Genomic DNA, 46623 nt, shown 5'->3' with positions numbered 1-46623 from the left:
GCGAGAGGCAATTGCCGCTCGGCCTCGACGACGGCCTCTTCCGTGGTCGCCCCCGAGTCCGGCTTACGGGTACGCAGCCACCGCCCGACGCCGTACGCCCCGGCGAACCCGACCACCAATCCGGCCGTCCCGCCGACCAGGGCCCAGCCGAGACACCAGGCCCCCAGCGGCGGACTCCACCACCGGAGCCACGCCCCGTACTCCGGCCGCACGCGCCGCCGAACGGGCGCCACCTCCATGGCCAACAGCGCCACCATCCGTCCGCGCGCGGCTCGTTCGCGCCGCCACCCCGACCACGCCAGCACCACGGACACCAGCGCCGCGAGCAGTGAGGCGGCCACCCACAAGCTGTGGACGAGGTCCCCCTGCGCGAGTCGCCCGTTCATGGCGCACCCCCGCCCCGGACGATCCGCCCGGCCCACCAGAAGCCCACCGCCTCCAGGAGTCCGCCCACCGCCAGACAGCCCAGGCCGGCAGGGGTGTGGAGCAGCACGCCCAGCGGGTCGGCCCCCATGGCCCAGCCCATCGCCAGTCCCGCCACGGGCAGCAGCGCCAGCACCACCACCGTGGCCCAGGGACCGGCCAACTGGGCGCGCATGGATTCCCGTTGGTCCTGCTGCGCCCCCAGAGCGGCACGCAGCCGGTCGAGACCCGCGGCCAGTCCCGCCCCGCCGTCCACCGCGACCCGCCAGCAGGCCGCGACCCCGGCGAGACCTTCCGCACCCGGTCGCCGGGCGGCCTTGCGCAGGGCTTCGGGGACATCACCGCCGAAGCGGGCCGCCGCGACCACCAGGGCGAGTTCCGGACCGCTCAGGTCCCGGCCGACTGCCCGGACGGCTGCCGTGAGTGCCTCGGCCGGTTGCGCCCCGGCCCTCAGCTCCCCGACAAGCACGTCGCAGAGACCTCCCACGGCCCCGGCCCGCCGCTCCGCCGCGCGCCGGCGCTCCGCCGCCCGCAGCCGCCGCCTCACGAGCGGCGCCGCCACTGCGCCCGCGACCAGCGGCAGCACCGACTCGCCCCACAGGGCGAGCGCCACGGCGAGGGGCACACAGAGCCACTCCTTCCCCAGTCCCGCCAGCCGCTCGCGGACCACCCTCACCGCAGGCCCGGCCCTGCTGCCGCTGCCGTCGCCGCCCTCGCTTCCCGCGCCGAACAGCAGCTCCGCCCGCCGCGTGGCCCGCCTCCGGTCCACCCGCGTCCAGACCGCCAGCGCCGCGCAGACCGCCGCGCAGAACAGGGTCACGGGCATCGGGATCGGGAGCGCCGTCACAGCGCACCACCGATCAGTGACCGCAGCCTCGGCCAGCCCCGCTCGTACGCGAACCCCTCCGCGCCCCAGCGCAGCGCGGGCACCGGCACCACCAGCCCCGCCGCGTCCCGCTCCAGCACATGCACCTCGGCGATACGACGCCGCCCGGCCCGGTCCCGTACGAGATGGATCACCACCGACAGCGCCGCCGCCAACTGGCTGTGCAGAGCGGCCCGGTCCAGGCCTGCGGCCGTCCCGAGGGCTTCCAGCCGCGCGGGCACGTCGGCGGCGGTGTTCGCGTGAACCGTCCCGCAGCCGCCCTCGTGGCCCGTGTTCAAGGCGGCCAGGAGAGTGGTGACCTCAGCTCCCCGCACCTCCCCGACCACCAACCGGTCTGGCCGCATCCGCAGCGCCTGCCGCACCAGGTCCTCCAGGGTGACCTCGCCCGCGCCCTCCTGATTCGCGGGCCGCGCCTCCAGACGGACCACATGCGGGTGGTCGGGCCTCAACTCCGCCGAGTCCTCCGCCAGCACGATCCGCTCGCGCTCCCCCACCAGACCGAGCAGGGCGGAGAGGAGGGTTGTCTTGCCTGTGCCGGTCCCGCCGCTGATCAGGAACGACACCCGGGCCTCGATCAGCGCCCGCAGCAGTCGCTCGCCGCCCGGCGGCACCGTCCCGGCGGCGGTCAGTTCCGCCGGGGAGAACGCCCGGGGGCGTACGACCCGCAGAGACAGACACGTCGACCCGACGGCCACCGGGGGCAGCACCGCGTGCATCCGCGTGCCGTCGGGGAGCCGGGCGTCCACCCACGGGCGGGCGTCGTCCAACCGCCGCCCCGCCACGGCGGCGAGGCGCTGCGCCAGCCTCCGTACGGCCGAGGCGTCCGCGAACAACACGTCCGTCAACTCCAGCCCGCCTCCCCGGTCCACCCAGACCCGGTCGGGCGCCGACACCAGCACGTCGGTCACGGAGGGATCGGCCAGCAGGGGCTCCAGCGGCCCAGTCCCGACCAGCTCGCACCTCAACTCCTCGGCGGCGCCGAGCACTTCCACGTCCCCCAGGAGCCTCCCCTGGGCCCTCAGAGCCGCCGCCACGCGCGCGGGGGTCGGCTCGGCCCCACTCTCCGCCAGACGCTGCCGTACGGCGTCCAGGAGCGCTCCACCGACCTGCGCTCCCCTGGGGCGCGTCACGGCGCTCACGCGGTCACGCTCCCGTCCCCGGCGCCCGCGAGCGCCCGCTCCCAGAACGCGGCGCAGAACCGCGCCAGCGGACCCCGCACGCTCGCCCCCGGCGGTGCCCCGGTCTCCTGGGCCGCCAACAGACCGGGCTCCATGGGAAGTTCACCCACGAGCGGCAGCCGCAGCGCGTCGGCCACCCAGCTGTCGTCCAGCCCGGTCGCGTAAGGCCCACGGACCACCGCCCGCAGGTCCGGCAGGACCATGCCCACCAGGGACGCCACCCGGCCGGCGGCCGCGACGGCCCGCAGCTCCCCCGGCACCACCAGCAGACCGACGTCCAACTGCGCCAGCGCCTCCGCCGCGGCCTCGTCGATCCGGCGCGGAAGATCCACGACCACGACGCCGCCCCGCCTGCGGGCCGCCGCGAGGACGGACCGCATGGCCGCCGGCGGGACGAGCACGGAGTCTCCGCGGTCCCAGCTGAGGAGGCGCAGATCGTGCAGCCGCGGCAGTGACTCCTCCAGCGCGCCACCCGCCACCCGCCCCTTGGAGGCGGCGAAATCCGGCCATCGGCGGCCCTTCGCGCGCTCACCTCCGAGCAGCACGTCGAGCCCCCCGCCGAGCGGATCGCCGTCGATGAGCATGGTGCGCACGCCCTGGCGGGCGGCCGTGACCGCAAGGGCGCAGGCCAGCGTCGAGGCACCGGCCCCGCCACGACCGCCGATCACCCCGACGGTGAGCGCCGGCCGCCCCACACCTTCGGCGACGTCGGCGATCCGGTCCACGAGCCAGCTCTCGGCGTCGGGCAGCCGCAGCACGCAGTCGGCGCCGATCTCGACGGCCCGCCGCCATACGTCCGGGTCGTCCTGGTCATGGCCGACGAGCAGCACCCCTCGGCGCCGGGTGGCGGACCGGCAACGTACGGCCGCGTCGTCGCCCACCAGCACCAGCGGTGCGGACTCCCAGCCACCCCGTCGCTCGGGCACCGAGTGGTGCACCTCGGGCTCGGCGCCCGCGGCGGCGCACAGCCGCAGCAGATCGTCGAGCAGGTCGACGTCCTCGGTGACGATCAGCGGTCCGGCCCGGCGCCCTTCGGCGACCGGAGAGCGGTCGGACGTCCTGAATCCAGCCATTTACTCCACCCCCTATTCCCGCGATCCCGGATCGACGTCCGCAGCCGCGCCGAAGGCGCTCGCCCACACCATGCGGGGGACCCTCAAGGGCATCCGCTCAGTGGACTCTCAGCGATCTCGCAGTGATCCGGCATCTGCGATTCCGGCTACCGCGAACTTTCGCGGTGGGAAATCACCGTGCACCGCGCGGAAAAAACGTGTGGATCTTGCTCAAAAGCTGTGGACAACTCGCCGGTTGTGAATATCTCCGTAGCTCATACCGGTGACTTCCGAGAGCAGCCTGGCGACTACGCACAGTGACGGGTAGAGTGCGAATCGGATCCGCGCACACGAAGCGCGATGAGAGAAGGGGGTGTGGGGCGGCCACGGGCCCGAGCGGCAGAAAAGCGTCCGGACATGCGACGACCCCCGCCGGGGGGGAGAGCGGGGGTCGTCCCCCAGACCGACTCGGGGGGGGAGGAGCCGGACCAGGTGAGCACGGTCGCGAACGATCCGTGACTTCCATGGTGTACCCGAGAGCCTTCTCAGGCAAACCCACGCGCCGTACCTTACGCCGAATGGTGGGCGCCTATGCTCGACATCGTGGAAAACCACTCCTTGCCTCGCACAGCGGCCTTCTTTGACCTGGACAAGACGGTCATTGCGAAGTCGTCGACGTTGACCTTCAGCAAGTCCTTCTATCAAGGCGGACTGATCAACCGCCGAGCCGTACTGCGCACCGCATACACGCAGTTCGTCTTTCTCGCGGGCGGCGCCGATCACGATCAGATGGAGCGCATGCGCGAGTACCTCTCCGCGCTCTGCAAGGGCTGGAACGTCCAGCAGGTCAAGGAGATCGTGGCCGAGACGCTGCACGATCTCATCGACCCGATCATCTATGACGAGGCCGCCTCCCTCATCGAGGATCACCACACGGCCGGACGCGACGTGGTGATCGTCTCCACATCCGGCGCGGAGGTCGTCGAGCCGATCGGCGAACTCCTGGGCGCCGACCGGGTCGTGGCGACCCGCATGGTCGTCGGGCCCGACGGCTGCTTCACGGGCGAGATCGAGTACTACGCGTACGGGCCGACCAAGGCCGCGGCGGTCAAGGCGCTCGCCGCTTCCGAGGGGTACGACCTGGACCGCTGCTACGCGTACAGCGACTCGGTCACCGATCTGCCGATGCTCCAGTCGGTCGGCCACCCGTACGCGGTCAATCCCGACCGGGCGCTGAGGCGTGAGGCAGTGGCCCGCGATTGGCCGATTCTCGTCTTCAACCGGCCGGTCCGGCTCAAGCAGCGGCTGCCCGCCTTCTCCATGCCGCCACGGCCGGCGCTCGTCGCGGCGGCAGCGGTGGGCGCGGCGGCGGCCACGGCGGGACTGGTCTGGTACGCGAGCAGGCGGCGCCAGGCGGCTTCCGCGTGAGCCGCATGCCGATTGCACCGATCACGCCGACCACAGCCGGGCGGTTCGCCCGTATTTGAACCTAAAAGTAAAGTCGCGGAGCGAGGGCTTTCGCTTCTCTCCGGACAGGAGTAGAAAGGAATCAACGGCCCGCGAGACCAAGGACATCCGAGAGGATGACCCGTTACGCACGAAGGCCCCACGGACCGAGCATGAAAACTGAGTACCCACGCGACGTCGACCCGTCGAATACGGGCCAGCCGCACCAGGTGACGGGCGAAGTACCCGACCTGATGGGCGAATTACGAGGCGCCTGGTAGCTCGGTGGACGTGCCAGCGGCGGTACCTCTCCGGTACCGCCGCATCTCTGTCCCAGCAGGCACAGCCCTCTCCGGCGGGCCGGACTAAGCCGCGCCGCGCTGCAGCGCCTCGCACACGGCCGTCGACTCCCTGACACCCAGCTCGACCGCGCGCCCGCAGTGCGTGATCCATGCCGCCATCCCGTCGGGCGTCCCCGACAGATAGCCGTCGAACGCCGCCACGTACGCGGCACGCCCCAGCTCCGCGTGCCCGACCTCGGACGGGCAGATCGACTTGGGGTCGAGCCCGCTGCCGATCAGCACGACCCGTTCGGCGGCCCGCGCGACCAGCCCGTTGTACGAGCCGAAAGGGCGCAGCGCCAGCAGTTCGCCGTGCACGACCGCCGCCGTGACGAGCGCCGGCGCCGAACTCCCCGCGATCACCAGCTCGGAGAGCCCGTCCAGGCGTCCGGCCACCTCGTCGGCGGCGGGCAGCGGTGCCTCGATCAGCGGCTTGGGACTGTCGGGCCCCGGCGTCTCGACGACCGGTTCACCGGCCAGCCTCGGCCGCCCGACCGTCTCCCCCGCGACCTCCGCGGCCACTCCCGTACCAGCGCCCACGCCCGCACCCGCACCCGCGCCACCGGCCGCCACCAGATGCAGGCGGGCCAGCACCCGCACCGGCGACTGCCGCCAGATCGAGAGGAGTTGGCCCGCCTCGGCCGTCAACCGCAGCGCGGCTCCCACCGTCAGCGCGTCCGACGCGGCGCCGAAGTCGCTGCGCCGACGGACCTCTTCCAGCGCCCAGTCCGCGCCGGAGAGCGCCGCCGATCCGCGCGCGGCGCGCAGCGCGGCCTCCGAGGTGACCTCGCTGCCCCGCCGTCTCATCACGCGGTGCCCGTAGACCAGGTCGACCGCCTTGCGTACCGAATCCACCGCCTCGGGGACGCCCGGCAGGGAGCCCAGAGCGGCGAGAGGGTCGTGCCCTCGTGGAGCGGACGAAGCGTTCGGAGCTGTCGTACTCATAGGTAGCAAGGCTACGCGCCCGTAGCGCACGCCCCACGTTGGAGTGGTCTTCTTCACCCGAAGTGACAGCACACAGCAACATGACCACTACGCTAGGTGAACATGAAGATCGCTTTCGTGGGTAAGGGCGGCAGTGGCAAGACGACGCTGGCCTCGCTCTTCATCCGCCATCTGACCGCCAACGAGGCCCCCGTCATCGCGGTGGACGCCGACATCAACCAGCATCTCGGGGCCGCGCTCGGTCTCGACGAGGACCAGACCGCCGCGCTGCCGGCGATGGGCGCGCACCTCCCGCTCATCAAGGAGTACCTGCGCGGCACCAACCAGCGGATCACGTCCGCCGATTCGATGATCAAGACGACGCCCCCGGGCGAGGGCTCCCAGCTCCTCCGGGTCCGCGAGTCGAATCCGGTGTACGACGCCTGCGCCCGCACCGTCCGGCTGGACGACGGCGACATCCAGCTGATGGCCACGGGGCCGTTCACCGAGTCCGACCTGGGGGTGGCCTGCTACCACTCCAAGGTCGGCGCGGTCGAGCTCTGCCTGAACCACCTCGTCGACGGCCCGGACGAATACGTCGTCGTCGACATGACGGCGGGCTCGGACTCGTTCGCGTCCGGGATGTTCACCCGGTTCGACATGACGTTCCTGGTTGTCGAGCCGACGCGTAAGGGAGTGTCCGTCTACCGCCAGTACAAGGAGTACGCGCGGGACTTCGGCATCGCGCTGAACGTCGTCGGCAACAAGGTCCAGGCCCAGGACGACGTGGATTTCCTCCAGGACGAGGTGGGCGACGACCTGCTCGTGACCGTGGGCCACTCCAACTGGGTGCGGTCCATGGAGAAGGGCCGCCCGGCCCCCTTCGAGCTGCTGGAGGCGGAGAACCGCGTGGCGCTCCAGGTCCTGGAGGACGCGGCGGAGGACTCGTACGCGGACCGCGACTGGGAGCGCTACACGCGGCAGATGGTGCACTTCCACCTCAGGAACGCGGAGAGCTGGGGTAACGCGAAGACGGGCGCCGACCTGGCCGCACAGGTCGACCCGGCGTTCGTGCTCCGCGAGGACGTGGCCGTCCCGCAGCCGAGCTGAGCGCCGCGGTGGTACGGGCGGCACATCGTCGTGCCGCCCGTACCACCGCGCTCACCGCTCACACCGCCCGTACCCCCGAGCGCTCGGCTCAGTTCGCGGCCGGGTCCGCTTCAGAGCCGGAGTCGGAGTCGGAGTCGGAGTCGGAGTCGGAGTCGGAGTCGGAGTCGGAGTCGGAGTCGGAGTCGGAGTCCGGACCTGAGTTCGGAGCCGAATCCGGGCCGTCGGAGGCTGAGTCCGGGCCGTCGGCGGCCTTGGAGGCCGAGCCCGGAGCCGCCGGGACCGCCGGTGAGGCCGGCGGCTCGGGCGCCGTCAGATACGACTGCCAGCTGACCGCGGGCTTCTGGCCCACGCCCAGCTCACGCAGCCTTTCGAGCGTCTGCGGTTCCTGCGCGTCCAGCCAGTCCGCGAGTTCCTTGAACGTCACGCACTGCACGCCGTCCTTCACACAGACGGTCTTGATCGTCTCCTCGATGGCACGCATGTACGTGCCGCCGTTCCACGACTCGAAGTGGTTGCCGATGATCAGCGGCGCGCGGTTGCCGTCGTAGGCGCGGCCGAAGGCCTGGAGCAGACCGTCACGCATCTGATTGCCCCAGTACTCGTGCTGGGACGGGTCGCCGTTGACCGTCTTCGACTGGTTGAACATGAAGTTGTAGTCCATCGAGAGCGTCTCGAACTTCCGGCCGGGCACCGGGACGAGCTGCAGCGGGATGTCCCACATGCCCTCGGTCTTCTTCGGCCAGACCTGGTTGCCGACACCGCTGGAGTCGTAGCGGAAGCCCATCGTCCGCGCCGCCCGCATCATGTTCTTCTGCCCTTCCAGGCAGGGGGTGCGGGCGCCGACCAGCTCCTTCTCGTAGTCGAAGGGCAGCGGAGACTCGGCCTTCAGGCCGGTGTTGCTCTTCCAGTTCTTGACGAAGGCCTTGGCCTGGCTGATCTCGCTCTTCCACTCCTCGACGGACCAGTTGCCGACCCCGCCGTCGGCGCCGCAGAAGTGCCCGTTGAAGTGGGTGCCGATCTCGTTGCCGTCCCGCCAGGCGGCGCGCAGCTCGCGCAGGGTGTTCTTGATCCCCTCGGTGTCGTTGAAGCCGATGTCCGAGCGGCCGACCGCGTGTTGGGGCGGGCTGTACTGCTTGGACTTGTCCTTCGGCAGGAGATAGACGCCGCTGAGGAAGTACGTCATCTTCGCGTCGTACTTCTTGCCCACGTCGCGGAAGTGGGAGAAGAGCTTCTGGCTGTCCTCTCCGGCGCCGTCCCAGGAGAACACCACGAACTGCGGCGGCTTCTGACCGGGCTTCAGGCGCTCCGGCTTGAGGACGCCGGGCTGGGCGCCGGTGTACGCCGTCGAACCGTCGCCGATGAGCCGTACCGCGCTCTTGGGCGGCCCCTTCTTCGCCCCGTGGGCACCCCCCTCGGTCTGGGTCGTGCCCTTCGGTTCCGGTGAACCGGACCCGGAACATCCGGCGAGCCCCACGGCCAGCGCCGTCACGGCCACGCCGCAGGCGATCCTCTTTCTGGCGGCCAGCATCCGCCCACCTCTTCCCTCAGGTTCTGTGCGTTGGAGCGCCGAAACGCCGAAAAACGCCGAGCACGGCGCCGAGCGCCGACAACGTCGCACTGGGACCCGAGGGGATCCGGTATGACAAGCCGGACAAAATGACTAATCACCACTGCGGGTGAAAGCTTGCCCCATTTGCCCGGAAAGTCATGCCTCAATCTTTACTCTCCATTACGATCCATTTACTGAGCGTTGATAAATCCCGCCGCTGCACGCCGTGGCCCACGGCCGCGTCACCTGTTCCGCGACCGCGCCGCCCCGGAGGAGACGGGAAACATGTCTGCCTACGTCCCCACCCGCGAAGACCACCCCGATCGCCCACAGAGCCCGCACAGCCCTCACAGTCCGGACGGCCCGAACGGCCCGGACAAACCGCCGCCGCCCGGCCGATTGCGGGGGTTCCGGATCGCCGGAGCGGATTTCTCCGCCTCCATCTCGGTCTTCCTGATCGCCCTGCCGCTCTCCCTCGGCATCGCGCTCGCCACCGGCGCGCCCCTCCAGGCCGGTCTCGTCGCCGCGGCCGTGGGCGGTCTCGTGGTCGGCCGCCTCGGCGGCGCCCCGCTCCAGGTCAGTGGCCCGGCGGCCGGTCTGACCGTCGTCACCGCCGACCTGATCCAGCGGTACGGCTGGCGCACCACCTGCGCCATCACGGTGCTCGCGGGTCTCGCCCAACTCGGCCTCGCCGCCCTGCGCGTCGCCCGCTCGGCGCTCGCCGTAAGCCCCGCGATCGTGCACGGCATGCTGGCCGGCATCGGCGTCACGATCGCGCTCGCCCAGCTGCACATCGTCCTCGGCGGCACCCCGCAGAGCTCCGCCGTCGCCAACGTCCAGGGTCTGCCCGCCCAGTTGGCCGATCTGCACCCGGCCGCGGCCTCCGTGAGCGCGCTGACCATGGTCGTTCTGCTCGCCTGGCCGCGGATCCCCGGGCGTACGGGCCGGATCGTACGGAAGCTGCCCGCCGCCCTCGCGGCGGTGGCGGCGGCGACCGCCGTGGCCGCCCTCGTGGGGCTGAGCCTCGACCGCGTCGATCTGCCCTCCTGGAGCAGCCATGTGCTGCCCGAGCCACCGCAGGGACCGGTGCTCGGACTGATCGCCGCCGTGCTCACGATCACCCTGGTCGGCAGCGTCGAGTCACTGCTGTCCGCGGTCGCCGTCGACAAGCTGGTGGCCGCCCGCAAGGACCCGGACATCCAGATTCCGCGCGCCCGGCTCGACCGGGAGCTGACCGGACAGGGCGCGGCGAACGTCGTCTCCGGGACCCTCGGCGGACTGCCGATCACCGGGGTCGCCGTCCGCAGCGCGGCCAATGTGGCCGCGGGCGGGATCAGTCGGAATTCGACGATGCTGCACGGGCTGTGGGTCGCCGTCGCCGCGCTCTTCCTGGTGTCGGTGCTCGACCTGATCCCGCTGGCCGCGCTCGCCGCGCTGGTCATGGTCATCGGCGTCCAGATGGTGAGCATCACCCACATGCGCACCGTGCGGCGCAATCGCGAGCTGCTCGTCTACGTGGGGACGCTGGCCGGTGTGGTATTCACCGGCGTCCTGGAGGGGGTGCTGATCGGGATCGCGCTGGCGGTGGCCGTCGCGCTGCACCGGCTCACCCGGACACGGATCACGATGGACGAGCAGGAGGGCGTCCACCGGCTGCGCGCACGCGGTCAGTTGACCTTCCTGGCCGTTCCGCGGCTGAGCCGTCTGCTGCACCAAGTGCCACAGGGAAGCGACTGCGTGGTCGAGTTGGACGGTTCGTTCATGGATCACGCGGCGTACGAGGCGCTGCACGACTGGCAGGTCGCGCATCTGGCCCGGGGCGGCACGGTCGAGTTCACCGGCGGATCCGGTGACCGTATCCCCGAGCCCGCCGAGCCGGTGACGCAGTCGAGCACCTGCTGCCGCCCGTGGACACCGTGGCGCAACCACCACTGCGGCGATCCGGTGGAGCAGCCGCAGACACGAGGGCGGAAGACGGATCAGGTGCGGATCTCGAGCCGGGTCCAGGGCGGCCAACTCGCCAGTGGACTCAGCTCGTTCCAGCGCAATACGGCTCCGCTCGTACGGGGCGAGCTGGCGCGGCTGGCACGCGAGGGCCAGCAGCCCTCCCAGCTCTTTCTCACCTGCGCCGACTCCCGTCTGGTGACCAGCATGATCACGGCGAGCGGTCCCGGTGATCTGTTCACCGTCCGCAATGTCGGCAATCTGGTCCCCCTTCCGGGGGAGGAGGGTGCGGAGGGACAGGACGACTCGGTGGCCGCGGCGATCGAGTACGCGGTCGATGTCCTGCGGGTCGAGTCCATCACGGTCTGCGGACACTCCGGATGCGGCGCGATGCAGGCCCTCCTCAACGCACCCGCCGACGCGCCTGCCAACACCCCCGTCAACACATCTGCCAACGCCCCCAACCCCACGGCCATCGACACGCGCGCCGATGCGCCCGTCGACCCGTCCCCACAGGAAACCCCCGCACCACCATCCCCCCTCACCCGCTGGCTCCGGCACGGCCGGCCCAGCCTGGAGCGGATGAGGAGCCGCGACCACGCCTGGGCCAGGATCGCCGGGCGGCTGCCGGCCGACGCGGTCGAGCAGCTCTGTCTGACCAATGTCGTCCAGCAGTTGGAGCATCTGCGCGCCCACACGGCGGTGGCCCGGGGCCTGGCCGAGGGAAGGCTCGAACTGCACGGCATGTACTTCCATGTCGGCGAGGCGCAGGCGTATCTGCTCGCGGCAGACGGACAGCCCGACGAGCGGCCCGAGGGTCAGTCCGACAGCACGGACAAGGTGTTCAACCGGGTGGCCCCGACGGCGTTCGAGGAGTCGCGCGCCTGAACCGGCGCCCCGCCGCATCCGTGAGAATGTGTGGCCCCGTTCCCCACCACAGCCGGGGAACGGGGCCACTTACTCGTACGCCAACTCATCACTCCACCCGCCAGTCCGGCCGCATAGGTCTAAACCAATTTACTGAAGACCCTTGTCACCCGGGCATCTGCCTGATGAGCTAGGCCCGGGGACACATAGGACGCCCTGGGAAAGGGAGATGTCGTGAGCAACGAAAGCCTGGCCAACCTGCTCAAGGAAGAGCGGAGGTTCGAGCCACCGGCCGAGCTGGCCGCGAACGCCAACGTGACAGCGGAGGCGTATGAGCAGGCCGAGGCGGACAGGCTTGGCTTCTGGGCCGAGCAGGCCCGGCGGCTCACCTGGGCCACCGAACCGACCGAGACCCTCGACTGGTCGAACCCGCCCTTCGCGAAGTGGTTCGCGGACGGCGAGATCAACGTCGCGTACAACTGCGTGGACCGCCACGTCGAGGCGGGCAACGGCGACCGGGTCGCCATCCACTTCGAGGGCGAGCCCGGCGACAGCCGTTCCCTCACCTACGCCGAGCTCAAGGACGAGGTCTCCCGGGCCGCGAACGCGCTCACCGAGCTGGGCGTGACCAAGGGCGACCGCGTCGCCATCTACATGCCGATGATCCCCGAGACGGCCGTGGCGATGCTGGCGTGCGCCCGCATCGGCGCCGCGCACTCCGTGGTCTTCGGCGGCTTCTCGGCGGACGCCGTGGCCTCCCGTATCCAGGACGCCGACGCCAAGCTCGTCATCACCTCGGACGGCGGCTACCGGCGCGGCAAGCCGAGCGCGCTCAAGCCCGCGATCGACGACGCCGTCGCCCGGTGTCCGCAGGTCGAGCATGTCCTGGTGGTCCGCCGCACCGGCCAGGACACCGCCTTCAGCGAGGGCCGGGACGTGTGGTGGCACGACATCGTCGACCGCCAGTCCACCGAGCACACGCCGGAGGCGTTCAACGCCGAGCACCCGCTCTTCATCCTGTACACGTCCGGCACGACGGGGAAGCCCAAGGGCATCCTGCACACTTCGGGCGGCTACCTCACCCAGGTGGCGTACACGCATCACGCGGTCTTCGACCTCAAGCCGGAGACGGACGTCTACTGGTGCACGGCCGACGTCGGCTGGGTGACCGGTCACTCGTACATCGTGTACGGGCCGCTGGCCAACGGCGCGACGCAGGTCATGTACGAGGGCACGCCCGACACTCCGCACCAGGGGCGCTTCTGGGAGATCGTCCAGAAGTACGGCGTCACGATCCTCTACACGGCGCCGACCGCGATCCGCACGTTCATGAAGTGGGGGGACGACATCCCCGCCAAGTTCGATCTGACGTCGCTGCGCGTCCTGGGCTCGGTCGGTGAGCCGATCAATCCCGAGGCCTGGATCTGGTACCGGCAGAACATCGGCGCGGGCAAGACCCCGGTCGTGGACACCTGGTGGCAGACCGAGACCGGCGGCATGATGATCTCCCCGCTGCCCGGCGTCACCGCCGCCAAGCCGGGCTCCGCGCAGCGCGCGCTCCCCGGCATCTCGGCGACCGTCGTGGACGACGACGCCAACGAGGTGCCGAACGGCGGCGGCGGATATCTCGTCCTCACCGAGCCGTGGCCGGCGATGCTCCGCACCATCTGGGGCGACGACCAGCGGTTCATCGACACCTACTGGTCGCGGTTCGAGGGCAAGTACTTCGCGGGCGACGGCGCCAAGAGGGACGACGACGGCGACATCTGGCTGCTGGGCCGGGTCGACGACGTGATGCTGGTGTCCGGCCACAACATCTCCACCACGGAGGTCGAGTCGGCGCTCGTCTCGCACCCGAAGGTCGCCGAGGCGGCCGTCGTCGGTGCCACGGACGAGACGACCGGTCAGGCGATCGTCGCCTTCGTCATCCTGCGCGGTACGGCGTCGGTGGACGACGGTCTGGTGGCCGAGCTGCGCAACCACGTCAGTACGGCGCTGGGCCCGATCGCCAAGCCGAAGCGGATCCTGCCGGTGGCCGAGCTGCCGAAGACCCGTTCGGGCAAGATCATGCGGCGGCTGCTGCGCGATGTCGCGGAGAACCGCCAGCTCGGTGACGTCACGACGCTCACCGACTCCTCGGTGATGGATCTGATCCAGACGCAGCTCCCGAGCGCGACCAGCGAGGACTGAGCAGGTCCGTCGGACACGACGAGGTCGGACACGACGAGGTCGGACACGAAGTCGGACACGCGGTCGGACACGAAGAAGGAGCCCCCGGCGCATCGCTCCGGGGGCTCCTCTTTGTAACGGGCGCTCCTCTTTGTAAAGTGGGCGGCGCGTCAACAATGTAATAAGGATCCAAAGGTGCGCCGGGAAGTCTGGTCGGCAGGCAATTCGTCATGCCCGCCGAACCGACCGGAGGACCCTTCGTGGCCACCCCGCGCACCTTCCTCGGACGCCTCCCGCTCCCCGAGCGGACGTATCTCGCGAGCGCGCTGCGGACCGAGACGGTCGGCGGTGTCCTGCTGCTCGTGGCCGCCGTCGCCGCCCTGATCTGGGCCAACACCCCGCTCAGCGCCAGCTACGCGACCGTCGGTGATTTCCATCTGGGCCCGGCCTCCCTCGGTCTGAACCTCTCGATCCAGCACTGGGCGGCCGACGGACTGCTCGCCGTCTTCTTCTTCGTCGCCGGCATCGAGCTGAAGCGCGAGCTGGTGGCCGGTGAGCTGCGCGACCCGAAGGCCGCCGCCCTCCCCGTGATCGCGGCACTCTGCGGCATGGCCGTGCCCGCCCTCGTCTATGTGCTGGTCAACCTCGTGGGCGGCGGTTCCACGGACGGCTGGGCCGTCCCCACCGCCACCGACATCGCCTTCGCGCTCGCCGTGCTCGCCGTCCTCGGCACCTCATTGCCGTCCGCGCTGCGCGCCTTCCTGCTCACCCTCGCCGTCGTGGACGACCTCTTCGCGATCCTGATCATCGCGATCTTCTTCACCAGCGACATCGACTTCCTGGCCCTGGCCGGCGCCGTCGCCGCGCTCGCCGTCTTCTGGCTCCTCCTCAGGACAGGGGTGCACGGCTGGTACGTGTATGTCCCGCTGGCCCTCGTCATCTGGGCCCTGATGTACAACAGCGGCGTCCACGCCACCGTCGCCGGTGTCGCGATGGGCCTGATGCTCCGCTGCGTCAGACGCGAGGGCGAGGAGCAGTCCCCCGGCGAGCGCATCGAACACCTCGTCCGCCCTCTGTCGGCCGGTCTCGCCGTGCCGCTGTTCGCGCTCTTCTCGGCGGGTGTCTCGATCAGCGGCGGCGCGCTGGCCGACGTCTTCACCCGGCCGGAGACCCTGGGGGTGGTCCTGGGCCTCGTCATCGGCAAGGCGCTCGGCATCTTCGGCGGCACCTGGCTGGCCGCGCGCTTCACCAAGGCCGAACTGAACGAGGATCTGGCCTGGCCGGACATCCTCGCCGTGTCGACGCTCGCCGGAATCGGCTTCACCGTCTCGCTGCTCATCGGCGAACTCGCCTTCACCGGCGATCCCGGGCTGACGGCCGAGGTGAAGGCCGCCGTGCTGACGGGTTCGGTGATCGCCGCCGTACTCGCCGCCGTACTGCTGCGGCTGAGGGTCCGTACGTACCGGGCGCTGTACGACTCCGAGGAGCTCGACGAGGACATGGACGGCATTCCCGATATCTACGAGCAGGACGATCCGGCGTACCACTTGAGAATGGCCGCGATCTACGAGGGGAAGGCGGCAGAGCACCGCCGGTTGGCGGAACACGCCGCAGCGACGCGCGATGACGGCGCCGGTCCGGCATGATCTGACATCCGACACCGATCTGACTTCCGGCATGATCTGAAGGCGCAGAGCCGGAAGAAACCCAGATCTGCGAGAGCGCAGCCGAAACGAGGGAGTCAACGATGAGCGACCCCGGCAGCCATGCCGCCGTCACCACCGCAGCTGTCGACGCCGTTCCAGCCGTCCGGTTCGATGGGGCCGACCGCAGCCTCGGGCAGTTGGTCTCGTCGGCGACCGCGGAGGTGTCCGCGCTGGTGCACGACGAGATCGCGCTGGCCAAGGCCGAACTGCGACAGGACGTCAAGCGGGGCGTGACGGGCAGCGCCGCGATCGGCATCGCGGGAGTGTTCGCACTTTTCTCGCTGCCGGTGCTGAGCTTCGCCGCCGCGTACGGGATCCACAACTGGGGCCTCGGGCTCGCCTGGTCGTTCCTGATCGTGGGAGGAGCGTTTCTGCTCCTCGCGGGAGTGCTGGGGCTGATCGCCATGCGGAAGTTCAAGAAGGTCAAGCCGCCGGAGAAGACCATCGCGTCCGCCAAGCAGACGGCCGCAGTGCTCCAGACGGTCAAACCGCATCCGCGCCCCGTTCATGAGGCAGACAAGACTGTGGCACGCTCGTCTGTATGACCGCCCCCGAAAACGGCCCTGGCACCACCTCCGGCAGCATCCCCGGCGCGACCGTCGCGGCGGATGTGCGCCTCGACGGGCCCTGGACGCACCGGGACGTGGCGGCCAACGGAGCCCGCTTTCACATCGCCGAGATGGGCGACGGGCCGCTGGTGCTGCTGCTGCACGGCTTCCCGCAGTTCTGGTGGACCTGGCGGCACCAACTGCCCGCGCTCGCCGAGGCCGGGTACCGGGCCGTCGCGATGGACCTGCGGGGCGTGGGCGGCAGCGACCGTACGCCCCGCGGTTACGACCCCGCCAACCTGGCGCTCGACATCACCGGTGTGGTGCGCTCGCTCGGCGAGCCGGACGCCGCGCTCGTCGGGCACGACCTCGGCGGGTATCTCGCCTGGACCGCGGCCGTGATGCGGCCGAAGCTGGTGCGCAGGCTCGTGGTCTCCTCGATGCCGCACCCGCGCCGCTGGCGCTCCGCGATGCTGTCGGACTTCTCGCAGAGCAGGGCCGGCTCTTACATCTGGGGCTTCCAGCGGCCGTGGCTGCCGGAGCGTCAGCTCGTCGCCGAGGACGGGGCGTTGGTGGGCGAGCTGATCCGCGACTGGTCGGGGCCGCAGCCGCCCGACGACAAGACGGTCGACATCTACCGGCGGGCGATGACCATCCCCTCGACGGCGCACTGCTCGATCGAGCCGTACCGCTGGATGGTGCGGTCGATGGCGCGGCCGGACGGAATCCAGTTCAACCGGCGGATGAAGCGTCCGGTGCGGGTGCCGACCCTCCAGTTGCACGGGTCGCTCGATCCGGCGATGCGTACGCGCAGTACGGCCGGGTCCGCCGAGTACGTCGAAGCGCCCTACCGGTGGCGGCTGTTCGACGGTCTTGGCCATTTTCCGCAGGAGGAGGACCCCGTGGCGTTCTCCACGGAACTCATCAACTGGCTGAAGGATCCCGAGCCCGACCGCTGATCAGCGCCGTGTTCGACGGGTCGACACCCACCCTCATGAACAGTTGTACGACGAACAGCCAATTGCCTCACGCATAGGCCAATTGGCCGACGCCGGGGCGATTACCGACCATGGGCCCCGGGCAAACGTCGGGGTATGGGCTGGACGCACGACTACGGTGACGCAGCACGCAACCGCCGCTCGGCCTCTGTGCCGATCACCCACGAGAGGGGCGGCCCGGAAGATCGGGGCCATGATCTCCGACTCGGTATTCCACTGATTCTCCGCCGAAGGGCCCGTTGGGTCTCGGCACGGCTGCGGCACCCCCGCAGCTAGATCGGCGGAAGCGAGAAGGAGCCACGGAGCACGGGAGCAACGGAGGACAGAGCCGGGCCGGACCAGGATCTCCTGGCCCGGCCCGTCCTCGTTCCGGCGCCGACGTTCCAACGTGGTCGTTACGACGCGGTCGTTACGGCGCCGACGTCTCAGCCGCTAGAGCGCGCATCCCTGGCTGTCGACCTGCTGGTTGGCCGAGCGTCCCAGGTCGATGTCCTCGCGGATCTCGTCGGCCGTCAGGGCGTAGCCGGTGTCCGGGTCGTCCAGCGACCGGGCGAAGATCACGCCGTACACCTTGCCGTCGGTGGTGAGCAGCGGGCCGCCCGAATTGCCCTGCCGGACGGTCGCGAAGAGTGAGTAGACATCGCGCCGGACCTCGCCGCGCCGGTAGATGTCCGGGCCGTTGGCGTCGATACGGCCCCGGACACGGGCCGAGCGCACGTCGTACGCGCCGTTCTCCGGGAAGCCGGCGACGATCGCGCTGTCGCCGCTGCGCGCGTCCCGGTCGGTGAACTGGAGCACGGGGGCGCGCAGGTCGGGGACGTCCAGGACGGCGATGTCCCGCTCCCAGTCGTAGAGGACGACCTTCGCGTCGTACAGCCTGCCTTCGCCGCCTATCTGGACGGTGGGCTCGTCCACGCCGCCCACGACGTGCGCGTTGGTCATGACGCGGCGCTCGGCGAAGACGAAGCCGGTGCCTTCGAGGACCTTGCTGCAGCTCTGCGCCGTACCGACCACCTTGACGATGGAGCGCTGCGCGCGGGCGGCGACGGGGCTTCCGACGAGCGCCGGGTCCGGCGGGTCGACTGCGGTGATGGGCTCGTTGGCGAACGGGCTGAAGACCTGCGGGAACCCCTTCTCGGCGAGGACGGAGGAGAAGCCCGTGAACCAGGTCGCCGTCTGTCCGGGCATCACCCGCGAGACGCCGAGCAGCACCTTGGAGTTACGGACCTCCTTGCCGAGCGTCGGCAGCGAGGTCCCGGCCAGGGCGGAGCCGATCAGCCAGGCGACCAGCAGCATGGCGACGACATTGACCAGCGCGCCGCCCGTGGCGTCCACGGCGCGCGCCGGTGACCAGGTGATGTAGCGGCGGAGCTTGTTGCCGAGGTGGGTGGTGAAGGCCTGTCCCACCGAGGCGCACACGATCACGACGACGACGGCGACGACCGTGGCCGTCGTCGTGACCTCGGCCTCCTCGGTGATCTGGTCCCAGAGCACCGGGAGCAGATAGACCGCGACGAGACCGCCGCCGAGGAAGCCGATCACCGAAAGGATGCCCACGACGAAGCCCTGGCGGTAGCCCACGATCGCGAACCACACGGCGGCGAGCAGCAGCAGGATGTCCAGCACGTTCACTGTCAATAGCCTCGCTAGCCTCGCTGATTCGTCTGCCGTCGCCCCGTCGGGTGGGGGTCCGGACCTGCGGCGCAGTCACTGTCCGACGGCGTACCACCAGGCCGGCGCAGCGATTGGGCAAGCCTGTCATGAGCGCCGGTCGAGCGGGACCTCCTTCGAGCGGTCCCATGGGCGCTCCCAGCCCGAGAAGTGCAGAATGCGATCGATCACCCCGGCGGTGAAGCCCCAGACGAGCGCCGAAGCGACGGTGAAGGCGGGGCTGTTGATTCCGCTCGGGTGCGTGGCCATGACGCGGTTGGCCGGGTCCGTGAGATCCGCCACGGGCACGGCGAAGACCCGGGCCGTCTCCGCGAGATCGACGGCGCCGACCGGGGTGGGGGTGTGCCACCAGCCGAGCACCGGGGTCACGACGAACTCGCTCACCGGGATGTAGAGCTTGGGCAGCACGCCGAAGAGCTGGACGCCGGCCGGGTCGAGCCCGGTCTCCTCCTCGGCCTCCCGCAGCGCGGCGCGCAGCGGTCCGGTCGTCGCCGGATCACCGTCCTCCGCGTCGAGGGCGCCGCCGGGGAAGGATGCCTGTCCGGCGTGCGAGCGCAGGGTGCTGGCCCGCTCCATCAGCAGCAGCTCGGGGCCGCGCTCGCCCTCACCGAAGAGGATGAGCACGGCGGACTGCCGTCCGACGCCGCTCGCGGGCGGCAGGAAACGGCTCAGCTGTTCCGGCGCCACGGTCCGCATGGCGCCCACCACCGGGTCGAGCCAGTCGGGCAGGCCCTCGGCGGTGACGGGGACGTCGGTCCCCTGTGCGCCGTGGATCCGTGCGGCACGCGCTGTGCGTGCGGTCCGTGCGGCATGCGTGTCAGCCCGTGTCATCGGCACCCCCGACGTACAACGCCCGCTGTCGCCCGGATCGTTCCAGCCGCATGTGCCGCAGCCCTTCCTCTCCCGTTCGTCCCGCTCGCCGGTGTGTTCGGTGATACGGCTCCGGCCCGCCGCGCGCTCACCGCTCGGGCGCTCATTCGGCCCCGGCGGGGGTGCCGAGGGGCGGTGCGGGCTTGCCCGGGTAGTCCGGCGGCGGGGAGAGCCGCTGTCCCGGATAGCCGCCCATCTCGTACTTGAGCAGCTTCCTGGCCTTCTCCGGGTCCGTCTCGCCCTCTCCGTAGGAGGGGCAGAGGTGCGCGATCGGGCAGGCGCCGCAGGCGGGCTTGCGGGAGTGGCAGACCCGGCGTCCGTGGAAGATGATCCGGTGCGAGAGCATCGTCCACTCGCTCTTGGGGAAGATCTCGGCGATCTCCGCCTCGACCTTCTCCGGGTCCTCCTGGTCGGTCCACCTCCAGCGGCGCACGAGCCGGCCGAAGTGGGTGTCGACAGTCAGGCCGGGGACCCCGAAAGCGTTGCCCAGCACCACATTGGCCGTCTTGCGGCCGACGCCGGGCAGCGTCACGAGGTCCTTCAGCGTGCCGGGCACCTCGCCGTCGTAACGGTCACGCAGCGCCGTCGACAGCCCTATGAGGGACCTCGCCTTGGCCCGGAAGAAGCCCGTGGGACGGATGACCTGCTCCAGCTCCTCGGGCACGGCGGCGGCCATGTCCTCCGGGGTCGGATACTTCGCGAAGAGCGCGGGCGTCGTCTGATTGACGCGCAGGTCCGTCGTCTGGGCGGACAGGACCGTGGCGACGAGCAGCTCGAAGGGGTCGCGGAAGTCCAGCTCCGGGTGGGCGTACGGATAGACGTCGGCCAGCTCGCGGTTGATCCGGCGGGCGCGCCGGACCATCGCCAGGTGGGACTCCGGCTTGGCACTCTTCGGCCGCGCGGCTCTCGTGGCCTTGGCGGCGGGCCTGCTCGCGGGCTCGGTGGTCCCGGCCTTGCGCGCGGCCTTGCTCGCGGGCTGCTCGCTTGCGCCTTTTGCGGCTTTGTTCGACTTCGCGGAAGGCTGTTCGCCCACAGCGGAATTCTGCTTCGGTGACACTCTTCCAGCTCCCTTGGCCTGCCCTCTCACCGGCGAGTTGGACACCCGGCCAGCCTAGAGCCCGGCACTGACATCCGCCCCGACCCCGGCCGATCACCACCCGAATCGGCCCCCGGGGCACGGTCAGGGGCCGCTGTACGTCAAACTTGTGACTGATCGCACGTTTTCGACAACGGGTGACCGGGACGGAGACAGAGTCGCCGCCGGCCCGCGCCACCCTTGAACACGCAGCACGTCCGGCATCATGGGACCGACGGTCCCCTGAGCAGGTCGACAAGGAGAGATTTCGTGGACGATGTTCTACGACGCGCCCCGCTCTTCGCGGCGCTCGACGACGAGCAGGCCGCGGAGCTCCGCGCCTCGATGAGTGAGACGACGCTCGCCCGCGGCGACGCGCTGTTCCACGAAGGCGACCCCGGCGACCGCCTCTACGTGGTCACCGAGGGCAAGGTCAAACTGCACCGCACGTCCCCCGACGGCCGCGAGAACATGCTGGCCGTCCTCGGCCCCGGCGAACTGATCGGCGAGCTGTCGCTCTTCGACCCCGGCCCGCGCACCGCCACCGCGAGCGCCCTCACCGAGGTCAAGCTCCTCGGCCTGGGCCACGGCGACCTCCAGCCCTGGCTGAACGCCCGCCCCGAGGTGGCCACCGCACTGCTGCGCGCCGTCGCCCGGCGCCTGCGCAAGACGAACGACCAGATGTCCGACCTGGTCTTCTCCGACGTGCCGGGCCGTGTGGCCCGCGCGCTCCTCGACCTGTCGCGCCGCTTCGGCGTGCAGTCGGAGGAAGGCATTCACGTCGTGCACGACCTCACGCAGGAAGAGCTGGCCCAGCTGGTCGGCGCCTCCCGCGAGACGGTCAACAAGGCGCTCGCCGACTTCGCCCAGCGCGGCTGGCTGCGCCTGGAGGCCCGCGCGGTGATCCTGCTGGACGTCGAGCGCCTCGCGAAGCGCTCGCGCTGACCGCCGTCGGCGTCGCCGACCCATTCCGGCGTCGCCGAACCCCGTCGCGTCGTCGGCGCACACGCGCCGGACGCCGCTGTACGACTGCGTGAAGGCCGCCCCGCTCCCCGAGCCGGGCGGCCTTCCGCATGCCGCCACGAGGCCGCCGCGGCCCGCCCCAGGGGCGTCCTACAGCCCGGAGATCAGCCCGTGCTCCCGCAGATACTCCAGCTGCGCCCGCACCGAGAGCTCCGCCGCCGGCCACAGGGACCGGTCCACGCCGCTGCCTCCGTACACATGCGCCACGATCTCCGCCGCCGAGCGGTAGCCGTTCTCCACCGCCGTCTCGACCTGCGCGAGCCGGCTCGCGCGGTGCGCGAGGTAGTACTCGACCGCGCCCTGGGCGTCCTCCAGTACGGGCCCGTGCCCCGGCAGCACCGTGTGGACGCCGTCGTCGACGGTCAGTGAGCGCAGCCGCCGCAGCGAGTCGACGTAGTCGCCGAGCCTGCCGTCCGGGTGGGCCACCATCGTCGTACCGCGGCCGAGGATGGTGTCGCCCGTCAGCACCGCGCGGTCGGCCGGCAGATGGAAGCAGAGCGAGTCGGAGGTGTGCCCGGGGGTGGCCACGACGCGCAGCTCAAGGCCGCCCTCGGTGACGACGTCACCGGCCGCCAGTCCCTCGTCGCCGAGGCGCAGCGCCGGATCCAGGGCCCGTACGGACGTACGCGTCAGCTCGGCGAAGCGCGACGCGCCCTCCGCGTGGTCCGGGTGGCCGTGGGTGAGGAGGGTCAGCGCGACGCGCTTGCCCGCCCGCTCCGCGGCGGCGACGACCGCCCGCAGATGCCCCTCGTCGAGCGGGCCGGGATCGATCACGACCGCGAGCGCGGAGTCCGGCTCGGAGAGGATCCAGGTGTTCGTGCCGTCGAGGGTCATCGCCGACGCGTTGGGCGCCAGCACGTTGACCGCGCGGGCCGTCGCGGCGCCCGAGAGGACGGCTCCGCGCGGCTGTCCCGGCAGGGCCGCGGCGTCCGTCATCGGTCCCCACCACCCAGCGGCAGGCCCAGGGGCACGCGTTTGGTGAACTCCTCCTGGCCCGGCCAGCTGAGCACCACCTCGTCGCCCTCCACCCTCGGCCTGGCCAGCACCGGCGCGAGATCCCGCCCGGCGGCGGCTGCCAGCGCCTCGGCCACGGAGCCGTACGGCTGGAGCTGGCGCAGGGTCGCCACGGTGGGAGGCATCATCAGCAGCTCGCCCTCGTCGTATCCCAGCGCCGCGTCGGCGGGCCGGATCCACACCGTGCGGTCGGCCTCCGTGGAAGCGTTGCGCGTACGCTGCCCGGCCGGCAGCGCGGCCACGAAGAACCAGGTGTCGTACCGCTTGGGCTCGAACTCGGGGGTGATCCACCGGGTCCACGCCGCCAGCAGATCACTGCGCAGGGTCAGCCCGCGCCGGTCCAGGAAGTCCGCGAAGGACAGCTCGCGGTCGACGAGAGCGGCCCGGTCGGCCTCCCAGTCGTCGCCCGTGGTGTCGCCGACGAGGGTCTCGGCCGTCTCACCGGCCAGCAGGACCCCGGCCTCCTCGTACGTCTCGCGCACCGCCGCGCAGACGACGGCCTGCGCGGACGCGGCGTCCACGCCGAGCCGCCGCGCCCACACGTCACGCCCCGGCCCCGCCCAGCGGACGAGCCGGTCGTCGTCGCGCGGGTCGACGCCACCGCCCGGATAGGCGTACGCACCTCCGGCGAAGGCCATGGAGGTGCGGCGGCGCAGCATATGTACGGAGGGTCCGGAGGATCCGTCGACGGCATCGCGCAGCAGCATCACGGTCGCGGCCCGCCGTGCGGGGGCGACACTCAGCTCGCCCCGGGCGAGCGCGCGGATGCGGCCGGACCACTCGGGCGGGAACCACTGACCATTGGACATGCCGGGATGCTACGGGCTTCCCCGGCGATGTTCGAGAGTCACTTCCCGGGGCCGGTGACCCCGGGGCAGCTCGAAGCCGGCCCAGGGGCGACACGGCGGGACCACGCGGGCGGACGGTCAGTCCGCGACGAGCTCCACCTGGATCTCGATCTCGACGGGGGCGTCCAGCGGCAGGACGGCGACGCCCACCGCGCTGCGCGCGTGCACGCCCTTGTCGCCGAAGACCTGCCCGAACAGCTCGCTCGCCCCGTTGAGGACGGCGGGCTGGCCGGTGAAGTCCGACGCGGAGGCGACGAATCCCACGACCTTCACCACGCGCGCGACGCGGTCCAGGTCGCCGATGACGGACTTCACCGCGGCCAGCGCGTTGAGCGCGCAGACGCGGGCGAGGTCCTTGGCCTCCTCGGGCGTCACCTCGGCGCCGACCTTGCCGGTCACCGGAAGCTTGCCCTCCACCATCGGGAGCTGCCCGGCGGTGTAGACGTACGCGCCGGACCGCACGGCCGGTTGATACGCCGCCAGAGGCGGTACGACCTGCGGAACCGTCAGCCCCAGTTCGGCGAGAGCCGCCTCGACCACGCCGCTCACGCGGACCTCTCGCGCTTCAGATAGGCCACCAGCTGCTCGGGGTTGTTCGGACCCGGAATGACCTGGACGAGCTCCCAGCCGTCCTCGCCCCAGGTGTCCAGAATCTGCTTCGTCGCGTGCACGAGAAGAGGCACCGTCGCGTATTCCCACTTCGTCATGGGCCGACTGTATCCGCACCGCGCGACAAGCCCGTACGGAGCCTGCGGAGGATCTCGAACAGAGCCCGTGGACCACCTCGTGCGTAGCCCGCGGCCCGACTGGTTAGGCTCGAATGTGTGAGCAGGCTCCAGGTCGTCAGCGGCAAGGGCGGCACCGGTAAGACCACGGTCGCCGCGGCCCTCGCGCTCGCCCTCGCGACGGAGGGCAAGCGCACCCTCCTTGTGGAGGTCGAGGGCAGACAGGGCATCGCACAGCTCTTCGAAACGGAGGCGCTTCCTTACGAGGAACGGAAGATCGCCGTCGCCCCGGGCGGTGGCGAGGTGCACGCGCTGGCCATCGACGCCGAGCGCGCTCTTCTCGACTACCTCCAGATGTTCTACAAGCTCGGCAGCGCGGGCCGCGCCCTGAAGAAGCTCGGCGCCATCGACTTCGCCACCACCATCGCGCCGGGCGTGCGGGACGTCCTGCTGACCGGCAAGGCGTGCGAGGCCGTACGCCGGCGGGACAAACAGGGCCGGTTCACCTACGACTACGTGGTGATGGACGCCCCGCCCACCGGCCGCATCACACGCTTCCTGAACGTGAACGACGAGGTGGCCGGACTCGCCAAGATAGGGCCGATATACAACCAGGCGCAGGCGGTCATGCGGGTGCTCAAGTCGCCCGGCACCGCCGTACACCTGGTGACCCTTCTTGAGGAGATGCCGGTCCAGGAGACCGCCGACGGCATCGGCGAGCTGCGCGGTGCCGAACTGCCCGTCGGCAAGGTGATCGTGAACATGGTGCGCCCGCACCTCCTCGACGAGGCCGCGGTCAACGGTGTGGCGGGCGACCGCCGTAAGGAGGTCACCAAGGCGCTCGCGGCGGCCGGGGTGAGCGCGCCCACGAAGCTCGTGGGGCCGCTCCTGGAGCAGGCCGCGGAGCACGCCCAGCGGGTGGAGCTGGAGCGCGAGCAGCGAGCCGTCCTGGCGAAGCTCGGGCTGCCTACGTACGAACTCCCCCTGATCGGTGAGGGCATGGACCTCGCCGGTCTGTACCGCCTGGCGGGGGAGCTACGGAATCTTGGGGAGGCCTGATGACTCTGGACCCGGCGGCGGCCCCGCTCGAAGTCGATCCGCTGCTCGACGACCCGGAGACCCGCATCATCGTGTGCTGCGGCTCCGGCGGCGTCGGCAAGACGACGACGGCGGCGGCTCTCGGCGTACGGGCGGCGGAGCGGGGCCGCAAGGTGGTCGTGCTGACCATCGACCCGGCCCGCCGGCTCGCCCAGTCCATGGGCATCGACTCGCTCGACAACACCCCCCGGCAGGTCAAGGGCATCGAGGGCCCCGGTGAACTGCACGCGATGATGCTCGACATGAAGCGCACCTTCGACGAGATCGTCGAGGCGCACGCGGATCCGGACCGGGCCCGCGCCATCCTGGAGAACCCCTTCTACCAGTCCCTGTCGGCCGGTTTCGCGGGCACGCAGGAGTACATGGCGATGGAGAAGCTGGGGCAGTTGCGGGCCCGCGAGGAGTGGGACCTCATCGTCGTCGACACCCCGCCGTCGCGCTCCGCGCTGGACTTTCTGGACGCGCCGAAGCGGCTGGGCTCGTTCCTGGACGGCAAGTTCATCCGGCTGCTGATGGCCCCGGCGAAGATGGGCGGCCGGGCCGGGATGAAGTTCCTGAACGTCGGCATGTCGATGATGACCGGCACCCTCGGGAAGCTGCTCGGCGGCCAATTCCTGCGCGACGTACAGACGTTCGTCGCGGCCATGGACACGATGTTCGGCGGTTTCCGTACGCGCGCGGACGCGACGTACCGACTGCTCCAGGCGCCCGGCACGGCGTTCCTCGTGGTCGCGGCGCCGGAGCGGGACGCGCTGCGCGAGGCGGCGTACTTCGTGGAGCGGCTGGCCGCCGAGGGGATGCCGCTCGCGGGTCTCGTCCTCAACCGCGTGCACGGCAGCGGCGCTTCCCGGCTGTCGGCCGAGCGGGCGCGGGCCGCCGCGGAAAATCTTGAAGAGGGTCGCATTGTGGATCAGAGCCACGGGAAGAATGGTGTTCGTGAGGCCGCCGCCCCCGCGGGCTCCTCTCCCGACGCCCCCGAGGCACCCCACACGTCCGAGCCGCACAAGGAATCGCCCCGCGGCGAATCGTCCCGATCCCCGCAGTCCACGTCGCAGTCCACTTCCCGGCAACTCCCGCACCAGGAAACGGAATCACAGACGCCCGGACAGCCGTCGGTGAATCAGCTGACGGCCGGTCTGCTGCGCCTGCACGCCGAGCGCATGCAGGTGCTCAAGCGTGAGCAGCGCACCCGCGACCGCTTCACCGCGCTCCACCCCGAGGTGCCGGTGGCCGAGGTGGCGGCGCTGCCCGGCGATGTCCACGACCTCACCGGGCTCCGGACCATCGGCGACCGCCTCGGGGGCGGGAGCGCGGCGACCGGAGCCGCGTAACCGGTGCCGCGGCCCGGGTCGCGTAACCGACTGCGGCCGGCCTCGACCGACCGCGACCCGTCAGGCCGACGGGCCGTGCGGGCCTGCTGCTCGTCACACGCCGCCGGCTGGTCACCGCCGGCTGCTCGATGCCGTACTGCGGCCTACCCCACCGCCGCCCACGAGTCGTCGATGACGTCGGCGTAGTGGCGTGTGCCATACGTCTCGTCGTCGTCCTCAAGGCCGGCGGGCAGAATGCCCGCGCTGCGCTCGTACTCGGTGCGTGCGGTTTCGAGCAGCCGTCGCCAAGAGGTGACAGTGGGGCGCCTGCGCAGCAATGCGCGTCGCTCCCGCTCGGTCATTCCGCCCCACACGCCGAATTCGACGCGGTTGTCCAGCGCGTCGGCCAGGCACTCCGTCCGCACCGGGCATCCGGTGCACACCGCCTTGGCCCTGTTCTGCGCTGCGCCCTGTACGAACAATTCATCCGGATCGGTAGTGCGGCATGCTGCCTGCGCACTCCAGTCGGTTACCCAGCCCATCCCGGCGCCGTCCTCTCCCGAATCGAGGCTCCCCCACGGCGGAAGCGGCATATTCACCGCTGCCAGTTGAGGACGTTACGGAAGGTGGGCACAGCGCAACAGCCCCTTCGGGCCCAATCTTGGATGGCCCGAACGGACTATGCGTACGCGGCAGATCACCCAGGGGAGTGACCCAGGGACATGCGCGACGAACCCGACAAGTCGGGATGATTCTATTGAGTCACAACGGGCTTCGAATGACGTAAAGGGCGAAATCGGGCGGCACTTGGGAGCGCACTTCCGACGTTTCGCGGTGAGCCAGATGTTCACGTCGAGGACTTGATACGAAACCGCAATGCTGTGACAGTTGAGTGCAGCTTAGGCCAGAGCCTTTATGTGTGTCCGGCGAATGACAACGTAGGCTGCGGCCATGCCAAAAAAGCGCTCGGGCGGCGGTCTGACCGGGACCCAGCAGGCCGCCAAGTTCGTCGGTGTCAGTGTGCTCGCGGGAGCCGTACTGGCGGGAATCGCCTTGCCCGCCTTCGGAGTTCTGGGCCTCGCGGCCAAGGGGACGGTCGAGGGATTCGACGAGATCCCGGCCAATCTCAAGACGCCGCCGCTCAGCCAGCGCACCACGATCCTCGACAAGGACGGCGGCCCCATCGCCACCGTCTACTCGCGCGACCGCACCGTGGTCCCGCTCACCGACATCTCGCCGTACATGCAGAAGGCGATCGTCGCGATCGAGGACTCGCGCTTCTACGAGCACGGGGCGGTCGACCTCAAGGGCGTTCTGCGCGCGGCCAATCGCAACGCGCAGTCGGGCGGGGTCTCCCAGGGCGCGTCGACCCTCACCCAGCAGTACGTGAAGAACGTCTTCGTCGAGGAGGCCGGCGACGACCCCGACAAGGTCGCCCAGGCCACACAGCAGACCATCGGCCGCAAGATCCGCGAGCTCAAGTTCGCGATCCAGGTCGAGGAGGAGCTGGGCAAGAAGAAGATCCTTGAGAACTACTTGAACATCACCTTCTTCGGTCAGCAGGCGTACGGCATCGAGGCCGCCTCGCACCGCTACTTCTCCAAGTCGGCGAAGAACCTGAAGCTGGAGGAGGCGGCGCTGCTGGCGGGCATCGTCCAGTCGCCGAGCCGGTACGACCCGGTGAACGACACGGAGGAGGCGACCAAGCGTCGTAACACCGTGATCCAGCGCATGGCCGACGTGAAGGACATCTCGCAGGCCGAGGCCGACAAGGCGAAGAGCGCCGAGATCAATCTGAAGGTGAGCCGCCCCAAGAACGGCTGCATCACGGCGGTCAAGGGCGCGGGCTTCTTCTGCGACTACGTACGGAAGGTGTTCCTCACCGACCCCTCCTTCGGCAAGACGCAGGAGGACCGGGCCAAGGTCTGGAACCAGGGCGGTCTGACCGTACGGACGACGCTCGACCCGCAGGCCCAGGACTCGGCACAGGAGTCGATCAAGAAGCACGTCTACAAGACGGACCAGGTCGCCACCGCCCTGTCGATCGTCGAGCCGGGTTCCGGCAAGATCCTGGCGATGGGGCAGTCGCGGCCGTACGGCGGCGGCAAGAACGAGACGTACATGAATCTGTCGGTCGACGAGGCCATGGGCGGCGGCGCCGGCTACCAGCCGGGCTCGACCTTCAAGCCCATCGTCGCGGCGGCGGCCCTGGAGCAGGGCATCCAGCCGACCCAGTCGTACCCCTCGCCGTACCAGATGGACTACCCGAGCCCGGTGCAGACCTGCAAGGGTCCGTGGACCGACCAGGGCGTCCCGGTCGAGAACGAGAACGAGACCGAGGTCGGTCCGTACGGGATGAAGGAAGCGACCGCCAAGTCGGTCAACACGTACTACGTACAGCTCATCAGCCAGATCGGCGTCTGCCCGGTGACCGAGCTGGCCCGGAAGATGGGTATCGAGCGGGCCAACGGCAAGCCGATCCAGCAGGTGCCGTCGATCACGCTGGGCACGCAGGAGATGTCGCCGCTGACCATGGCCTCCGGGTACGCGACGTTCGCCAACCGCGGCACGTACTGCACCCCGATCGCCATCTCCTCGATCACCGGTCCCAACGGCAAGGAGATGGACGTCCCGAAGACGACCTGCTCGCGGGCGATGTCGGAGAAGACGGCCGACACCATCAACACCCTGCTGGAGGGCGTGGTCGAGGACGGTACGGGCCAGGAGGCCGGCCTCGGCAGCAGGCCGAGCGCGGGCAAGACCGGTACGACCGACTTCCGGCTCGCCGCGTGGTTCGTGGGCTACACGCCGAACATGGCGGGCGCGGTGTGGGTCGGCGACCCGGCGCACAAGAAGAAGATGGTGGACATCACCATCGGCGGCCAGTACCACGACAAGGTCTTCGGTGGCGCCGTGCCCGGACCGATCTGGCGCGACGCGATGGGCGGTGCGCTGGACGGCAAGGAAGCGCCCGGGTTCAACACCGTCAACATCCCGAATCCGGAGAAGGACAAGGACAAGGGTCGTGATCGCGACCGGCCGGGAGACAACGGCGGGAACGACAACGGTGGCCGCGACAACGGCGGGAACGGCAACGGCGACAACGGTGGGAACGGCGGCGAAGGGGACGGGAACGGCGACGGGAACAACGGCGACCAGGACCCGGGGCAGGGTACGGGGCAGCCGGGTGACCCGGGCGGGGGCGACAACGGGGGCATCACGTTCCCGAACTTCCCGTAGCCCCTTCCCGTAGTCGTAGAACAGAAGAAGAGGGGCTCCCGTCGAATCATCGACGGGAGCCCCTCTTCTCTGCGTACGGGACGTACCGGGCGTCAGCCGGCCGCGAGACTCCGCTTGACGGCGGCGGCGACGCGACCGCCGTCGGCACGGCCCGCGACCTTCGGACCGACGATCTTCATGACGGCGCCCATCGCGCGCGGCCCCTCGGCGCCGGCGGCCTTCGCCTCGCCCACGGCCTGCGCCACGATCGCGCCGAGCTCGTCCTCGGTCAGCTGCTGCGGCAGATACGCGTCGAGCAGCACACCCTCCGCCTTCTCCCGCTCGGCCTGCTCGGCCCGCCCGCCCTGCGCGAAGGCCTCGGCCGCCTCGCGGCGCTTCTTGGCCTCCTTGGCGATCACCTTCTGCACCTCGTCGTCGGAGAGCTCACGCGCCGACTTGCCGGAGACCTCTTCCTTCGAGATCGCGGCGAGGGTCAGCCGGAGGGTGGCGGAGCGCAGCTCGTCGCGTGCCCTGATCGAGGCGATGAGGTCGTCGTGCAGCTTGGACTTGAGCGAGGTCATGTGGACAGTGTGTCAGGTACGGCCCACGGCCCGCCGTTCAGTTTTCCGGGGCCTCCGGGGTGTGCCCGGGAGGGCGGCCCGAGTCTGCGACGATGACACCATGCGCGCACGCTACGGAATCCCCCTGAAAGTCACCGCAGGAATCGCGGCCGTCGGCGCGGCCGGCATCGCCTACGCCGCCGGTTTCGAGGCCCGCTCCTTCCGACTGCGACGGGTCTCCGTACCCGTACTTCCGGAGGGCATGCGCCCGTTGCGCGTCCTCCAGGTCTCGGACATCCACATGGTCTGCGGCCAGCGCAAGAAGCAGCGCTGGCTCCGCTCACTGGCCGGCCTGCGCCCCGACTTCGTGGTGAACACCGGCGACAACCTCTCCGACCCGGAGGGCGTACCGGAGGTGCTCGACGCGCTGGGCCCGCTGATGGAGTTCCCGGGCGTCTACGTCTTCGGCTCCAACGACTACTACGGCCCCGCGCTGCGTAACCCGGCGCGCTACATCTTCGAGAAGGCCCAGGGCAAGCACGGTCTGAACGGCAACGCGCCGGCCGTCAACGTCGTCCACAACCCGTGGGAGCCGATGCGCGACGCCTTCGACGAGGCGGGCTGGGTGGGTCTCACCAACGCCCGCGGGCGGCTCAAGATCGACGGCCACGAGATCGCCTTCACGGGCGTCGACGACCCGCACATCAAGCGCGACCGCTACGCGGAGGTGGCGGGCGGCCCGGAGCAGGACGCGGACCTGTCGATCGGCGTGGTGCACGCGCCGTACCTCCGCATGCTCCAGGCGTTCACGTCGGACGGCTATCCCCTGATCCTGGGCGGCCACACCCACGGCGGCCAGCTGCGCATCCCCTTCTACGGAGCCGTGGTCACCAACTGCGACCTGGACACGGCCCGGGCGCGGGGCCTCTCCACGTACGACGCCGGGGGCCACACCTCGTACCTCCACGTCTCGGCGGGCTGCGGCACGAACCGCTACACCCCGGTCCGCTTCGCCTGCCCCCCGGAGGCCACGCTCCTGACCCTCACCCCCCGCCCCTGAGCCCCGCCACCCGGGCCTGGGGCCCCGCTGCGCGGCACAAAACCGGATTTCGCCTGCGGGCGCCGGTGGGCTAAAGTAATCGATGTCGCAGCGACACGGGCGACATCGGGGTGTAGCGCAGCTTGGCAGCGCGCTTCGTTCGGGACGAAGAGGTCGTGGGTTCAAATCCCGCCACCCCGACAGCCAAAACATGAGGTCAGGTTCTACATCGACAGTAGAGATGTAGAACCTGACCTCTTTGCGTGTCTAACTGCGTGACTGCCGTTCCCGATCTGCTTGAAGATTGCCGTACATGATCACAGCACCGGTCTGGATCACCGGCCGGATCTGCTTGCGGTGGACCTCCTCCGTCACGGCGGTACCGGAGTGCCCGACGAGCCGGGAGATCTCTTCCAGGGGCACACCCCGGTCAGAGAGCAGCGACACGAAGCTGTGGCGGAGCTCCCGAGGGGCCACTCGTCGGCGTTGACGTCCTCGGCGTCCTTGAGCGCCTGGCGGAAGGCTTGCCGAACGTTCGCGGCGTCGAGCGGCTTGCCCACGGTTGACGAGAAGACGAGCGCTTGTTCCTGCGCCGCGCCGACCTCCGCCAGCCGCGCGGCGCAGGGCAGGGCAGGGCAGCAGCGTCCGATCGACGGACAGCAGTGGTGCGAGGGGCCGGTGGATCTCGTTGAACGCGTAAGCGAGCGGATGGCCCGCCATTCTTTAGCCGTTGTGCCGTTAAGTCGACGCTCCCGTCACGATGCCCAGCAGCGCGAACACGAAGAATGCCGTGCCCCAGACCAGTGCGTGCCGTATGCAACGGTATTTGGTCCAGACGATCTGGGACACGGTCGCCAGTTGGCTCAGGTCTCGGGACACGAGGTCGGTGCGGCGGACTATTCGCTCCAATTGGGCGACCGAGGTCGCGAGCCTCGCGTCGCCGAAGTAGTGGGTGCGGGAGAAGCGGGCCTTTCCCAACCGTGGGGTAACGGCCAGACCCAGCAGGACGAGTGCCGGTACGCAAGCGGCGCAGCCCGCCCAGAGGAGGAGCTGCGGGACGACGGCGTACTGCCGTGGGGCGATAACGCCCGTGCCGATCGTGCCGAGCAGTGCGGTCAGGGCCCCGCCCAGGGACGCCAGCATGAGGCCGGCCTTGTTGTCCGCCTTGATGAGCTCCTCACGGGCCTCGGACAGCAGAACCCTGGCGAGTTCCGCGCCGCGGTCGGCTGCGGTGTCGGTATCCGGGTTTCTGCCAGCGTCGTCTCCGGGAGTGGTCATGCTTCCCCTCCGTTCCGTCGGTGCCAGACGGCCGCCCCCGGCGTTGGGGGCGGCCGTGGTGCTGTTTTCCTGGGAAGAAGTCAGGTACTTCAGACCTTCGACGAGCGGCGGATCTCGTCCTCCAGCGAGTTCACCGCCTGCCGGACCCTGATGTTCATCGCCGCTGTGTGTTCCCGGAACGCCGCCTCCGACGATGCGCGGTGACGCCGGACCTCCTGTTCGATCGCGTCTTGGGCGATCTCGAGGTTCGCTATGGCCCGACGCTCGGAGATCCGGACCTCCTCGTCGTGGATCTTGACCGCGCTGTTGCTCGCGCTGGTGAGCATCCGGTCGTACGCAGACTCGCCGCTCAGGTACTTCACCAGCACGGGGAGTACGTCAAGGAGGACGAACAGCAGGCGGACCAGCCAGATGCCTACGAACAGCACCGGGTTTCCGGTCGCGAGTTGATCAAGCGCCCGCATCCGTTCCAGGACACCGATCTCGTTCTGCTTGGCTCGCTCCTCGTCCAGCCGCCGCTCGATGCCGTCGGCCCGGGCCTTGAGGAAGGCGCCGCGTGACACGGTCTGCTCGGCCTCGATCTTCGAGATGTGGCTGTTCATGCGGGCCAGTCGCCGCTCGTTCTCTTCGGTGCGGTGGGTCGTCCGGTAGTCCTGTGCCTTGTCGCGCAGGCGCAGACACTCGGACGTCCGCTGAAGAAGACCGGTGGCGGCTATGCGGATCAGCCGGCGGCACTCGTCCCGTACCTCGGAGTCGATGGTCTCCAGCCTGGTGGTGTCCCGGTCCACCCGCTTCTGCAGGGCGGCGGCGTCCGAGCGCACCGCGCTCAGTTCCTCGGCCCGTTCGCCGGGCGTCTTACCGAAGGAGAGGACGTACCTCCTGTCGCAGCCTCCCGGGGTGGTGGTCTGCGTCGTGGACGGTACGGGGTTGCAGCGGACCAGGTTGGTGCGCAACTGATCGAGTGCGTCGGTACGTTCGTCGGCGACGTGTTCTTCGATGGCCGTCTGGAAGATGCGCAGCACCAAGGGCTCGGCGATCACCATGCCGAGCATCAGTGCGATCAGCAGGCGTGTGAGGAGAGGGCCGACCTGTCGCCGCGTGTTCGGCTGTGGAGTGACCAGCCAGCGATCGAGGTTGAGCACGAACAGCATCCAGATCACCGTCGGCACAAGGGCCACCAGGGAGACCCTGCCGAGCGCCTCGCTCGCGAAGTTCCACATGGAGAACGCCGCGATGACGGAGGTGCCGAGCACCACCCCGCCGAGGGCCGTGTACTTGCTCCGCTCGTACCTGACCCTGCCCAGCAGTTCCTCGTCGACGCCGGTCAGGGCACGCAGCCGTCGTGCGCCGTCGAAGTCGAAGGGACGGCGGGTAGTACGGGCGGGGGAGCCGTCACCGGTGGTGCCGGCAGCACGCCCACCCTCCGTAGTACGGGCGGTGGCCCGGCCGTTACCGGTACGCACAGCTGTGCCATCGCGAGTGCTGTGGTCATCCACCGCGCCGGGGGCTGTCAGGTGGTGTGTCAGGAAGTCATTCAACGAGATCGTCCTCGTCCTTGACGAAACCACCCTGTGGGTCGCGCGAGCCGTTCCGGCCCGTTTCCGTGCGATCGGGGCGCGCCGATCCCGACTCGACCATGCGGGTGGCGCCGGCGGCGGTTCCGACGCCGGGCGCGGCCTGGCCACCAGTCTCCCGCAGAACCTGTTCCAGAACCTGTTGGTAGTCGACGTAGTCGCTGCCACCCATCTGCCGCAGCAGTGTCAGCACCATGTCGCGGCGCATCTGCGCCTCCGCCGTCTCCCGCGCCTGCGTGTGCGCCCGGCCCGACGCCTCGGCCTCGTGACTGCGAGCCGAATCCTTATCGGTGGTCCGATGGATACGGGACGCCGCTTCGGTGACGTCGATCTCCTTCCGGGCGATGCCGAAGGCGTCCACGTGATCGGATCCCTGGGAGAGCAGTTCCGCGATCCGGAGTGCGTCCTGGGTCTCGAAGTCGCGCTGCCCTCGCTGGAGTTCCCAGGAGCGCCGCTCGTCGCGCAGCTTCTGCTCCCAGTTCCGCAGGTCGTCCGACGCGTGGACCTCGGCACTGACGAACTCCACGCTCATACCCGCGACCCGCGGCGGCACGATCGCGCTGTAGGCGGTCATGCGGTGGCTGACCTCGGTCCGTACCGCGTTGACCTCCTCCACACGGTGCCCGGCGCTCACTCTTGGCAGGTCGCCGTCACCCATCAGGTAGGCACGCAACGGGACGGTGACGTCGATGACGCCCTGCCGGGCGATGACAGTCGGGTCGGTCACCTGGCAGGTGAAGGAAGCCCGCACCGTGAAGTTGTCGGCCTCGCTCACCGACGGGAGTGTGCGCTCCACCTCTACGAGGCGTGCCCGGGTGTCGACCAGGCTGACCGAGGAGCCGTCGAGCACGTCGGGGTGGGACGGGTCGAACACCATGCCTTCGGGGAACGGGCGGTAGTTCCCGCCGACCCTGAAGACGTAGACCGCGCCGGTCGGCAACGGCGGCACGTCGTCGCGTCGGCGACGCCGAGACCACCAGGTGCCCTGGACCGTGGCCAGGATGTGCTCGGCGATGACCGGGTAGTTCACTTGCTTCGGCCTCCTTGGACAGAAGTGAAGGGAGGGGTGGGTATGAGGGGCGCGGCGGAACGCCGGGAGTCCACCGGCGGTAGGCCGCGCAGTGATCCGAGGAGCACCTGCGCCAGTTGGCGGGCACCGGGGATCGCGTAGTCGGGGTGCTTCAGGGCGATGGACAGATGGCGGCACAGCGCGGCCCATTGACGCCGGCTCATGGCGTTGCGCATGGCCTCGCCGAGTTCGTGTACGGCGCCGGTGACGGACGGGTCGTCCCGCAGCTGCACCAGCGTCCGGCACAGGGCGCTGACGGCCCGGCTCCGGTTGCCGCTGTGCAGGACGTCCGCCCAAAGGGACCCGAGATGGCGGGCGCTGTCCGGGACAGTACGCAGGAGTGCCGCAGTGACGGGGTCTGATGTCTCCAGCCGAGCGGCCTCCAGGAGCTGAACAGCGGTCCGCAGCGCGATCGAGCGCTCCCGAGACCCCGGCGCCGCCTTGGCGATCACGGTCCGTACGTACCGGAGGATGAACAGCGCGCTTTCCGGGTCCTGTTCGGCGGTCTGCAGCAACAGGACCAGCGAACGGTGCGCCGAGAACGCGATGCGCTCGCCGCGCTGCGTCAGGAACCAGAGCCAGTTGAGTGCCTCCAGGCGATAGAGGTAGCCAAGGCGGCCCGTCAGCGCCATGGCCGCCGTCACGGCTCGGCCGGGCCCGTTGTTGTCCGTCCAGCTCAGGGCTATATGCAGGGCCTGCGGCGCGAGATGCTCGACGTCGCACATGAACTGCAGTGTCAGCGCGGCGGTCACCCGCTGGCTGGTAACCCCCTCGGACCACACCTTCAACATGTTCTCGTCCACCTCAACGAGCGCGTGCCGGGCCAGGAGCGCGACACCGCGGGCCACCTCCGTACGGGTGTCCAGGTCGCCCAGCAGGGCCAGTTCGCCCAGCCATTGGCGCAGCGGGTACCAGAGCTCGTAGCCGTACAGGTCGTACAGCTGCGCCATGACGAACTCGCGGATACGGGGCTCGGCGAAGACCAAGCGGCGCTCGCTGCGCCCGGCGTTCCGGCCCGGTTCGGGTCGGTGCTCGATCGTCACGAGCGCCGCCGCCCACTCCTTCCACCGGGCCCGGGACTGCTGAGCCACCGCACCGAGCACCGCCGTCCTGGGCTCGTCGTCAAGCTCCGCGACTGGCGTCCCGCCGCTCTGCTCCCAATTGCGCACGTGGGCGGCGAGAGCGGCGCATTCCTTCTCGAGCGTCCGTTCCGGGATGCCCTCCAGAAAGGCCAGGGCCGCGAGGGGGACCAGAAATTCCGCGGACGGCTTCTCGCTGAACAACTCCTGGACCAGTTCCTGGCATCGGTCCCCGAGGGCTGCCAGAGCCTTCTCCGCGCCCTCCTGAGACAGGACCATGGCAGCGGCGACGACGTCCGCGGGCCTCCGCTGTTCGCCGACCCGCTCACGTAGCTCCTGTTCGGTGTCCGGCGCGAGAGCGGTGTGCGGCAGCAACTCCATGCAGCGTTCGAACAGTTCGACGGGGTCCGGTGCCCGCCACGTCACACAGTGGTCCCGCAGCGCCAGCCGCCGACTGGTTGTGACGCCCGCCGTGATCACCAGGAACGACCCCTTGCGGCGCAGTTCCTCGCTCAGCCGCCCGATCGAGTAGGCCTGCACGGCCTCGACATTCAGCTCGCCGACGTAGTCGAGGATGACGTACCCCTGCCCCGGCTTGAGGTCCCGTGACGCGGCCAGCTCGGCGAGGGCGTTGGCGGGCGACAGGCTACGCAGCCTGGCCTCCTCGCCCAAGATCTCCCTGAGCAGGGCGAGGGAACCTGCGCCCCGACCGCAGTTGTCCTGACCGGTCAGCACTACGAGAGCGTTCTCGCGCAGTTTGCCGAGCGCCTCGTCGAAACAGGGCTGCGGCGGGACGTAGAACCGCAGGGCGCGGTGTGTCTCCTCGGGCTCGATGGTGCCGGGGGCGAGGCCGGGGGACGATACGGCGCCGAACCCGAACGCCGCTCCGGAGGCGTCGACGACGCCGTGGAAGTTGTTGTTGACGAGCTGGTGGACTCGGCGGAGATCGTCGTAGCCCCGGTCGTCCTCCTCGCGTTCGTCCGACTCCTGACGCCGCTCAGGAGCCACATCCGGTCCGGCATCCGGTCCGAGGGCGTCCTGACCAGCTTCCGGCGCATCACCGATGTCGTCCGGTGCGGGCGGCGCGATGTCCTCGTCAGGAGCGGGTACGGGAGGTACGGCCGACCCGTCGGCCGGGTCCGGTTCGTCAGCCACTGGCGCTCCCGAAGCCGAAGACCGCGCCCCGGGCGTCCATGGAACCGGCGATATTGTTGACGTTGATCTTGTCTGCCCGGTACTCATTGCTGATCCCCGTACCGCCGGCTCCGCCCGCGGCGGCGGGTCCGGTCCGGACGGCCGCGGGCTCTCCCGACGCCTGCTCCGCGGAACCTCCCGTCTCCACGCTCCTGGGCGTGCGCGAGGCAGCGGCCGATACACCGAGCGTGGGCACGCGCAGCCAGGCCGTCGCCTCATACTCCTTGACCCGAACGGTGACACGGCTGAAGTCCTCGGGTGCCAGAGTCGTGTGACGGCCCGCCACCGTGGACCGGAAGACATCGTCGGACAACAGCAGCACCAAGTCGGCCTCGGGGTGCGATGCCAGGGCGTCGTAGAGGGGATCCGCGTTCAGCAGGCGCGCCGTGGCCACTACGGCTGTGCCGGCGAAGCCGTTGTCGGCCAGCTCCACCAATCCCTGGTGAATGACGGCGCGCAGCCGCATGCGGGCCTCGGGAACCCGCTGCGCGTTGTACTCGCGCAGCTCGGCAACAAGATGGCGGACGTAGTCGTCGACCAGACGCGGTTCCTTGCCGTCGACGGGGCGCACCGCCAACTGCTCGTCGCCTTTGCGCTGGATCTGCCACTGCGCGCGGTCCAGGCCGGCACCCCTGGCAGCGCGGTCGAGAAGCCGCGGCAGGTCGTGCTGGATTTCGGACTGCCTACGGTCGTTGTTGCTTCCGTAGGACTGTGCATCCACGGCTATGCAGGTGCAGGGATAGAAGTCAGGCCACGCAGCCACCCGATCATTTCCTCTCTGGGCAGGCGATGGGCAGAAAATGCCCACGAAGTGCTGCCCGAGAGGCTAGGAGAGAGTGAGCGAAGTGATCCCGTATCAGTACGGGTTGTCAGCCACGACTTTGGCGAATTCGAGCAACTTCGGAACATCACAGATGGTTATGTTTCGGTAACTGCGTTCCACCAGTCCCTGAGCTGTCAGCACGGCCAGGCTCTTTTCGGCCGTGTTGAGCTTCAGGCCGGCCAGCGAAGCGAGTTCTTTCTGCGTCAGCGTCACACCGAGATCGCACCGCTTGCCGCCGCTGTCCGGCTCGGGCTGGGCGTATGCCTGGCACAACTCGGCAAGAACCCTCGCCAGCCGAGTCAGCGAGTCGTACGCCTGGAAGTCGATCCGACGCTGGTTGGCCCAGCGCAGCCGGGCGCACAACATATGAAGGACGGCCCGCATGGCGTCCGGGTGGCGGGAGAGGAAGGTCTCCAGCGCCCGTACCTGAATGATTCGCGCGCTCACGTCACTGCACGCGACCACCGTGCCGGACCTGGGGCGTTCCTCGAAGGCCGCCATCTCACCCACCAGGTCACCTGCTACGCGGACGGCGAGCAGCATGTCGTAACCGCTCTCAGCACTGGCGACGACCTTCACGACACCGCTCGTGATCAACAGGACATGGCGGCTCTCGTCGCCCTGCTGGAGCAGGGCGCGATGGGGCGGATAGGTCATCGGCGTTCCCTGCCCCAGGAGCTCTTCTCGCGTCGTGTCCAGCAACCGGCCGAGGAATGTGGATGGTGGCCACGAGTGATTCACCGGCACTCCCCACGATCTCAGTCCGCGGCGCAACGCGCCGTTCAAGCTTGACATGCTGCCGTCGAGCCGAGTGTCGGCAAACAGGCACGGCGGGATTGGCCTGTTTCCTTACTTCTCGGCGAAAATTGACCGGACACACGTTCTTCACAAGAACAGCTGATCTAATCGCTGATGTCTGCCGTGGGCAGGGGCAAGAATTCCTCGGGGAGTGAGCGGCCCAGGGGCGCGGAACCGGTCATCGAGGCAGTGGGAAGGCCACGTGCCGGAGCCGCTGGCGGCCGAGCAGTTCGAGAGCGTCTGGGGCGCCGCGCGAGCTCGGCTCGTATGAGGGGCGGTTCATCAGCCCCTGCGGGCTGCTCCCTCCGGCCACACCACGTCCACGGGGATTCCGGCGTCGCGCGCCTCAAGGACCACGTCGGCGGTGCCGCCGCCCTTGCCGGTGGGCGGCTCGCCGTTCCATACGGCGACCAGGCGGTCGGCACGTGCCAGGAGTACGGCGTTCGCGGCCTCGTACGCCTGGCGGTCGGCCGTCTCGTGCGGCAGTACGAGGACCTCTTCCGCCGCCTCGACGAGGCGGTCGAACAGGGGCGCGCAGGCAGGTCGCACCACGTTCTGACGGTAGTCCTGGGCGGGGATGATGACGGCGAGGCGCCCGCCGGCCGCCAGGATCGCCTCCGCGAACAGGGAGTCGGCTCCCTCTGCGACGCAGGACAGGCCGACGAGTGCGCCGTCTGCGTACTGCCTGAGCAGGTCGTCCAGCGCGGTACGGATCAGGGGAACACCGGCCTCGGTCAGATCCAGGTGTCCGGTCACGGCGATGGTCGTCACCGTTTCTCTCCTCTGCTGTCGGCTCCCGCACGGCCGGTTCGCCGCGGATGTTCGTCCGGCCTGCCGCTCGCGGAGTCCGGCGCCGCCCCGTCGTGACCATCATCCCCCGGGGGCGGGGGCGGGCGCCGTGGAATAGCCCCCCGCCCCCGCCGATCGCGGTCAGTCCGGGCGGTGGGTCGCGAGGTCGGTGCGGAGGGTGGACAGGATCTTCGCCGCGTGGTGGAGGCCCGCCGTCTCGCAGCGGGTGGTCGCCGCTTCGAGTCTGGTCATCGCCGCCTGGGGGGAGTTCAGGCCGTTCGCCTCGATCAGGGCGGCGACGCGGGTCGCCTCGGCGCGGGGGGTCTCGCCCTGCTCGCCGCCTTCGTCGTAGGCGGCGATGGCGCGCTCCATCTCGGCCAGGGCCTCGGTGAAGCGCTCGGCCGCGGCGAGTGCGCGGCCGCGCTGGTAGGAGGTGGCTCCGGTCTCGTACCAGTGGGCGAAGTCCTCGGCGTCCTTCGCGACGGCGGCGCGGATCCGGTCCGCCTCGGCGAGGTGGCCGAGGGCCGCCTCGATGCCGTCGGATCCTTCGGATGCCATCGTGAGTGCCGCGAACTCGCGGGTCATCTCGGCGATCAGGCCCGCCTGTCCGACGTCGGCCGCCTCACGGTGGGCGAGCAGGGCGCGTTCGTACGCCGCGTGGGCGGCGTCCCAGCGGTCCGCCCGTGCCAGGGCGACGGCGGATTCGGCGGTGACCAGCCTGTGCGTGACCTGGTCGTCCCAGGCCGCGACCGCCTCCGTCAGCCGTACGAACTGCTCGGCGGACGCCTGGTGTTCCTCCAACTCCCGCAGCCCGCGCGCCAGGTTGAGCCGGATCTGGGCGAGGAGCCGCTCGTCGAGCGACGCCGGGGCGTCGTCCAGGACCAGGGATTCCAGGACCGCTACGGCGTCGGCCTCCTGCCCGGACCGGCCCAGGGCGTCGGCGAGTTGGAGCCGGGCCTCCGCCGCCGCGTTGTCGTCGCCGTCCCTGTCGAACCGTGCCGCCGCCTCGGACAGGTGCCGGACCGCGCCGGGCAGGTCGCCGGCGTGCGAGGAGGCATGGCCCAGCAGCAGGTAGCCGAACGCGACGGGGAACGACGTGTCGTCGAACCGGGCGGCGCCGGCCATCGCCCGTCGTACGAACGACATCGCCTCTTCGGGCTTGTCCTGCTGGAGCAGGATCTGCCCCAACTGGGCCTCCAGCCGTGGTGCCCGCCAGGGTCTGCCGCTCGACTCAACGGCGTCCAGGGCGGTCCGCAGCTCCGCGACCGCCTCGTCCGGTCTGCCGCCGCGGGCCGCGAGGTCGGCGGTGTATCTGCGTACGCTGACGGCCAGGTGCGGAATCTCGAACCGGGCCGCCTCGGACAGCGCGGCGCCCACCGCGGCGTCGAACCTCGCACGCGTCGGCGCGGAGATGTCGGGCAGTTCCGCCGACGCCTCCGCGTGGGCGGCGAAGGCCCGGCACTGGAGCACCGTCAGGTATTTCGCCGGGGCATCGGCCTCGTGCCCGGTCTCCGTCGTCAGCCGTTCCTTCGTCAGCAGTTCCTTCGCTTCGCGCAGCAGCTCGTCCAGCACCGACCACTGCGGGAAGTCGCCGCTCTCCTCCGCCGAACGCCACTCGAACGACCGGACGCGGGCCCGCGCCGCCAGCGCGTACCACGGCAGGCCGGCCTCCCGCTCGAAGATCTCGGCCGCTTCGGCCATGGCGGCGTTGGCCTCCGCCCACCGCTCCTTCTCGTACGCGGCGAACCCACGCTGCTCGGCCAGTTCGGCCCGCAGCCGGGCCTCCGCGCCCAGCTCGGGATCGTGTACGTGGCCGTCGGCGGCCACGCGTTCGGCGATCCGCTCCCACAGCGGGGTGTCGCCCGGGTGGCCGTCGGCCGCCATCTCGCGGGCCCGGGTCACCAGCGCCACGAAGTCGTCCGGTATCTCCCGCGAGGAGACCGGCGCGGCGGCGGCGGTCGCCGGCGCGGTCGTGGTCGTCCGCAGCCCCAGCGGCAGCGGCTCGGCCAGCAGCGCCGGCCGCGCCAGCCGCTCCCGCCGCCGGTCGCCGACCGCCGTGGTCCCGTTCCGCGCGTCGAATGCCGCCACCAGCGCGTCCGCCTCACCGCCCACGTGGGCCAGCAGGCTCTCCGCCGTCCAACCGCGCCCGAGCGGCCCGGCGACGGTCGTCGTGGCGTACCCGTCCGCGACCAGGCGCGTCAGCAGCACCCCCACGCCCGTGAGGAAACCGAGCAGGGAGAGCGGGGCGCCGGTGGTCTCGAAGAGGGCCCGGTTCTCCGCGAGGATCTCCAGCCCCCGGCCCTCGTTGCGGGACAGCGCGCTGAACTCGATGTGCAGGCCCACCTCTTCGGCCATGCCCGCCTTGCCCCGGGCGAACCGGTAGCCGGTCAGGTGGTGCGAGCGCGCCTCGTCGACGCGGCCCAGGCGCAGCAGCGGCAACAGGGCGTGCGCCTGGCTGACGTACGGCTCCTCCGCGCACGTCTGCCCGCCGTCGAAGACCGGCTGCCAGATGTCCAGCGCACGCCGCTCGTCGCCGGTACGCACGTGGTGCAGCGCCCGGTGCCGCGTCTCGCACGCCTCGCAGTCGCTCATCCGCTCGCGGGGCCGGGTCACCCACAGGTCGTACGCCGAACGGCCGGATCCGATGTGCGCGGCGATCCGGTGGCGCATGGCGGCCACCGGCTGCATCCCGTGTCCGGCCTCGCGGTAGCGCTCGCGCATCTGGTCCGTCCACCCGCGGATCGCGGCCAGCGGGACGTCGGGCACCTGGAGCAGCGATGTCGTCACCCACTTGAAGCGCCAGAGGACCTGATTCGCCTCCCACTCGCTGAACGCGTCGGGCTTGTCGTCCTTCAGCCTCAGGACGCGCGCGAAGACGACCGGTGCCTTGCGGTGCTCACCGGAGTACTCGTACGCGGACATCAGCTCCAGCAGCGCCGTCACGAGGAGGTCGGCCTCCTCGAACTGCTCTGCCGCGTCGACCAGTTCCTCCGCCGTCACGGTGCGGTGCAGTCCGTACGGGCGGTCGTTGTTCTCGCGCAGCGCGTCGAGAACGGCCTCCGGGGTCTCCAGCATCTACTGCTCCTTCCGGGGCTCGGGCGCGGGGCCCTGGCCGGGAGTGGTGTTCTGGCCGGGGGTGTTCTGGCCGGGCGCGGCGCCCTGGTCGTGCATGGCGTGGGTGAGCAGGCCGATGAAGGCCCGGTTGAGCAGCGCGCTCTCCGCCGCCCGGAGCGGGCGGCGGGTCATCAGGAGGGCCTGCCCGTACAGCGCCTCGACAGCGGTGACGGCCAGTCCGCGCTCGGCGATCGTCGCGGCGCGGCGTACGAGCGGGTTGAGGTGGTTGAGGACCAGCTGGGCGCGGGGTGTCTCGGCCCGTAGCGAGCCGAGGATCTCGGCCCACAGCCCGTCGCTCCCCTCGGCGAGGCCGGCCCGGGTGCGCTCGTGGCGGGCCTCGCGGTTGTCCAGCAGCAGGGCGGGGGCCGTCACGGGGTGGAAGCTGCGCAGGACGACGTCGCAGTCGTACGCGCCGATCACCTCACGCGCGATGGTGAGGAACGCCGCCGCGGCCAACTCGGCGGACGGGTCGACCGAGTCCAGGTGCGCGGTGACGGTCGCGGGGTCCAGGTCGGTGACGACGGTGCCGGGCCGGATCTCGGGGAGGCGGTGCACCAGGTCCCGGTCGTAGGTGTAACCGCCGTTGACGACGCCCAGGCCCGCCGCCGCCGCGATGGGCGCCACCTGCCGGAACTCCTCGACGCTGCGGGTGACCAGGATCGTGGGGTGGGCGCGGGCGAACTCCTCCAGCGTGACGTTGCCGTCGGTGGTCTCGAACGGCAGCCAGGGCAGCAGCATCCGCAGCAGCTCGTCGTCGTAGCGGGCCAGGGCCTTGACGGCGAGGTGGTGGGTGTCGATGAACCGGTGCAGGAGGGTGGGGTCGCTGGCGGCCAGCCCGGTGAGCCAGTCGCGGATACGGGCGCCGAGCGCGTCCCGGATGGCGGCCAGCGTCTCGTCCTCGTACAGCGCCTCGCGGGAGGCCGTCGGCCGCAGGCTGGTGGCGTCCACGACGCAGCGGACGAAGAACGCCCACTCCGGCAGCAGTTCGGTCGCGCGGTCGGAGAGCAGCATGCCCTTGAGGTGTACGCGATGGCCCGCGCGCTCGGAGGGGCTGACGGCCGTGGGCAGTACGTACGCGACACCGCGCAGACCCGCTGCCGGGAGGTCGAGGTCGATGGTGTCGAGCGGGACGAAGCCGAAGGTCGTACGGCAGTGCTCGGCCAGCGCGTCGCGGCGGGCGAGCGGGGATCCGTGCCGGCGTTCCCAGGGGGGTGTGTCGTTGATCCGGTCCTGGCCGCCACCGGGGTCGACGACGGTGACCCCGTACGGCAGCAGGCCGCCGTAATGCCGTGCCAGCGCCGTCACTTGGTCGGGGCGGGTCCACTCGGTGCCGTCCGCGCGGGGGGTCAGCCGTACGGTGGTGCCGGGCTCCGGGTGCTCGTGGGACGGCAGGGTACGGATGGTGTACCGGCCGTCCGAGTGGCCGCGCCACTCCACGACCGGGGCGTCGGGGTGGGCGGCGGACCGGCTGACGACGGTGATCTCGTCGGCGACGACGAAGCAGGCCAGCAGCCCGATCCCGAACTGGCCGATGAAGTCCCCGCGCGCGGCTTCGAGTTCGCCTTCGGCGGCGCGCTTGGAGCTGCGGCCGATGGTGGCCAGGAAGGTGTGCACGTCGGCCTCGGACAGCCCGATGCCGGTGTCGGTCACGGTGAGGGTGTCGCCGGTGCGGACCGTGATGGTGGCGGGGGTGTCGGGGAAGCGGGCCTGGCGGGCGGTGATCGCGTCGGTGGCGTTCTGGAGCAGCTCGCGGAGGTAGACGCGGGGGCTGGAGTAGAGGTGGTGGGACAACAGGTCCACCAGGCCGCGTAGATCGACCTGGAAGGTGTGGGACGTGTGGGATGTGTGAGGTGTGCGGGGCGTGTCGGACGTGTGCGACGTCTCGGAACTGGGCACCTGGGAGGCTTCCTTGGCGAGGGTTGAAGGTCGGGAGGAGGGTGGCCGGGGCGGCTGGCGCGGTGGGCCGCGCAGCGGCAGGTTCAGCGGCGGGTCGGGTGGCCGGGATCGAGCGGGTGGAGCGGGTCGAGCGGCCGGGCGGGCTCAGTGGTCGGCCGGGATCATCGACCGACCGGGCTCAGTGGTCGGCCGGGCTCAACGGCCGCCCTTGTCGCGCCACTTGCCGAAAGCCTTCGCCGCGTCGTTGCTGATGTACTGCCAGGGGAAATCCGTCACACGCCCCTCAAGGGCGTTGAAGAGTTCCGCCGCCGCCTTCTTCTCACCGGCCAGCGAGAAGGCCATGGCGAAGGTGTTGAACGTGGGGATCCAGTCGCGCGGGCGCTCGTAGGCGGGGTGCCGTACGGAGCGGTCGGCGGCTTCGTGCAGTTCCGCGACGACATCGGAGCGACGGATGTACGCCGTGTCCTCGCCCGCGTCGAGGTCGAGCCAGTGCTCCAGGTGCGCGAGGGCGACGAGTTCACCGAGGGAACTGCCTTCGGGGCCCTTCAGCATCGACGTACGGGCGAAGCCGTGCATCTCCTCGTGCGAACCGCTCCACTTGGCGCACACCTGCTGCAACTGCTGCTGGTGGGCGCCCATGTGCGCGGGGCAGCGGCTGACCGCCGCCTCGAAACGGAGCCGGGCGGCCTCCTGTCCGACCTGGAGCCCGCGCCCGGCCATCTGGAGGAAATACCACGGCGCGACCCAGTCCGGCTCGCGCTCCGCCACCTCGTACAACTCCTCCTCGGCGACGCGCAACCGCTCGTGGAAGGTCTTGAACTGCTCCCGCGAGACGTGATTCGCCCGCAACCCGGTCCGCGCCTCCCACGCCCAACTGACCCTGCGGGCACCGGATACGAGCAACGCGAGTGCCGACTCGGGCTCCGCCGCGATCACCACCGGGATCCATTCCTCGATCCCCTCGACGTCCACGACCCGCCCCAACAGCCAGGTGCGCTCCTGGCCGTCGGGTATCCCGGCCAACTGCTCCCGCAACGCGGGCCAGTCGCGCCTCGCGGCAGCGGCACGCAGCCGCGCCAGGTCCGGATCCCAGCTGTCCGCGTCCACACGCGGCGCGGGTCTGGTAAAACGCCCGAACAAGCCCATGACGGCCCCCCTCATGCCTGATACGTCGCGCCCCCCTGGGCAACGGCCGCAGATCAATTTCCCCTGGGAAGTGATTATCACGTCCCACTGACAGAGCACCACGAACTATCCGGTCCCGGGGTGCGAGGCACGAACCACCCGTCCGGGGACGTTGCGTCAGGTCGTCGCGCTGTCCACGGCCCGCAGGATCGCCGCCCAGGGGAGTTCGCGGGACGGTGGGTCGGCGCTGGGTTCGTGGAGGGGCCAGACCTCGGGGCCCTGGATCAGGTG

The 46623-nt window shown here is 70.4% G+C and carries 37 protein-coding genes, 1 tRNA gene and 2 pseudogenes; 14 read left to right on the top strand and 26 right to left on the bottom strand.

Annotated features, from left to right (window positions below):
* The 4 genes and pseudogenes from P3L51_RS13295 to ssd all read right to left on the bottom strand — a co-directional run.
* A pseudogene (locus P3L51_RS13295) lies at positions 1-386 on the bottom strand (type II secretion system F family protein); the annotation flags it as partial.
* On the bottom strand, positions 383-1249 hold the full coding sequence (locus P3L51_RS13290; protein WP_354605375.1) for a type II secretion system F family protein: 867 nt from the start codon (positions 1247-1249) through the stop codon (positions 383-385). The pseudogene P3L51_RS13295 and the gene P3L51_RS13290, both read right to left, overlap by 4 nt.
* Before the next feature lie 17 nt (positions 1250-1266).
* The gene (locus P3L51_RS13285; protein ID WP_354605372.1) at positions 1267-2448 is read right to left on the bottom strand and encodes a TadA family conjugal transfer-associated ATPase; all 1182 of its coding nucleotides are present in this window, start codon (positions 2446-2448) and stop codon (positions 1267-1269) included.
* On the bottom strand, positions 2445-3560 hold the full coding sequence (gene ssd / locus P3L51_RS13280; RefSeq protein ID WP_354605371.1) for a septum site-determining protein Ssd: 1116 nt from the start codon (positions 3558-3560) through the stop codon (positions 2445-2447). Before ssd ends, P3L51_RS13285 begins: the two co-directional genes overlap by 4 nt.
* Positions 3561-4130: 570 nt before the next feature.
* Between ssd and P3L51_RS13275 the strand changes: the two genes are divergently transcribed.
* Entirely contained in the window at positions 4131-4967 is an 837-nt protein-coding gene (locus P3L51_RS13275; protein WP_354605370.1) for an HAD family hydrolase, read from the top strand.
* Positions 4968-5350: 383 nt separating this feature from the next.
* On the opposite strand, the gene P3L51_RS13270 is transcribed toward P3L51_RS13275, so the two are convergent.
* On the bottom strand, positions 5351-6271 hold the full coding sequence (locus P3L51_RS13270) for a Fic family protein (protein ID WP_354605369.1): 921 nt from the start codon (positions 6269-6271) through the stop codon (positions 5351-5353).
* Positions 6272-6373: 102 nt separating this feature from the next.
* On the opposite strand from P3L51_RS13270, the gene P3L51_RS13265 reads away from it, so the two are divergent.
* The gene (locus tag P3L51_RS13265; protein ID WP_354605368.1) at positions 6374-7360 is read left to right on the top strand and encodes an ATP-binding protein; all 987 of its coding nucleotides are present in this window, start codon (positions 6374-6376) and stop codon (positions 7358-7360) included.
* 88 nt (positions 7361-7448) lie between these two features.
* On the opposite strand, the gene P3L51_RS13260 is transcribed toward P3L51_RS13265, so the two are convergent.
* Positions 7449-8888 carry a polysaccharide deacetylase family protein gene (locus P3L51_RS13260; RefSeq protein ID WP_354605367.1) on the bottom strand — a complete coding sequence of 480 codons (1440 nt, stop codon included), beginning with the start codon at positions 8886-8888 and terminating at the stop codon, positions 7449-7451.
* A 306-nt stretch (positions 8889-9194) separates the two neighbouring features.
* On the opposite strand from P3L51_RS13260, the gene P3L51_RS13255 reads away from it, so the two are divergent.
* The 6 genes from P3L51_RS13255 (at position 9195) to P3L51_RS13230 (ending at position 17417) form a co-directional block, all read left to right on the top strand.
* Positions 9195-11741: a SulP family inorganic anion transporter gene (locus P3L51_RS13255; RefSeq protein WP_354605366.1), complete on the top strand. Its 2547-nt coding sequence runs from the start codon at positions 9195-9197 to the stop codon at positions 11739-11741.
* 213 nt (positions 11742-11954) lie between these two features.
* Complete coding sequence (gene acs / locus P3L51_RS13250; protein ID WP_435594441.1) at positions 11955-13910, top strand: acetate--CoA ligase; 1956 nt, start codon at positions 11955-11957, stop codon at positions 13908-13910.
* 209 nt (positions 13911-14119) lie between these two features.
* Complete coding sequence (gene nhaA / locus P3L51_RS13245) at positions 14120-15535, top strand: Na+/H+ antiporter NhaA (protein WP_354605365.1); 1416 nt, start codon at positions 14120-14122, stop codon at positions 15533-15535.
* 101 nt (positions 15536-15636) lie between these two features.
* Entirely contained in the window at positions 15637-16140 is a 504-nt protein-coding gene (locus P3L51_RS13240) for a phage holin family protein (protein WP_354605364.1), read from the top strand.
* Entirely contained in the window at positions 16137-17102 is a 966-nt protein-coding gene (locus P3L51_RS13235) for an alpha/beta fold hydrolase (RefSeq protein WP_354605363.1), read from the top strand. The genes P3L51_RS13240 and P3L51_RS13235 overlap by 4 nt, the downstream gene beginning before the upstream one ends.
* A 135-nt stretch (positions 17103-17237) precedes the next feature.
* A complete protein-coding gene (locus P3L51_RS13230) occupies positions 17238-17417 on the top strand; it encodes a hypothetical protein (RefSeq protein ID WP_354605362.1) in 180 nt (59 codons plus the stop codon).
* Positions 17418-17573: 156 nt separating this feature from the next.
* Here P3L51_RS13230 and P3L51_RS13225 read toward each other — a convergent pair whose 3' ends face one another.
* From P3L51_RS13225 to nth, 3 genes are all read right to left on the bottom strand, one after another.
* Positions 17574-18773 carry a MarP family serine protease gene (locus tag P3L51_RS13225; RefSeq protein ID WP_354605361.1) on the bottom strand — a complete coding sequence of 400 codons (1200 nt, stop codon included), beginning with the start codon at positions 18771-18773 and terminating at the stop codon, positions 17574-17576.
* 126 nt (positions 18774-18899) lie between these two features.
* Positions 18900-19643 (bottom strand): NUDIX hydrolase, encoded by a 744-nt coding sequence (locus P3L51_RS13220; RefSeq protein WP_354605360.1) that lies wholly within the window; start codon positions 19641-19643, stop codon positions 18900-18902.
* A gap of 142 nt (positions 19644-19785) precedes the next feature.
* Entirely contained in the window at positions 19786-20715 is a 930-nt protein-coding gene (gene nth, locus P3L51_RS13215; protein ID WP_435594440.1) for an endonuclease III, read from the bottom strand.
* Between the two features lie 312 nt (positions 20716-21027).
* Between nth and P3L51_RS13210 the strand changes: the two genes are divergently transcribed.
* Complete coding sequence (locus tag P3L51_RS13210) at positions 21028-21702, top strand: Crp/Fnr family transcriptional regulator (protein ID WP_023539685.1); 675 nt, start codon at positions 21028-21030, stop codon at positions 21700-21702.
* Between the two features lie 168 nt (positions 21703-21870).
* On the opposite strand, the gene P3L51_RS13205 is transcribed toward P3L51_RS13210, so the two are convergent.
* From P3L51_RS13205 to sp36, 4 genes are all read right to left on the bottom strand, one after another.
* The gene (locus P3L51_RS13205; protein ID WP_354605358.1) at positions 21871-22716 is read right to left on the bottom strand and encodes an MBL fold metallo-hydrolase; all 846 of its coding nucleotides are present in this window, start codon (positions 22714-22716) and stop codon (positions 21871-21873) included.
* Positions 22713-23603 (bottom strand): NUDIX hydrolase, encoded by an 891-nt coding sequence (locus P3L51_RS13200; RefSeq protein WP_354605357.1) that lies wholly within the window; start codon positions 23601-23603, stop codon positions 22713-22715. The genes P3L51_RS13205 and P3L51_RS13200 overlap by 4 nt, the downstream gene beginning before the upstream one ends.
* Positions 23604-23720: 117 nt before the next feature.
* Positions 23721-24191: a RidA family protein gene (locus P3L51_RS13195; protein ID WP_354605356.1), complete on the bottom strand. Its 471-nt coding sequence runs from the start codon at positions 24189-24191 to the stop codon at positions 23721-23723.
* Complete coding sequence (gene sp36 / locus P3L51_RS13190; protein ID WP_354605355.1) at positions 24188-24349, bottom strand: Sp36 family protein; 162 nt, start codon at positions 24347-24349, stop codon at positions 24188-24190. The genes P3L51_RS13195 and sp36 overlap by 4 nt, the downstream gene beginning before the upstream one ends.
* 117 nt (positions 24350-24466) lie before the next feature.
* On the opposite strand from sp36, the gene bagA reads away from it, so the two are divergent.
* Positions 24467-25426, top strand: coding sequence for an ATPase BagA (bagA, locus tag P3L51_RS13185; RefSeq protein ID WP_354605354.1), 960 nt, complete (start codon positions 24467-24469; stop codon positions 25424-25426).
* Positions 25426-26796 carry an ATPase BagB gene (bagB, locus tag P3L51_RS13180; RefSeq protein WP_354605353.1) on the top strand — a complete coding sequence of 457 codons (1371 nt, stop codon included), beginning with the start codon at positions 25426-25428 and terminating at the stop codon, positions 26794-26796. Before bagA ends, bagB begins: the two co-directional genes overlap by 1 nt.
* 143 nt (positions 26797-26939) lie before the next feature.
* Here bagB and P3L51_RS13175 read toward each other — a convergent pair whose 3' ends face one another.
* Complete coding sequence (locus P3L51_RS13175; protein ID WP_354605373.1) at positions 26940-27317, bottom strand: WhiB family transcriptional regulator; 378 nt, start codon at positions 27315-27317, stop codon at positions 26940-26942.
* Positions 27318-27726: 409 nt separating this feature from the next.
* On the opposite strand from P3L51_RS13175, the gene P3L51_RS13170 reads away from it, so the two are divergent.
* The gene (locus P3L51_RS13170; protein ID WP_354605352.1) at positions 27727-30015 is read left to right on the top strand and encodes a transglycosylase domain-containing protein; all 2289 of its coding nucleotides are present in this window, start codon (positions 27727-27729) and stop codon (positions 30013-30015) included.
* A 92-nt stretch (positions 30016-30107) separates the two neighbouring features.
* On the opposite strand, the gene P3L51_RS13165 is transcribed toward P3L51_RS13170, so the two are convergent.
* Entirely contained in the window at positions 30108-30575 is a 468-nt protein-coding gene (locus tag P3L51_RS13165; protein ID WP_354605351.1) for a GatB/YqeY domain-containing protein, read from the bottom strand.
* 100 nt (positions 30576-30675) lie between these two features.
* Here P3L51_RS13165 and P3L51_RS13160 point away from each other — a divergent pair, with 100 nt between their 5' ends.
* Positions 30676-31614, top strand: a complete 939-nt coding sequence (locus P3L51_RS13160) for a metallophosphoesterase (RefSeq protein ID WP_354605350.1) — start codon at positions 30676-30678, stop codon at positions 31612-31614.
* Between the two features lie 106 nt (positions 31615-31720).
* Positions 31721-31794 (top strand) — tRNA-Pro (locus P3L51_RS13155).
* Positions 31795-31860: 66 nt separating this feature from the next.
* Here the strand turns inward: P3L51_RS13155 and P3L51_RS13150 are convergent.
* The 11 genes and pseudogenes from P3L51_RS13150 to P3L51_RS13100 form a co-directional block, all read right to left on the bottom strand.
* A pseudogene (locus P3L51_RS13150) lies at positions 31861-32312 on the bottom strand (tyrosine-type recombinase/integrase); the annotation flags it as partial.
* Positions 32313-32331: 19 nt separating this feature from the next.
* Positions 32332-32871, bottom strand: a complete 540-nt coding sequence (locus P3L51_RS13145) for a Pycsar system effector family protein (RefSeq protein WP_354605349.1) — start codon at positions 32869-32871, stop codon at positions 32332-32334.
* Positions 32872-32960: 89 nt separating this feature from the next.
* Entirely contained in the window at positions 32961-34334 is a 1374-nt protein-coding gene (locus P3L51_RS13140; RefSeq protein ID WP_354605348.1) for a DUF4407 domain-containing protein, read from the bottom strand.
* Between the two features lie 67 nt (positions 34335-34401).
* Positions 34402-35475, bottom strand: coding sequence for an SPFH domain-containing protein (locus P3L51_RS13135; protein WP_354605347.1), 1074 nt, complete (start codon positions 35473-35475; stop codon positions 34402-34404).
* On the bottom strand, positions 35472-37748 hold the full coding sequence (locus P3L51_RS13130; protein ID WP_354605346.1) for a hypothetical protein: 2277 nt from the start codon (positions 37746-37748) through the stop codon (positions 35472-35474). Before P3L51_RS13130 ends, P3L51_RS13135 begins: the two co-directional genes overlap by 4 nt.
* Complete coding sequence (locus P3L51_RS13125; protein WP_354605345.1) at positions 37741-38508, bottom strand: hypothetical protein; 768 nt, start codon at positions 38506-38508, stop codon at positions 37741-37743. Before P3L51_RS13125 ends, P3L51_RS13130 begins: the two co-directional genes overlap by 8 nt.
* Positions 38509-38643: 135 nt before the next feature.
* Positions 38644-39312 (bottom strand): Crp/Fnr family transcriptional regulator, encoded by a 669-nt coding sequence (locus P3L51_RS13120; RefSeq protein WP_354605344.1) that lies wholly within the window; start codon positions 39310-39312, stop codon positions 38644-38646.
* A gap of 378 nt (positions 39313-39690) precedes the next feature.
* Positions 39691-40179: a hypothetical protein gene (locus P3L51_RS13115; protein WP_354605343.1), complete on the bottom strand. Its 489-nt coding sequence runs from the start codon at positions 40177-40179 to the stop codon at positions 39691-39693.
* A gap of 159 nt (positions 40180-40338) precedes the next feature.
* Positions 40339-43272: a tetratricopeptide repeat protein gene (locus tag P3L51_RS13110; RefSeq protein WP_354605342.1), complete on the bottom strand. Its 2934-nt coding sequence runs from the start codon at positions 43270-43272 to the stop codon at positions 40339-40341.
* On the bottom strand, positions 43273-45207 hold the full coding sequence (locus P3L51_RS13105; RefSeq protein ID WP_354605341.1) for an HSP90 family protein: 1935 nt from the start codon (positions 45205-45207) through the stop codon (positions 43273-43275).
* 195 nt (positions 45208-45402) lie between these two features.
* Positions 45403-46314 (bottom strand): hypothetical protein, encoded by a 912-nt coding sequence (locus P3L51_RS13100; RefSeq protein ID WP_354605340.1) that lies wholly within the window; start codon positions 46312-46314, stop codon positions 45403-45405.
* Positions 46315-46623 lie beyond the last annotated feature (309 nt).

It is taken from the genome of Streptomyces panacea, from assembly GCF_040560175.1.
Classification (GTDB): Bacteria; Actinomycetota; Actinomycetes; order Streptomycetales; family Streptomycetaceae; genus Streptomyces; species Streptomyces panacea.
The sequence above is the reverse complement of the archived record's forward strand: the minus strand, read 5'-3'. Positions and strand labels throughout refer to the sequence as shown.

Bases quoted from the DNA above. Each gene is read 5' to 3' on its own strand.
- P3L51_RS13160 (WP_354605350.1), top strand. From the start codon at position 30,676: ATGCGCGCACGCTACGGAATCCCCCTGAAAGTCACCGCAGGAATCGCG.
- ssd (WP_354605371.1), bottom strand. From the start codon at position 3,560: ATGGCTGGATTCAGGACGTCCGACCGCTCTCCGGTCGCCGAAGGGCGC.
- P3L51_RS13240 (WP_354605364.1), top strand. From the start codon at position 15,637: ATGAGCGACCCCGGCAGCCATGCCGCCGTCACCACCGCAGCTGTCGAC.
- P3L51_RS13230 (WP_354605362.1), top strand. From the start codon at position 17,238: ATGGGCTGGACGCACGACTACGGTGACGCAGCACGCAACCGCCGCTCG.
- P3L51_RS13260 (WP_354605367.1), bottom strand. From the start codon at position 8,888: ATGCTGGCCGCCAGAAAGAGGATCGCCTGCGGCGTGGCCGTGACGGCG.
- P3L51_RS13170 (WP_354605352.1), top strand. From the start codon at position 27,727: ATGCCAAAAAAGCGCTCGGGCGGCGGTCTGACCGGGACCCAGCAGGCC.
- nhaA (WP_354605365.1), top strand. From the start codon at position 14,120: ATGCCCGCCGAACCGACCGGAGGACCCTTCGTGGCCACCCCGCGCACC.
- P3L51_RS13290 (WP_354605375.1), bottom strand. From the start codon at position 1,249: ATGCCCGTGACCCTGTTCTGCGCGGCGGTCTGCGCGGCGCTGGCGGTC.
- P3L51_RS13205 (WP_354605358.1), bottom strand. From the start codon at position 22,716: ATGACGGACGCCGCGGCCCTGCCGGGACAGCCGCGCGGAGCCGTCCTC.
- P3L51_RS13200 (WP_354605357.1), bottom strand. From the start codon at position 23,603: ATGTCCAATGGTCAGTGGTTCCCGCCCGAGTGGTCCGGCCGCATCCGC.
- P3L51_RS13175 (WP_354605373.1), bottom strand. From the start codon at position 27,317: ATGGGCTGGGTAACCGACTGGAGTGCGCAGGCAGCATGCCGCACTACC.
- P3L51_RS13165 (WP_354605351.1), bottom strand. From the start codon at position 30,575: ATGACCTCGCTCAAGTCCAAGCTGCACGACGACCTCATCGCCTCGATC.
- sp36 (WP_354605355.1), bottom strand. From the start codon at position 24,349: ATGACGAAGTGGGAATACGCGACGGTGCCTCTTCTCGTGCACGCGACG.
- bagB (WP_354605353.1), top strand. From the start codon at position 25,426: ATGACTCTGGACCCGGCGGCGGCCCCGCTCGAAGTCGATCCGCTGCTC.
- P3L51_RS13255 (WP_354605366.1), top strand. From the start codon at position 9,195: ATGTCTGCCTACGTCCCCACCCGCGAAGACCACCCCGATCGCCCACAG.
- P3L51_RS13275 (WP_354605370.1), top strand. From the start codon at position 4,131: ATGCTCGACATCGTGGAAAACCACTCCTTGCCTCGCACAGCGGCCTTC.
- P3L51_RS13270 (WP_354605369.1), bottom strand. From the start codon at position 6,271: ATGAGTACGACAGCTCCGAACGCTTCGTCCGCTCCACGAGGGCACGAC.
- P3L51_RS13220 (WP_354605360.1), bottom strand. From the start codon at position 19,643: ATGACACGGGCTGACACGCATGCCGCACGGACCGCACGCACAGCGCGT.
- P3L51_RS13145 (WP_354605349.1), bottom strand. From the start codon at position 32,871: ATGACCACTCCCGGAGACGACGCTGGCAGAAACCCGGATACCGACACC.
- P3L51_RS13265 (WP_354605368.1), top strand. From the start codon at position 6,374: ATGAAGATCGCTTTCGTGGGTAAGGGCGGCAGTGGCAAGACGACGCTG.
- P3L51_RS13110 (WP_354605342.1), bottom strand. From the start codon at position 43,272: ATGCTGGAGACCCCGGAGGCCGTTCTCGACGCGCTGCGCGAGAACAAC.
- P3L51_RS13235 (WP_354605363.1), top strand. From the start codon at position 16,137: ATGACCGCCCCCGAAAACGGCCCTGGCACCACCTCCGGCAGCATCCCC.